This is a genomic window from Halomonas citrativorans (genome assembly GCF_900163645.1).
In the GTDB taxonomy this organism is placed as follows: Bacteria; Pseudomonadota; Gammaproteobacteria; order Pseudomonadales; family Halomonadaceae; genus Vreelandella; species Vreelandella citrativorans.
The window spans coordinates 1-44,804 of record NZ_FUKM01000022.1; the positions used below are offsets into that span (position 1 = coordinate 1).

Sequence of the window (44,804 nt, forward strand, 5' to 3'; positions counted from 1 at the left end):
ACGCTTTGCGAGGAACGAGCAAAAGGCACCCGCGAAAGGCGGCGGAACGACGCCCGGATGTGCCACCAATGCCTACCCCGGCACCGCTTTGCGGCGCTCCTGCGGGTGCGCTGCGCTTACCACGCGCTACAAGTTATCTAACGCTTTGATTATTCAAACGTAGCGCGCGGTAACGCTTTGCGAGGAACGAGCAAAAAGGCACCCGCGAAAGGCGGCGGAACGACGCCCCGGATACGCCCCACAACCCGGCACGCTACTTGGCTTCGTGAAGCCCCCTAACAACACCAAAAAAGGAGCCACATGCTCGACATTATTCATCACGGTGGCGCAACCGGTGTTACCGGCAGTTGCCACCAGCTCATATTGAATAGCGAACACTCACTACTCATCGACTGCGGCCTCTTTCAAGGCGAAGACGCAGAAAAAGATAGCTTCGCACAGCTACAAATCGAATTTGATATCAGCACCGTACAGGCGCTTATCATCACCCACGTCCATATTGACCACGTAGGGCGGCTACCGTACCTACTGGCCGCCGGGTTTAAAGGCCCCATCATCTGCTCAGAGCCTTCTGCCAAGCTATTGCCCCTGGTCATTGAAGACGCGCTAAAAATTGGCTTCACCCGCAACGCCCAACTGATCCAACGCTTTCAGGAACAGTTAAAACAGCAGATCGTAAGCGTGCCCTATGGCAAGTGGCACCGCGTTGCTCACAATACTATCGGCACCGCACGCATAAAACTTAAGCGGGCAGGGCATATTCTCGGTTCTTGCTACGTGGAAGTAGCCTGTCAAGCCGCTGAAACTAATGAAAAAGAGCGTATCGTTTTCTCCGGCGACCTGGGCGCACCTCACGCGCCACTGTTACCTGCACCGAAATCGCCCCACTGCTGCGACCAGCTAGTGCTGGAAAGCACCTACGGCAACCGTACCCACCCGGACCGCCGTCAGCGCCGTGCCGTTTTAAGAAAAGCGATAGAACAAGCGCTAGCCAACGGCGGCACGGTCATGGTGCCCGCCTTCAGCATAGGCCGCACGCAAGAACTGCTTTACGAACTGGAAGGCATTATTCATGAAGCCAAAAACCACCAGTGGAGCACGCTAGAAATTATCGTCGATTCACCGCTGGCAGCCCGCTTTACCAAGGTATACCGCGAGCTAAAACCCTACTGGGACGATGAAGCCCAAAAGCGCCTGACAAGGGGCCGCCATCCACTCAACTTTGCCAGCCTCTACACCGTAGAAAGCCACACCGAACACGAGCAAACGGTTGAGTATTTAGCCAAAACCGGCAGGCCCGCCGTGGTGATAGCCGCCAGCGGCATGTGTGCCGGTGGGCGCATTATGAACTACCTAAAAGCCATGCTAGGCGATGCCCGCCACCAAGTGCTATTTGTAGGCTACCAGGGCGCAGGCACTCCTGGCCGCGCCATACAGCAATACGGCCAAGGCGGCTGGGTAGAAATCGATGGCCAGCGTATTGATATTAACGCAGGCGTTACCTCCATCAGTGGCTACTCTGCTCACGCCGACCAGCGTGATCTGCTTAACTTCGTAAAACGTATGCGCCGCTGGCCCCACACCATCCGTCTGGTACATGGTGATCAAACTGCCCGTGAAACGTTAAAGAGCGAGCTTGAAAGCCTTTATAAGCGCAAAGGTATGCGCGTAACGATAATGAGCTAACCGGCCGTGACGAGGTGTTTTTCTCACTAAAAAAGCATCTTATAAAAAATATAGGCTTTAAATTTAATTTGGAATTCTCTGTAATGGAAGATTGGTATAGCAAGTTTGAAAAAAAAGCTTCTAACAAGGAATATCTTTCTTTAGTAGAAATATCCGAAGTGGTTTCAAGATATCAAAAATTTACTGCTTGGCATTATATACAATATATATCTGCCTTATATGCATTAAGTTTAAAAGGAAGAGGTGCAGAAGTCACGCTTGAAGCGATTAATTTTTTTCCAGATGATCTTTCATTAAGAATTCAGTATGCCGAGAATGCGATGTTTTCTTCTAGTTGGGACGCCGCAATTTCACGCTGGCAGTATATAATAGCTAATTTCAATAGTTATCCTGAGGGCGTTTTTTGGAGGCTGGCAATTTCTTATATCAAGGCGCTTAGATTTAAGGAAGCCAGACGTGTAGTAGGGTTAATTGAAGGCAAGTATGGTAATAGTCAAAAGCTTAATGACTTGATGTCATTGATTGATTCGTCAGAAGCACAAAAATATATACTTAATGTAAAAGTGAAGTCGTCACATTATCCTTGTAATATAGATAAATCTCCAGAAAATGAAAATATAGGAAGAAGTAAAGATTTTATAAAATACAGGCTGTGTGGTTGGGTAAAGGTCTCGAAAGGAAAAAAATGCCTTTTAGCAGTCAAGAATAATAAGAACGAAGTGGTTTATTTAGAGTTAAATGTAAAAAGGCCTGACGTTAAAAAGCATTTTGAAAAGCAAGGAGACGACAATGCTGAAGTGAAATGCGGCTTTGACCATTACGTCGATATTTCTGAAGGCGCTTACGTAGGTATCTTGCTAGAGGAAACTGAAGAGTGGCTTTTACAGCTTGAGCTCGTTGAATTACAAAGCGTGTTGGAAGGAAAAGAAGGGTGGCTTTTTCTTGATAATGACGCCAATCAAAGCGTTAATCAGTTCATTGGAAAAGCACTGCTTTCTGAAGATATGTTTTTAGCATGGGAAGACTATGCTAATGACCTCCTTGAATATCAAGAAAAGTTAAACCTGATACATTTTATTGCCAGCTCTAAAGAGGCCGTTCTCCCTCAGTATTATCCGCACCAAAGAGGACTCACTAATGTTTTTGAACAAGTAAATGGTCTTCTTGAAAATAAAAATGTTAATAGTGTTAGCGTTACAAGGTTGATGTCGGAAAAGAAGGGGGCTTACTATAAAACGGATACGCATTGGAGTGATTATGGTGCTTATCTGGCTTACCTTTCTATTATGGAAAGAGGTGGTTTTCAGTGGGTGGTTAAGGATATCACCTTCAACGAAGTCGAAGCGACGGGCGATCTGGGATCCAAGTTACATCCTGAAAGAAGGTCCTTAAAAAAATCACACGTATATGATGGGCCCAAAGCAACATGTGTTTTTGATAATAGGGTTTCTGGTGCCGGATCCATAACGATTTGGAAAAATTCTGGAGCACACTACTCTAAAACGGCCGTATTGTTTGGAGATAGTTTTTTGAAGTCCGGTTGTTTGATGAGTTATTTTACATATTCCTTTAGCCGGGTCGTGGTTGTAAATCTGCCGGGTTCCTTGATTGATGAAATTATATCTTATGAATCGCCTGATATTGTAGTTGTTCAAACTAATGATAGATACCTTCTAGCGCCCGGAAAAATATATAAAAAAATAGATTCTCATGAATCGCCTGTTTCTCTAAAGGTTTCGACTTTTTCGGAAATGGAGAAGGAGGATATGGTGAGAAATATTTCAGCGTATTTCGAAGAATATTTTTATAAAAACAAAATGTTAGAAATTCTCAAAAAGTTGTCTGATCATAAGCCGAAGGTTAGTTGTTAAAGGTTGTTTGTGTTTAAACTTGGGTGCTGAAAAGTACTTATGGCAACCGCATCTACTGGTTTGCCAAGACTGCTGCACGGTAATAAAAACGCCTAGCGTAGTGTGGGTAAACCGTGAGGCACACATTTGGCGAAACTAGCCGCACGCATAAGGCAGGAGAACTAACCTGCCCTTAATGTCGAACCCTCCAATATCACTGGCTTTTAATAGCACATGATTGAAGTTAAAAACCTGTACAAGCGCTACCATAACCACCACGGCAGCGACTGGGTACTTAAAGATATTAATATCACTATCCCCACAGGGGTGAGCGTTGGCTTGATCGGCGCCAACGGTGCCGGTAAATCTACGCTATTGCGCCTAATCGCAGGTATGGATACGCCTGAACGCGGGGAAGTCATCCGCCGCAGCCGCGTTTCCTGGCCGGTTGGGCTTTCAGGCGGTATGCAAAGTAATATGACAGGCCGCCAAAACGCCAAGTTTGTGGCCCGTGTGCAGGGCAGCAGCCCAAAAGAAGTACAGCGCGTCATTCAGTTTGTCGAAGACTTTGCCGAGATTGGCCGCGCGTTCGATGAACCGATCCGCACCTACTCATCTGGTATGAGATCCCGCATTTCATTTGGGCTATCGCTTGCGTTCGATTTTGACGTGTATATTTCCGATGAAGCCACCGCCGTTGGCGACCGTGCCTTTAAAGACAAAGCCAAAAAGCTCTTTCAGTCGAAAGTGGGCCAAGCCTCACTCATTATGGTATCCCACTCGGAAGACATACTGAAAGACTTATGCCAGGCAGGCCTATACCTTAAAAACGGCAGCGCCTACTGGTACGAAGATATCAACGAAGCGATTTCCGTATACCACGCCGACGCTGACGCCAAGAAAAAGGCAGGCGAAAGCGCATTGCCTAACGATGTGATTGGCGCAAGGCACTACCTGGCGGAGTGCCATCAAATTTTAAAAGGCGCGCAAGAAACGCTAAAAGAATTACAAGAAGAGAGCGCGCCCGCCGAACACATCAAGGCCGCAAGACAAGACGTTAATACGGCAGGGGCTGTAGCCAAAGAGGCACGGTTACATCTGGACACGCTTATAGAAACACAGAGCCAAACTAAATAAGCAGTTTGCAAAGGTGCTAATTGACCAGTTGTTGACAAAATACATAGAGAAATAAAGCAAGTTTCGGTAATTTAAACCTCTGCCTAGCATATTAAATAGCATCAGCTGTAATTTCCAGTAGCAGCCATTAAGAATGCTTGGAAGACAGTCTTCTCTTAGGAGGATCATAGTTATTTGATGCTAACTGTTACGCAAAGACTTCTAGATATCGAAGTGCTCAGTATGATGATTTGCATCCGTTACTATTAATTGGCGTAAATTACCCTTTTACAGCTAGTTAAAGCAGCTGTTAATTTTCTATTATTAGGGATAAATGCACGATGCTACAGGTAATTTATCTTGGCTTTTCCAAGCTGACAGAATATACAGCAGTGACATCCACTGCGCTGCAACAAGCACCCGAAAAAGTGGACGCGCTAACACTTGAGGCACATTCCGCCAGTCAGTTTGAAGCCCTCAGTAATTGGTTGCAGCACGAGAGCAAGCCTGGGGCAGTACTGATATGGCACAAGCCTACTGCCTTCATTGCCGATTGCCTAGCGCGAGAAGAACCTATTGACGGCTCTCTTGTACAGTGGAAAGACATGGCTCAGCGACTACTGAAGCTATTTCGTCGCCACCGTAGCCAGCTAATATTATTAGGCATGGCACCGGGAGAAACGCTCTCGCCTCCCGGTGAGCTTCCCGATAAAATTACCGATGTGCTCCTGCAAGCAGAAGTTACAGTAAAACGTCTGCCTGAAGCCTCGCCGCTCTATCGACTAGCCGCAGCACAGTTGGTTGCTGAAGATGCTGAATTACAAGAAGTGCTAGCTTTTCTTACTGGAAGTAGCCATGCCTCTAGTACCCCCCATGAGCAAGCAAGCGAAATTGTGCACAAGGTTCTGCAGGGTGCGAACGAGAGTCATTGTGCTGAGCAGCAGCTTAAACAACTTACTCAAGAGCGTGACAGCGCAACGGAAGAGAATAAGCTATTACTTACTCAACTGGATAGCGTGCAGGAAGCACTGGAAACAGCTCAGCAGCAAGCAAGAACAGCAGCTTCAAGCCAACAAAATGAACAGCAGCTTAGAAAGATGATTGATGAGCGCGATAGTGCCCAAAAAGAGAATAAGCTATTACTTGCTCAATTGGATAGCGTGCAGGAAGCACTGGAAACAGCTCGGCAGCAAGCAAGCGCAGCAGCTTCAAGTCAACAAACCGAACAGCAACTTAAAAAGTCGGTTGACGAGCGTGATAACGCCCAGGAAGAAAATGAGCTGTTATTGTCACAGTTGCATATAGTTCAAGAAGCTTTGGAAGAAGCCTATATAGAGCTGAAATCGGGTACCAGCGAAGCAGAGAGCAAAAGGTTGAAAAGCCTAATGAGTTGGCTGCGCGCGCATGCTCGGCGCCAAGCCAGAGCTGCCTATAGCCAGGACAGTGAATCCTTGCAAGAACAAATCTCTTTATTGGAGAAAAGCGAATTATTTGATGCCAAATGGTATCTAGATAAGTATAAGGACGTAGCAAAAGCTAACATTAATCCGATTGAGCACTACATCAAGTTCGGCGCGATCGAAGGGCGTAACCCAAGCCCTCTGTTTGATACTGAATATTATGTGTTGACATACCCTGATATAGCCGCCTCGGGTCTCCATCCTCTATTGCATTATTTGCGCGATGGCGTTAAAGAACAGCGTAAAACGCAGGAGTCGCCTACATGAACGCTCCAGCCACACCACAGCTTATCCATATTGGGCCATTGCGCCAAGAGAGCGAAGCCCTCATTAAGCATATCGCTCTTCCTTCGCTTGTTATTACGCCCATGCTCGAGTGTCCAATGCTCAAAGACATGCAGCATGATTTGAAACATGTAAGCGCAGTGATTGCCTTAGAGGCAGGGGAAGCTACGTGCTATCGCTATAACGTGCCGGGATTTGATAGCTTATCGCCCGCGTCGGGGCTTAAATCGCTATATCCCGGAATTGCTGAAACGCAGCGAAAGCCAGTGGAAACACAGCTGCTAAATGAACTGATAAGTGAGCATTGCCCACTAGGTGCGTTAATGACCCACTTGGTTCTGGAGCAACCCGAGCAGGCCCTGCACTTGCTAAAAGCGTGGCAAGCAGAAGGTATGCTAGATAATCTTGAAGGGCTCTTTGTGCGTACTAGCCCGGTTAGCCTTTATGAAGGTATGCCAACCCAGGCAGAGCTAATTATTTGGTGTCAACAGTATGGGTTTGATGCTAGCCCTGAAAAGATTGATCCTGTCAGCAGTGAAGACCCGGAATTTATACTGCTTGGATTCAAACGCAACGCGCTACACGTACCGTTAAAAGCCGCTCAAGAAAAGGCGGATACGCTCAAGCAAGAGTGTGACATTCTCAAAAATAAACTTGCCGAATACGAAAAGCTTCTAAAAGAGAATGCCAATCAGCTGAGCGAAGCAGCGGCAGCACTGCGGGAGACAGATGCACAGCTCAAAGAGCGCACGAAGCAACACAATGAGAAAACATTACAGGCGGAGAGTGCCAGTAAAAAGTGTGCCACGCTCAAACAGCAGTTTAGCGAAGTAGATGAAACGCTTCGTGAAACACAAGTACAGCTTAAAAAGTTTACAAAAGAACACGATGAGAAAACCTTACAAGCGGAGAAAGCCAGCAAAGAATGTACTACGCTCAAACAACAGTTGAGCGAGAAAGAAAGCACTATCACGCAGCTCCGCGGGCAGTTGACTTCTCAGCAGCAGAATCAGGAAATTGTTAAAAGTAGTTTCGAAGCGCTGGAAAGTAAAATGGAAGGCAAGTTGGAGTCGCTATTAGGTGAACAGCGAAGCTATATACAGCAAACCAGTAATGCGCTTGGGCAGCATGTGACTAGACTGGCACATAAGCAACGCGATGAACGGGCGCTGACCCACTATCTTCATCATGGTCATAAACCAGTAAGCACAGAGCTAGATCCTGGCTACGCATTAGCTTTATTAGAGCGGTATCATTCGCAAGGCTACGATGTGGTGGTAGTGTTTGGTAGTGCAGCCACCACTGAGTTACTTGCAAAGGCGGAGGTAAATTCCAAAGGGTACCAATCCCAGCTTATGTTAGGAGACCAGCATCATGATGTCGTAACACCCTCGGAAAATGATCTTCCAACTTCTATTATTAGTATTGAGCACCAAAAATCGCGATGTAAAAAGTTAAAAAAGAGCTTAGAAATTAATCATTGCTCACAAATAGTAAACGTAGTTCACGCGCCTTGGGTAGAGTGTCAGTATCAAGGGAAAGTGACTCTTTTTTACAGTACAGAAGATATGCTCAAAAGGCTTAGTCAATGGCTGCAAGAAGAGGCTAATGTGCTAGTGGTAATTGGGCCGGAGCTTACAGAAGCAGGGCATATGGCTAACATAATACTACCGCACGTTCTTCAATACTTGCCCACACAAGCAATTGACCTATGTTTGGAAAATAAAAAAAAATTACAAGAAGAACTTTGCTCTGATTGGGAAAGTTTGCTACGTGAACGTCAGCGCAGATACTATTGGCATGAGCTACCTAACGCTCTTTTTTTAAAGGTTTTAAGCTGATTGTGCAGGCTGGATCTTAATGTTTGCCACAATTAATTGAATTTTTTATTAAAAGTAGTTTTTCAGTTTTGAAAAAAAACATCACAAGGAGGTAAATGTAAAATGAAAATTTTAACGGTTCTTGGTGCTCGTCCTCAGTTCATAAAAGCCGCAATGGTTAGCCATGCTATTGATACTTATAATAAAGCTCATGAAACTGTGATTGTTGAGAAGATTGTACACACTGGGCAGCATTTTGACTCCAATATGTCTGAAGTGTTTTTTGAACAAATGAATATACCCAAACCAGACTATAACTTAACTATATCAGGTTTGTCGCATGGTGCTATGACTGGCAGAATGCTTGAAAAAATTGAAGAAGTGCTTGATATTGAAAAACCTGATTGTTTATTAGTATATGGAGATACGAATTCAACATTGGCTGGAGCATTGGCTGCATCAAAATACCATATTCCAGTGGTACATGTAGAAGCAGGGTTGAGATCTTATAATATGCTAATGCCTGAAGAGGTAAATAGAATTCTTACTGATCGAGTCTCAAGTTTACTTCTATGTCCTACAGACCAGGCGGTCATAAATCTTAAAGCAGAAAGCTTTCCTTTTAATAAAGGTAGTCAATTCCAGCAGTCAATAATAAATACTGGTGATGTCATGTATGACGCAGTCATTTATTATTCTAAAAGAGCAATTAACGAAGTGAAATTGAGCTCATTGGGGGTGAAAGAACATGGATATGGTTTATGTACATTACATAGGCAAGAAAACACAGAGGACCCTAGTAAGCTTAAGAACATATTATCATCATTGCAAGAAATAGCAAAAAATGATTATCCCATAGTTTTACCACTTCATCCGAGAACAAGAAATAAAATTAAAGATCTGGATGGAAACGGGTGGTTGGATGGCCTTACAATAATTGATCCTGTTGGCTACTTGGAAATGCAACGGCTTCAGATGGATGCAAAGATTATTTTAACTGATTCTGGTGGAGTTCAAAAAGAAGCCTTTTTTCACCAAGTTCCTTGTATAACTTTGCGAGATGAAACTGAGTGGGTAGAAACAGTCGATTTAGGTTGGAATAAATTAGCAGGAGCAAATAAAGAAAAAATATTGTCATACGCAAGAGAGGACAATGTATTCGCCAGTGAAGTAGCTTATCCATATGGCAAAGGAAATGCGGCTCAGAAAATAATTGAATCACTGGTCACTATGTAAAAGGAGTTGTTTATGTCAATTTCATTCGATGAAAATTATATTAGAAATTCATGCTATTCAATAGCAATGATTGTAGCTAACCCCGTAGTCAACGACTCACGTGTTCTTAAAACAGCATATAGCCTCAATAAAATGGGGTTTAAAGTTCATTTATATGGTTTAAATACAGAACCCAAAATAAAAAAAGTTGAAGGGTACCCTTTTGATATTACATTAATTTCAAATCCAAGGTTTGAAATGAAGAAAAAAGGTGCCTGGTGGGTTGATGATAAAAGCTACGATATAGCCACTTTTTTAAAGAAAATGGCAGAAGGATTTTCTGATCTTATTGCTAAAGAAAAGCATGACATACTGCATACTCATGATATGTATGGTCTGCCCATAGGGGCATTGCTGAGAGAAACTACTTCTAGTAAAAATGTACCTTGGATACATGACTTACATGAATATGTAGAAGGGTGCACTAACCTTCCCGACTTTCAGCGGTTATTTGTATGGGAGCAAGAGAAAAAGTACATACACTTGCCAGATTCACTGACAACAGTATCTCCTATACTTGCGGACTTGATCTCTAAAGATTACAATGTCGAAAGACCTGCATTAATATTAAATACTCCAAGGATTACAGATTTTGATAATTTCAATCCAAGGACTATTCGCAGTGCTTTGAATATTAAACCCGATATTCCCTTAATGGTTTATAATGGTGGGGTAAAACCTCCTAGGGGGGTACAGTTTGCAGTCAAAGCATTGGCTGATTTAGATGGAGTTCATTTAGCACTTTTGACGAATTCATCTGGTGATTTTATGGATGAATTAATACAAATGGCTAAAAATGCTGGTACTGAAGACCGTTTACACATCCATCCATTTGTACCTAACAATGAAGTAACATCATTTGTATGTGATGCTACTCTTGGGGTAAATCCTGTCACTGTGTACGAAAATTCTGACTTGGCTCTTCCCAATAAAGTATTTGAGTATATTCATGCAGGTGTTCCGATTGCGAGCAGCTCCACTACTATGATGGAGCAGTTTATATCGGAAAATAAGTGCGGACAAACTTTTGAAGCAGGTAATGTAGCCCAATTGACAAGTGCGGTTAAGGATATTATTAAAAACTTTCCTAATGGTCTCCCTAATGCAAATGAAAACTCTGTTTTAGCTAAAAGATATTGTTGGGAAGAGCAAGAGAAAATATTAGGTCAGGAGTATGAAAAATTACTTAATAAGTTAATAAACAAAGCATCATTATCGAATAAAAATAAAATTGGGTCTATTCTGCATCTACCAACACACGCAGCTAGCCAACCAGGAACGTTGGCGACAGCTCTTTCGAAATTGGGAGTAATTTCAAAGAGTGCCGCACTAGGAGCTAATAAGTTTAATTACCGTCAAGACATTCTGATAAAACCTTTGCCCTTTAATGCTAGTTCTATTAAATCGTACTTCAAAGATCAGCGACTAGATGCTTTTGATGTCTTCCATTATCATTGTCGACCGCTGATTTTTTCTAAAGATTATAAAAAGCCTACCGGCTCTGATTTGGTATACTTAAAGTTATTAAATAAAAAGGTCTTTTTTAATTTTAGAGGCTCAGAAATACGATTAGCATCATTATTTAAAACTCTTTCACCTTATAACTATGTGGGAGAGAAAAGTGAAAATCAAGATGCCTCAATGCCATTTGCATTCGATGAAGTTAAACAAAAGAGATTTAGAGACTTATTATTAAAAATTTGTGATGATGTGTTTGTTAACGATCCAGAACTACAATGTTATGTGCCTAATTCGACAATAGTTCCGCGTGCAATAGATTTTGATGATATTGATGAAAATGACTCACTTAGTAATGATAAAGCTTCTTTGCCTCTAGTTGTACATGCACCTTCAAGGTCTAATGTGAAAGGTACGAAATATATTATAGAGGCTGTAAATAAACTAAAAAAAGAGGGGCTAACTTTTAACTTTGAACTAATTGAAAACTTAACACACATTGAAGCAAAGAAAAAATACAAGCAAGCAGATATTATTATAGATCAGTTACGCATTGGCTGGTACGGAGTGCTGGCTGTTGAGGGGATGGCTATGTCGAAGGCTGTTGTTTCTTATGTTAGGCATGATCTGCGACATTATTTACCTCACCCCTCACCTATGGCGTACGCTAGTCCTGAAAATGTTACAGATGTTCTAAGGTATTTAATTAAAAACCCTGCTAAATGTTTAGAATATGGAAAGGCTGGTTATGATTTTGTATATAAGTATCATAATGCAAAAACTATTGCTAAATTGCTTACTGATTTATATGCAATTAAAAATAAGGAAGTCGATTGTAATGCAGCATTAGAATTACTAGATAAAAATGCACTTGATGTTCTAGGTGATTTGAATGTGGATGGGATGTTGCAAGAAAAAATCAGAAAACTATTTTTCAATGCAATAAAAAATGATATTAATAAAAAAACTAAAAATGCCATTAAAAGCTATGATAGGTTTACGAGTTTAAGCAACAAAAATACATTGATGGAAAGTTATGCTCTAAGAAGGTCAAGATACCTCCAAGGAGAGGAAGCATGAAGTTGCTGATACCGACAGGAAAACAAGAAATTTTTGATTTTTATAAAATGCAATTGCTTGAGGATGGTTTTCCTGGACGCGTTCCAGTCGGTAGTGGCACTGGTATAGTTGAGCCACACCCACTATATGGAGTGTACCTCATCAGAATGTCGCTTGATGAATATAAGGTTGGGCATAATAGAGAGTTTCGTGAACAAGCTGTGAGAGCTGGATATTCTGCAATTAGAAGAATGTGTAAAAAAAAGGATGCTTTAGTTTTTATATATCCTGGGATAAGCTCGTTTAATCATTTAGGACGAGATTATTACTCAGCATTAACTCAAGCGAAATATCTTTCTGCTTTTTGGATGCTTTATTTAGAAACAGGAGATCAACTGTTTGAAAAAGCATCATACCAAGTACTCAAAAGTTTAACCATACCAATAGACGAAGGAGGGGTGTGTCATTACCAAGCTGAGGGTATATCCTTTGAAGAAGCTCCTTTTGATTTTCCGACCTTTATTCTTAATGGATGGATTTCAGTTTTAGAGAATTTATATAAATTTATAAAAAAGTCAAAATCTAAAGAAGCTAAGAAAATTTTTTTACAATCTGTTGAGCTTCTAAAGACTTTGCTTCCTCTTTATGATATGCCAAAATTTAAAAACTCAAGATATGCGTTAGCTGGCACAGTACCTTTCAGGCTTACATTGCCTAACGACTCTTTTGTTGAAAGTGCTAACTTGGTAACTCCCAGTAAAAGAAAGATTGCTTTCGAGTTCAAAAAGCCACATAAATGGGGGGTTCACCTTTCTGATAGAACGGGTATCATTAACGGGAATTTAGTTTTTAGTTTAGATGTTGACGATTCTCGTTATAATATTCTTGAATTAAAAGTGATCAGTAAAAAGGAAGACAAGTTATTTTTTGAAGTTCCTACAATAAGCTACGATGTGCTCCGTGGTGCGAAATTTGGAGAATATCGTCCTCAGAATACAAAAGATATTTCAGTAGGTGAAAATTTAATAAAATTGAAGCTTAAAAATAAAAGATTTGAAATGTCTTGTTATCCGACTAATTTTAAGAAGAAAATTGCAGGTGTTAATTATAATGCTTATCATTATATGCATATTAAAGGTTTGACGAATCTTTATGAATATACCAAAAGCCCTGTTTTTTTAAAGTATGCTAAAAAGTGGCAAGGGTATACTCATATGTGGAGTGAGATGAGTGTTTATAATAAGAGTAATATTTCTTTAAATTCATATTTTTAAAAATCGAGGTTCTAATGAATAGTAGCGATGTTAAATTAGCCATTGTTGGGCTAGGGTACGTAGGCTTACCTCTAGCAGTTGAATTCGGTAAAGTTAAGGAAGTGGTGGGTTTTGATATTAATCAAAAAAGAGTCAAAGAGCTGCAGGATGGCCATGATTTTACGCTTGAAGTGACTGCGGAAGAGTTAGGTTTAGCTTCCCAGTTAAAGTTTTCGCATGATGTGAAAGAGCTTGAAGATTGTAATGTCTATATTATTACTGTACCCACGCCCATCGATGATAATAATGCTCCTGATCTTACACCGTTGCGTAAAGCATCTGCTATGCTCGCAACTGTGGTTAAGCAGGGAGATGTGGTGATTTACGAATCAACGGTTTACCCTGGTGCTACAGAAGAAGTGTGTATCCCTGTGATCGAAAAAGGGTCAGGTCTGAAATTCAATGAAGATTTTTATGCTGGTTACAGCCCCGAGCGCATTAATCCAGGAGACAAAGTTAATACACTAACAAAAATTAAAAAAATCACGTCGGGCTCTACGCCTGAGATAGCCAAGTTTGTTGATGAGCTCTATTCATCTATTATTACTGCAGGTACACACCTTGCTAGCTCCATTAAGGTAGCTGAAGCTGCGAAAGTGATAGAAAATACGCAGCGTGATTTGAATATTGCTATTATCAATGAATTTGCCAAAATATTTAATATTTTGGGTATTGATAGTCAAGAAGTCCTTGAAGCAGCAGGTACTAAGTGGAATTTTTTACCCTTTAAACCTGGCTTAGTTGGAGGGCATTGCATCAGCGTTGATCCTTATTACCTAACCCATAAAGCGAAAGAGGTTGGTTATCAACCTGAAGTGATTCTAGCGGGTCGGCGTATTAACGATGGCATGGGGCAATACACAGCTACTCAATTAGTTAAAGCTGTTAGCCGTAAAAAAATTCATATTGATGAAGCTCGTGTGCTAGTTCTTGGTTTTACCTTTAAAGGTGATTGCCCTGATGTGCGTAATACCAAGATTATCGATATGGTTAAAGAGCTAGAAAGTTTTAATATGAATGTGGACGTCTATGATCCATGGGCGGAACCTGAAGAAGTTCAAGAAGAGTATGGCCTTAAACTTGAAACTGATTTAATTGAAGGTGTTTACGACGCCATTGTTCTGGCTGTTGACCACTCTGATTTTAAAAAATGGGGGGCCGAAAAAATACGCTCTTTTGGTAAAGAGAAACATGTTCTCTATGATGTGAAGCATGTACTTACTAAGAATGAATCAGATCTACGCTTATAATGGAGCAGGTATTTAATATGAAAAATTTTGCTTTAATCGGTGCTGCTGGTTATATCGCCCCTCGCCATATGAAAGCGATTAAAGAGTTAGGCCATAATTTAAGCATCGGCTACGATACTAATGACTCCGTAGGTATCATCGATAGTATTTCTCCTGATAGTGAGTTTTTTACTGAATTTGAGCGATTTCAAGAGCATGCCTACCGTTTGAAACGCAATCCATCAACTGCATTGGACTATGTGGCTGTTTGTTCTCCCAACTATTTGCACCATTCTCATATTGCTGCGGGCCTAAGGATGGGGTGTGATGTTATTTGCGAAAAGCCGCTGGTACCGACACCTGAACTTCTCGATGAACTAGCTAACGTAGAGAAAGAAACAGGCCAGCGTGTTTATAATATTTTACAGTTACGCCACCATGAAGCTATTTTGAAGCTTAAAGAAAAAGTAGCGAATGAGAATCGCAGTGAAAAGTATCAGGTTGATTTAACCTATATTACCTCACGCGGTAAATGGTATATGGAAAGCTGGAAAGGTGATCCGCGCAAGTCGTTTGGTGTGGCGACTAATATTGGTGTTCACTTCTTTGATATGCTGCACTTCATTTTTGGTAAGTTAGAGAAGAATGTTCTGCATTACGCTAACGACTATAAAGCATGTGGCTATTTAGAGTATGAAAAGGCTAAGGTTCCTTGGTTTTTATCAATAGATGCTAATGATCTTCCTGATGAAGTAAAAGGCAAGCAAACCACGTTCCGTAATATAAGTTGTGAAGGTGATCAAATAGAATTTTCTGCCGGGTTCACAGATCTTCATACAATTAGCTATCAGGAGATTCTTGCTGGCCGCGGTTATGGTATTGAAGATGCTAGGCACTGCGTTGAGACCGTGCATCATATTCGAACAGCTCAGCCTGAGTCTCCTGCTGAAAATGAGGCACATGCTTTTCTGAAAAAACTCATCTAGGAGCAGCATATGGACTATCAAGTACATGAATCTGCAATCGTTGATGAAGGCGCCCAGATAGGCGAAGGCTCCCGAGTTTGGCACTTCGTGCATGTGTGTGCTGGTGCTAGAATCGGTAGGGGGGTTTCCCTTGGCCAAAATGCTTTTGTTGGTAATAAGGTCACAGTCGGCGATAACTGCAAAATTCAGAATAACGTTTCAGTTTATGACAACGTTCACCTTGAAGAAGGAGTTTTCTGTGGACCGAGCATGGTGTTTACCAATGTTTATAACCCTCGCTCACTGATTGAACGTAAAAGCGAATATCGTGATACTTTGGTAAAGAAAGGGGCCACTTTGGGTGCCAATTGCACCATCGTGTGTGGTGTTACCATAGGCGAGTATTCCTTTATTGGTGCTGGTGCTGTTATCAATAAGGATGTTCCGGCTTATGCCTTAATGGTAGGCGTACCTGCGCGGCAAATTGGCTGGATGAGTGAGTATGGTGAGCAATTGGATTTGCCACTGGAAGGTCAAGCAGAAGCCGCTTGCCCTCATACGGGTAAGGTCTATCATCTTAATGGCAAAACTTTAACTAAAAGTGATTGATTATCATGCAATTTATTGACTTGGCTGCCCAGCAAGAGCGCATCAAAGATAAAATAGATGCCAATATCCAGAAAGTGCTTGCGCATGGTAATTATATTCTTGGCCCTGAGGTCTCAGAACTTGAGGATAAATTAGCTGCATTTACGGGCGCTAAGTATTGTATAACATGTGCTAATGGTACCGATGCGCTGCAGATTGCACAGATGGCATTAGGTATAGGCCCCGGTGATGAAGTAATCACCCCAGGGTTTACTTATATTGCAACAGCAGAAACGGTTGCCCTATTAGGCGCTAAGCCAGTCTATGTGGATATTGACCCAAAAACCTACAATCTTGATCCCGCCCAATTGGAGGCGGCAATTACGCCGCGTACTAAAGCTATTATACCGGTATCACTGTATGGGCAGTGTGCGGACTTTGATGCTATCAATGCGATTGCTGAAAAACATGGCATTCCTGTAATCGAAGATGCTGCTCAGAGCTTTGGTGCTACCTACAATGGAAAAAAATCCTGCAATCTCAGTACAATAGCCTGCACGAGTTTTTTTCCTAGCAAGCCTTTAGGCTGTTACGGTGATGGCGGCGCTATTTTCACGAATGATGAAGGCTTAGCGAAACTGCTTCGTCAGATATCGCGCCATGGCCAGGATAAGCGCTATCATCATGTGCATGTCGGCGTAAATAGTCGCTTGGATACACTACAGGCGGCCATACTGCTACCTAAGCTTGAAATATTTGCCGATGAGATCATAAAGCGTAATCATGTTGCGACTTCCTATACGCGTTTACTTAACGATGCAGGTATTATTAGCACGCCTTATATTGATGAACGGTGTGTTTCAGCTTGGGCACAATATACTATCCTTGTCGAAGACCGTGAAGACATTCTAGGTAAATTGAAAGAAGCTGGTGTACCGACTGCAGTACACTATCCTATTCCTTTAAACAAGCAACCTGCAGTGAAGGATGATACAGTTAATCTGCCAATTGGTGATGAAATAGCTAAAAAGGTTATGAGTTTGCCAATGCATCCTTACTTGTCTACCCAAGATCAAATAAGAGTCATCGAAGCTTTCTAGTTTTTACTCTTTAATGAGTATGTATGAAGAATAATGAGAATAATATGGATGACATTGATACTGTCTATTGGGAAAAAAAAGCTAAAGAATACAATGATGAGGAAGAGTATTTAAAGGCAGCTGAAGTTTATTGCTCTTTATTGGGGGGGCAGAGAAAAACAATAGACTTGATTATTGCTAAATCTCAAGTATTAAGAAATCAACATCGTCTTTATGAGGCTGTTTTGTTGTTAGAGAAGTCCGTTGAAATCGGTGTTTTTAACAGTAAGTCTTTACATGTTTTGGCTGCTTTTTATAGAGATAACAAGTGTTGGAGACAAGCCGAGAGGTGTATTTGGGATATTGTTAAAATTGATCCTGAGTATTCTGGGTTAATTGGTTTTTCTTGTTTTGCTGCTGATGTATTACGTAAGCAAGGTTATGTTAATACAGCTCATAGTTTGATTCAGTCTTCTATTTTTCTGACTACCTCTCAAGGCAAAAACATACCTTTAAAAGCTTCTGCTATTCAAAAAGAACTTGAGTACGAAGTTACTTCTGAATATTCTATTGAAGTTTCTTATCGGTTTTATGATGCTGTGTATGAAAATTCAGATAAATATGCATCAAATTCTGATGATTCGATCTATGTTCCTGTTTGGGATGAAGTGCTTCAATATTTTCAAGGTAGTAATGTGTTAAGTGTTGTTGATGTTGGTTGTGGACCTGGCCAATTTGCTGAGTATGCAATTAAACACTTGCCTGCTCTTAGTTACATAGGTTTTGACTATAGTTCTGTTGCCATTTCTCAGGCAAAAAAAAGAACAAAAGGAGTTGAGTTTATAGAAGGCAATGCTTTTTCCTCCCCCTTGTTAGCTGAAAATGCTGCTGATGTTTACATATTACTTGAGGTGCTAGAACACATAGAGAAAGATTTGGAGCTTTTAGGCAGTATGCCAAGTAAAGCTTCTTTAGTTTTTTCAGTTCCTAATTTTGATTCTTTTGGGCATGTGCGTTTCTTTTTAAATGAAAACGAGGTGTTTAATAGATATAATCATCTGTTCTCTAGCTTAGAAGTGAAGGGCGTTATTCTCAAAGGATACTCTACTATTTATCTTGCATTCGGTCAGTTGAAATGAATATTCATATCTAATAGGTTGGCTATAAATAATGCGATATGACCTTTTTTCTGCTAAACAAGCAGAAATGGCGCTTAAGAGTGAAGATTTTTTTCTCAGTTTTGATATATGTAAAAACTGTCTTAAAAAAACACCTGGCGACGCACTACTTTACGTTATTATGGCGAGGATAATTAGTCGCTCACCCATGGTAGTTGATTCATGGCAAGATGTAGCTGATATAACAGCTTCTTTTCTTGAGTTTAATAGACAAAAAAATATTCAGTCCTCCTCTCTTTGGCATGCCCTTAGCTTTATTAATTCATGTTTAATTAGTAATCAGTTTTCCCATGCTGACAACCCTTTTATTGAATATTTAAAATATAATGGACGAAAGGTCACTGAGCATAAGGTTAAATTGTTGGTCTTGACTTGTGTCTGGAAAAGGCATGAGTTATGTCATTTGTTTTTTTCTTACTATAAAAAATTGAAAGAAAAGCTAAGCCACGATATCGATATTCAGGTAATTGCTGTGGGTTCGGAAGGTGAAGTTAGTCAAAGTATTTGTGAGAAATATGGCGCTCATTATTTAGAGTACCCGAACCAGCCATTATCTGATAAATGGCAAGCTGGGCTTACCTATGCACGCTCCTTTGATTTTGACGCATTAGTGATTTTGGGATCAGATGATTTTATATGTGAAAATACGCTTAAATTTTATTCTAGGAAGGTATCTAATGGCACTCTTTTTTTAGGTTTTCAAGATTGCTATTTACACGATTTCTCTACCCAGAAAACAATTTACTGGAAAGGTTATGGCGCCTCTAATGAACAACAAAGTCAACCACACAGAGTCGGTGAAACAATTGGTTTGGGACGCGTGCTTAGAAGAGAGCTGCTAGAGTTTATGGATTTTGATTTATGGAAAGGGATGGGTGCAAATAAATCGTTAGACGGAATTATGAAAAATAAAATCACTGAAAAGACTGGTTTTCTTCCAGTCAAGCCTGTTCATGGTTTTAATTTGATCTTAGGAGATGTTAACTATTCGTTGGGCATGTTGTCTTACAGGTTAAAAGACCTAGGGCTATTCGGTGTTGATGTTAAAGTGAGTGATAATGTGACTGCTTTTGAAAAATATGTAACTTCTACTAATGTTTATGATGATGTGACCTTGGAATATTCTCAAAATGGTCACCTTGATTTCTTAAATAGTTTATAACGCGAGTTTTTATGTCTGGCAAAGTTTATGATAAAAGTGAATTGGATGCTCTTAAAAAGCATTTGAAGGAGCTGGTTGACACTCAAGCAAATGAGAGGGCTGAGCTGGCAGCAAAAATTAGTAATCTTCTAAAAGAAAATGATGACCTAAGCCGTCAAGTCCGTGAATTAGAGGCTAAATGTAATCCCTGTACTGTTAATTCAAATGTGAAGGTTAGATCACCGGAAAGCGAGTGTGGTTTAGACTTCTCACTGCCAGAAGAACGCAAATGAATGTTTATTTAATGTTGGTGATTTTTTAGAAAGCTTATTTTGTTTACTGATTCTGGATGTTGTGTGCTTCAAAGCTTGGGTGTCATGTTGTGATTATGTGTGAAGCATTTTATCGATAGAGCTGGGGTTGAGTGTACTTTTATTTCGCTTGGGATAAGCGGGTTTTAATTTCCTTTATTATTAGCTAATGGTTTGAGGAATATTTATGTGCGGAATTGTGGGTGCGATAAGCGCAAAGGATAGCACTGCCTTTCTTTTAGAAGGCTTATCTACATTGGAGTATCGCGGTTACGATTCAGCGGGTTTGGCCCTGTTATCTGCTGGGCAAAGTAGCGGTTTGCAGCGCGCCCGATCTAAAGGGCGTGTGGCTGAATTAGCCGCTCTGGTGAAAGAAAAGGCACTTAGTGGTAATGCTGGGATTGCTCACACTCGTTGGGCCACCCACGGTGTACCCGCCGAGCGTAATGCTCACCCGCATATTTCAGCAGGTTTGGCGGTTGTACATAACGGCATTATCGAAAACTACGAAGCCTTGCGTGAGCAGCTTCAAGGTCTAGGGTACGAATTTACCTCTGATACCGATACGGAAACCATTGCCCACCTTATTCAAGCCTGTTTCAAAGGCCAGATTGGCGAACCGGCTGAAAATCTGTTTTCTGCCGTGCAGTGCGCCGTGGCGCATTTGAAAGGGGCGTTTGCTCTGGCTGTAATTAGCGAAGATGAGCCGGATTGCATGGTGGTGGCGCGTGAAGGCTCGCCGCTGATGCTGGGCATTGCTGAAGATGGCCACTACGCAGCATCGGATGCATCGGCCCTGCTTGCCGTTACTAAGCAGATGATGTATCTGGAAAATGGCGATGTAGCGCGGTTAACGCGTGATTCCATTACCCTGGTGGACCGCATCGGCCAGCCCGCCCAGCGTGACGTGGTTACCTCAACCTTGAACGCCGATGCCGTGGAGCTGGGCGATTGTAACCACTACATGCAGAAGGAAATCTTCGAGCAGCCCCAGGCGCTGGGTAACACACTGGAAATGATCAGTGGGGCAGGGCAGTTGCAACCAGGTATTTTTGGTGCTGAGGCCCAAGCCGTGTTTGAACAGGTGGATTCGGTGCTGATCCTTGCATGCGGTACGTCAAGCTATGCGGGGATGACCGCCAAGTACTGGATTGAGCAGGTGGCGGGTATCCCTTGTAATGTGGAAATCGCCAGCGAATATCGCTACCGGCAGAGTGTTGCTAACCCCAGGCAGCTTATCGTGGTTATTTCCCAATCCGGTGAAACAGCAGATACGCTGGCGGCCCTGCACCATGCCAAATCATTGGGGCATACCCATACGCTGGCTATTTGTAATGTGCCGGAATCCGCCATCGTTCGGGAAACTGCGTTGCGCTTTATTACTCGCGCTGGGCCTGAAATTGGTGTGGCGTCTACCAAGGCGTTTACTACACAGTTAAGCGCGCTGTTCTTGCTGACGCTTCTGCTGGCCAAAGCCAACCAGCGTTTGAGTGAAGAAGACGAAAAAACCTATCTGAATGAACTGCGCCATCTACCTATCGCGGTCGATAAAGTGTTGGCATTGGAGCCTGGCATTGAAGCTTGGGCTAAGCAGTTTGCTGATAAACAGCACGCGCTGTTTTTAGGCCGTGGGCGGCATTACCCCATTGCGCTAGAAGGCGCGTTGAAGCTGAAAGAAATCTCCTACATTCATGCGGAAGCCTACCCAGCGGGCGAGCTAAAGCACGGCCCGTTGGCGCTGGTTGATGCTGAAATGCCGGTAGTGGTGGTAGCGCCTAACGATGAAATGCTGGAGAAGTTGAAGGCCAACATGCAGGAAGTTAGTGCGCGTGGCGGCCAACTGTATGTATTTGCCGATGGTGATAGTGCTGTGAAGCCTTCTGAGGGCGTTAACGTGCTGATGATGCCGGAACATTACGGGCTGCTTTCCCCGGTGTTGCATGTGGTGGCGCTTCAGTTGCTCTCGTACCACGTGGCATTGGTGAAAGGGACGGATGTAGATAAGCCGCGTAATTTGGCCAAGAGTGTGACGGTGGAGTAGTTAGTGCTTGTCTGGCGTACCTGAGTTGGATGGCGCGGCCGGGGCGGCTGGTCGCCGCCATCCGCAGGTGCCTCGCAAGATTCGTTACCGCGCGCTACGGATTGTGCATTCATTCATTGTAAATGCATGCAGGCTACGCTTTATTCTCTTCCGATTCACGATTCACGATTCACGATTCACGATTCACGATTCACGATTCACGATTCATCATTTAGGTAATCCAAAATGCGACAATATTTCGGCACGGATGGCGTACGCGGTCGCGTGGGTGAATTTCCTATGACACCTGACTTTGCCATGAAGCTGGGTTGGGCTGCCGGTCAGGTATTAGGCGCGGAAGGTGTTAAAGAAGTTCTGATTGGTAAGGATACGCGCGCCAGTGGCTATATGCTGGAGTCTGCTTTGGAAGCAGGCTTTTCAGCGGCGGGGGTTAACGTTGCCTTGGTTGGCCCGCTGCCCACGCCGGGCGTTGCCTATTTAACCTCTACCTTTCGGGCGGATGCCGGGGTGGTCATCAGCGCTTCGCACAATCCGTTTTACGATAACGGCATCAAGATATTCGCTCAGGGCGGCAGCAAGCTAAACGATGCCCAAGAGCAGGAAATTGAACGCTGGTTACAGGTGGCTATTGAAGGCGGCATGACGTGTGTGGAATCCGACAAGCTGGGTAAAGCCCGCCGCATAGATGATGCTGCTGGCCGCTATACCGAGTATTGCAAGGCTACCTTGCCGGGCGCGCTAAGCCTGAACGGTTTGAAAATTGTAGTGGATAGCGCCAATGGCGCCGCCTACAAGGTAGCACCCGCCGTATACCGTGAACTGGGTGCAGAGCTAATCAGCATTCACGATAAGCCCAACGGCGTAAATATCAATGCCAGCTGTGGCGCTACCTCTATGCAAAGCCTACGTGCAGCGGTATTGGAGAACGAGGCAGACATGGGCATCGCGCTGGATGGCGATGCCGACCGCTTGATGATGGTAGACCATACTGGCACCGTAGTAGATGGTGATGAGTTGCTTTACCTGCTGGCCAAAGATGCCAAAGCCGCAGGCTATAGCGGCGGTGTAGTGGGCACCCAGATGAGCAACCTTGGCTTGGAACAGGCGCTTGCCGTTATGGGGGTTCCCTTCACTCGGGCCAAGGTGGGGGACCGCTACGTAATAGCGCAGCTAAAAGAAACCGGCTGGCGCTTGGGCGGGGAAGGTTCGGGCCATTTACTGAGCCTGGACCACGCATCCACTGGCGATGCTATCATTGCATCGCTGCGCGTAATGACCTGTTTACTGCAGCAGCAAGCGACCCTGTTTGAGGCCAAGCAGGGTATGCAAAAACTGCCACAAACGCTGATTAACGTACGTTTTACGCCAAGCGGTGACGAAGACCCATTAGCTGCCCCTTTGGTCAAGAAAACGGTGGCCGAAGTGGAACAACAGCTTGGGCAAACTGGCCGTGTACTGTTACGTAAATCGGGTACAGAGCCATTGATCCGTGTGATGGTAGAAGCAGTGGATGCTGAGCTGGCCCAGAGGTGTGCTCAGCAGATTGCTGATGCGTTTTCATAAGTAGTGCAATGCTGTTCTGTTATGCGAGGTAATGACTTTTGACATCATCTTCATCGCTTGGCCTGCTTCATACGCATACGCCAGAAAGGGATTTATCAGATATCGCTGACATCGAGCAAAGCCCCTGGTTCGATGCCGAGTGGTACATGATGCAATACCCAGATGTGGCGGTTTCTGGAATGTCTCCAGCTCAGCATTATTTTCTGTTGGGAGAAGCGTGGGGGCGTAAGGCAGGCCCGCGGTTTGATGCGGCGTATTACCTTAATAACCATCAAGATGTGGCTAAAGCGGGCATCAGCCCGTTGCTGCACTTTATCCGCAACGGTGAAAAGGAAGGGCGGTGGCCGGTAGAGTTAAGGGCTCACGAACGTGAGGAGCGGCTTTGGCAACAAACGGCTACTTCTTCGGCACTGAAGGCTCTGCAGGGCTTGCTTACTCATCAAGACGCTTGGGAGGCCAGCTATGCCGCTTGGGCGCTTGGCCGTTGGTATGCTTGGCAAGGGGAGTGGCAGCGCTGTGCAGATGTACTCTCCAGCCGCCACCAGCACCGTGAAGCTAAACCCGCCACCCCCGCCCCTTGGTTGCTGGAAGTAGAGGCCTTGATTCAATGTGGCCAACTGGTAAATGCTTGGCAGCGCATACAGCAGCTAAAAATAGCTTACCCGGATTATTCGGATACCTCATTGGCACTCTCCAATCTTCTGGCCGTACAGGCCTCTACGCAAGAAAGGCGTATGGTTACCCAAGCCGATGCGCTTACAGAGCAGTTCCGTTTGCAGCATATCAACGCACTATTCTTGAAAGCTAACCTGCACCCCGTCGGTCTTAGAGACCCCAGCCAGCCGTTAACGCTTGATAACGTGATGGTAGAGAGCTCGGCAACGGCTGGCACAGCGGTGGTAGATGATAATAGTTTGGTAAGTATTATCGTGCCGGTATTTAACGCTGAAGAGCATTTGGCAACGGCGCTGCGTAGCCTGGCCAAGCAAACCTATACCAACTTGGAAGTGATTGTGGTGGATGATGCGTCCACGGATCGCTCATTAGCTATTGCCCGAGCGTTCAGTCAAAAAGATGCTCGGTTCAAGGTATTAAGCCAGCCAGTTAACCAGGGCGCTTATGCAGCCCGTAATCGGGGGCTTGCGGCATCAAAAGGCGCTTTTATCACCGTTCACGATAGCGATGACTGGTCGCATCCGCAAAAAACTGAAGCCCAAGTAGCAGGCTTGCTGGCGCAGCCTGAATGGAAAGCATGCTTTAGTGATTGGGTGCGTTGTTCTACTGAGTTAATGTTCAACCGCTGGCGGATTGAGGCGATGGACGGGTGGATTTATCGCAACACGTCATCCTTCATGTTCAAAAGGGAAGTTTTTGAAACACTCGGTTTTTGGGATGTTGTCCGAGTAGATGCTGATGCCGAATACTTTCAGCGTTTTACGACTGTGTTCGGAGATAAGGCGTTTGGTACGCTGCAAAGAGGGGTTCCTTTAGCTTTTGGTCGTAGCCTTCCTACGTCTCTAAGCCAAGCGGGGCCTACGCATTTGGTGACCCAGTTCAAGGGTGTGCGCTTTGATTATCGCGAGGCCGCAGCTCAGTGGCATGCGAGCGGCGAACAGCCAACTGATTTGTACCTTTCTGCTAGTCCAGCAATACGCCCTTTCCCAGCGCCGGCTGCCAACTTGCCCGGTTAAGCTGGTATTCTATCGTTAATCTATTACCTGTCAGGAATTTATTGTGAGCCAGCAACAACACCAGGTAGCACCGCACGCCGCCACGGAACTCGCTATTAAGCCCTCTATTAATACCTTGGCCCAAGGGTCAATGTTTTGGCAGCCTGATTATCGCGAACCCTCTTCCTGGCTGGAGCATTTGCCGTTCCTGTTCTGGTTGGTGGAGGCATTAAGGCCACAGCAGGTAGTAGGGCTGGGGGTGGATGATGTACCTCACTTTGCGGTTTGCCAAGCGGCTTCGCGCCTTCGCTTGGGTGCGCGCTGCTACATGGTGGGTGAGGACGTAGACGAAAAAGCGGCGAATGAGATTCACGCCTATGCGTCCGATCACTTTTCAGCCATTAGCCAATGGCTTCAAACCAACCCAGCTCGGGCAATCGAACAGTTTGATGAAGGCTCAATTGATCTGTTGCTGCTGCATATAAGTCCTGATGACAATAGTGTCGATTACCTGTTGGACCGCTGGTTGTCGCGGCTCTCCTCGCAAGGTGTGGTGGTAGTGCCGGGTATTGCCCGCCGCGAGCCGGGGTGCTTTGTATTCCGTGCCTTTGAGTCCATTAAAAATCGTTACCCGCATTTCGTATTTCATCATGCCGGAGGGTTGGGCGTGATTGCCGTGGGTAACGAGTTGCCCCATCTGGTTAACAACCTGTTAGGCGCACTGGAATCCAATGCCTCTACTCAGGTAGTGCAGGACGTGTTCGCACGCCTTGGCCGCAGTTGCCAGGATAAGGTGACGGTTCGCCAGCAACAGGCGCTATTTCAAACGCTGGAAACTCGGGTAAGCGAGCAGGCAGGCAGCCTGGCGGAAGCGGAGCGACAGGTAGCCCAGCAGGCAGAGCAGCTGCGCCAAGCGCATGATGAGCGCATCAAGCTCAAGGAGCGCTTGGAACAACAGGAGGCACGTTTTGCCCAGGAGCGTGGCCGGTTGGCCGAGCGGGTTAGCTCTCTTGAGGAGTTCAACGCTGAGTTGAAAAATGAGTTGGTACGCCAGCGCGAACAGGGCGAACGTCACGCAGCTGATGCACGCGAACATGCTCAAGCCGCCAAGGTAAGCGAGCAGTCGCTGAGCCAGGCCCAGAAGCAGTTGGAAGAAAAGAACAACGTGCTTGAAACGGCGCGTACAGAACACACCCAGCTAACCGGTAAGCTTGAGAAAACCGAGCATGCCCTTGCCGAGGCGCAGACGCAGGTCGAATCACTACAAAGCAGTGAGCAAGCGCTTCAAAGAGAAGTAAATGAAACCCAACAGATAGTGGAAACGCGTTTTAGTGAGCTTACCAAACTCACCAATTTGCTTGAGGCCAATGAGCAGAGTTTGCATAGTGCACACGAAGAGCGCGCTGAGCTCAACGCCAAGCTGCGGCAAACCGAGTCCTCGCTTCAGGCGCGTTTTAACGAGCTGGGCCAGTTAACCCGCAAATTGCAGGAAGCTGAACAACGCATCGCGGATGGCGAACAAAGTCGAGCAGCTTCAGAAAAACAGCTGGCTCAGCAAAAAAAGGCGAGTGAAGACGCATTGAAAGATGCGCGCCATAGTGTGGACGAGCGCTTCAAGGAGCTGGCCGTACTCACTGACCTGCTGGAGAAAAACGAAGCACAACGTGAGCAACTGGAGCGTGAGCTTGGAAGTGCGAAAGCCGCTAGGCAGAAGGTTGAAGCAGAGGCTAAATCCAGCCAGGAAACCCAGGTACAACAGCGCCGCGAGATAGAACGACAAACGCATGAGCTGGCACATCTGGTTGAGCAGCTTGAAGCGTTGCGTATGAGCCAGGTAGCTAAACCCCCGGAAGCTAAAGGCACTGGCGCTTTCGTTGCCAAGACGCCTGCATTAACGAAACGCGCGATTAAGCGTCAGGTGTCGTTGATTGAAGCCAGCCAGTGGTTTGATGCCAAATGGTATTTAGCGCAGTACTCGGATATTGCTTCAGACCCTAAAATGTCGGCCCGCCCGGCCCGCCACTATTTGCTGATGGGCGGTTTTGAAGGTCGCAACCCCGGCCCAGAGTTCGATTCAGTGTACTACTTGACTCATAACCCGGATGTAGTGGAGAGCGGTATCAACCCGCTGGTGCACTACCTTAAGTTTGGCGAGAAAGAACAGCGCAGCGTGAAGGGCTAATAATGAGTAATGCTAAGCGCGCGCTACTGCTGGATTCCGGCTTATTTGACGAAACCTGGTATGTACAGCGCTACCCGGATGCTTCCTTTAGCCAGCTATCTCCGCTAGACCATTTTGTAAACTACGGATGGGCGCTGGGCCGTTGCCCTGGGCCACACTTTGACACTGACGCGTACCGAACTCGCTACCCTGATATTAGCAACTCCGGGCTAGACCCCTTAATGCACTATCTCTGCCACGGTTGCCATGAGGGGCGGCTTAAACTGGCGGGTGATAGTAACGTAGAGCCTGCGTCTCGGTTGGCGGTGGTAGCGCATGCTTACCATCTTGATTTGATAGCCCCATTAGGTGACCGGCTAGCGTTATTAAGCGAGCCATTTGACCTGTTCATTACCACGCCGCATGCCTCGGATACGAAAGAAGTGGTCGCCTTGCAGCGCCGCTTCAGTGGTGCGCAAGTAGTAAACTGCCCCAACCAAGGGCGCGATATAGCACCGTTTTTTTCGTTGCTACCGCGTTTGCAAGGCTATGAGCTATGCCTGAAGCTGCACACCAAGCAGGGCGTTACACCGGTTGCCCAGCAGTGGCGAGAGGCGCTGATAAGTAGCGTATTACCAAGTCGTGAGGGCGTGCGGCGATTGGTGACCAGGCTACGACGTGACTCACGGTTGCAGTTAGCCGGGCCAAAGCGTTTGTTCATGAGCCAACAGGCCATGCGCTTTGGAAACGAAAACTGGCTTACGCGGATCGCCAAGCCATTGGGTGTACCGCTTGAAAGCGATTGGGGCTTCTTGGCTGGCAGCATGTTCTGGTGCCGACCCCAAGCACTATTGCCGTTGGCGCAAGAGGTGGCCCAACATCAGTTCGAACCTGAAACTGGTAAGCAGGATGGTGAGCTAGCGCATGCGTTGGAAAGGCTGGTAGGCGGTGTCATCCAGCCCCAGGAAGGGCAGGTTTTGCTTCTGGAGCTCGCTTCTTCTGGTGAGTTTTCCATTGCGCCGTATCAATCGCATATGCCCCTTGAGCGCACTATGCCCTCACGCCTGCTTGCAGCGCCAATTACCAGCGCTGACGTTAGCCAAAACGAGAGCAGCCTGCGCATAACCGGCGATCTCAATTTAGACAGCAGTAACGCCATTCGCGGGTGGCTGGCATCACTCGTAAACCCGGCGCCCCGAGAAGTCATTATCCGTATCGATGGCGTGCGAGATATCAAGACATCTGCCAATCACTTTCGAGCCGATTTACGTGCCAACGGGCTGCACCAGGGGCGCCATGCCTTTGATGTATATCCGCCCGTTGAGCTGCTGGATGACCAGCAGCATAGTATCGAACTGTTGGATGCCGAAACCGGCGAATGTATCGCCAGTAAAAAGGTGCGCTGGGCTTTTGAGCGCAGCTTTAGCGATTTTTCTGGGTATCTGGCGCACACTCTGGTCAACCCTTATGTCGCGCAGCCTTTCCGCGAAGCCGACAAGCGCTGTTTTGCCGCCATGGAAAACGTGGCTCGCATACTCGTTGAGCACACTCAAGTGCTAACTGAGCCGCCGCTTGTGTCGGTCATCATGCCTTGCTTTAACCGGCTGGATACCATTGAGGAAGCGGTAAACTCGGTACTGGCGCAGTCGTATGCGCGCATTGAGTTGATTTTGATCGACGACGGCAGCGAAGATGGTACGGCCCAGTGGTGTGAGCGCTGCGCTAATACTAACCCCCAGGTAAACGCACTGTTGCTGAGCCAAAACGGTGGGGTATCGGCGGCACGTAATCGAGGGTTAGAAGCCGCCCAGGGCGAGTACATTATGTACCTGGATTCCGACAACCGCTGGGATACGCGTTATGTGGCAGCCATGGTAGGGGCGTTTAAGAAACTGCCCCACGCCGAAGCGCTATATTCAGGCTTATACCGTTATCATGGCGATAGTGAAACACCCGCTGGGGTGATGTTTGGGCCGCTTAATCGATCACTGCTGTTCAATCGCAATTACGTTGATTTGAATACGTTTGTGCATACTCGCGAAGCGTGGCAGCGCTTGGGAGGCTTCGATGAAGCACTACCGCGTTACGTGGATTGGGATCTGGTACGCCGTTACGCACTGGATGCCGTGCTGTATTCAGTGCCGGTAATACTCACCCATTACTTCATCGATAAAGCGAGTAATTCGCTGACCAATAATCAGCAGTATTTATCTTATCTGGAGGCTGTGCGCGAAAAAACCGGGGCTACTTACGCCGCCAAACCACGTCAAACTCAGGCGGCCGTTACTGATAACTCCGTGACTGGTACGCCGCAAGCGGAAGTAGCTACCCTTGAGCGGGGCGTAGCAGTCGTTATTCCCAGCTATGAGTCCAGAGATGATTTACAAGAGTGCCTGGAAAGCCTCTACGCACTGAATTTAGGTGCCTCACTTGAGATCATCGTGGTGGATAATAACTCCTCGCCAGCGGTATGCGAGTTCATCCGCCAGGAAAGTGACGGCGAGCGCATCAAAGCGGTTTTCAACGATGCGAACTTTGGTTTTACTCACGCGGTTAATCTGGGCATTCATGCGGCGAAAGCCGACCATGACATCGTACTTCTCAATAACGATTCACTAGTAACCCCTGGCGCGTTTGAGGCTATGCAGCATGCAGCTTACAGCTTGCCTGAGTGTGGCTTGGTAGTGCCCCAGCAGGTGCTGTTGGGCGGTACTAAAACACTGAATGATCACGTGCCGTATGCCGATGCTAGCTATCCATGCGACGTGAATATTTCAAAACATCACGCTAACGTTCACCACGTGCCACTCTTTCACGATGGTCGCACGCTGGAAATTACCTTTGCGCCGTTTTTCTGCGTGTATATTCCCCGCCACGTGTATCGCGAAGCTGGCGATCTGGATGCTCAGTACGGACGCCACTACCGGTCAGACCGTATTTATTGCGATGTTGTACGCCATATCCTCGGTCTCAGAATCTACCACGTCAGCGATGCGTTGATTTATCACAAGTTGCAAAAATCCACTGATGAGCTGGCGGGTAAGAAAGAGAGCGAGTTCGATATCATGTTCAAGAAAAATCGCTGGGACCCCGCTAATAAAATGAGGCTGGACTTCGTGGATGCTCCTTGGGATATATAGCGTTTCCAGAAGCACTACTGAAATTTGTTGTTCAGACAAGCCGCACTTTACGAGATGCGGCTTGTCTCATTTTGGACAATTCTTACCGAGTATCGCTGTGGTGTAAGGTTATGATGGAAACTTTGATGTGAAAAGCCTACGTACAGCGTCTAATCTCTGGCTGCAGCAGGTGAAAAAAACGGTCATCAGTCATCGGGGGCAGCAGGCGGTTAACCAGGGCCTGCGATGGCATCTGGATTATCCATCGCTTGAATGCCCGCCTTGGCTGAATCAAAACGGCTGGGTAGTGCAGGGCTGGGTGTTACTTCCCCCTTCGCTTTCGAAATCCATGGAAGATGTAAGAGTCATTGCTTGCTGGAACTCGGTATTTGAGCTTTGCCATCCGTTGAGCCTGGAACGCCCTGACGTTATTGAAGCCGTGCTTGGGGAAGACCCTGCCAAGCATCCTCAATTACGCTGTGGGTTTCGCTTCACTGTTCCGCATCAACTGACTACCTGTACGCTGGAAATATGTGTCAACGGTGAACGTATACCGTTGCCCATAGTGAGTATGCCCGAATTGCCGGAGTCAGACGGTGCTGAAGTCGCACCCTTGAAAGTACTGGAAGGTAAAGCGAACTGGCTATTTCTGGACAACGATACCAATGGCAGCGTTGATCAGTACCGAGGGCGTTTACTGCTTACCGATGAAGGGGTTAAAGGTTGGCAGCGCTATTTGAAAGACTTCCACGCGCTTGCTGAAAAGCATGGAGCGGCCTCTGCAGTGCTGGTGGCACCTGCCAAGGAGAGCGTGATGGGGCCTCGGTATCACCCTTACGCGGAAGGCGCAGGCGGGCCCATTCAACAACTGTTAGCGCTGCCGGAAGCCCTGGTGCTGGTCTATCCCGTGCAGGCATTAATGGCACTAGGTGATGACGCATTTATTCAGACGGATACGCATTGGACGCAGCAGGGCGCCATGGCGGCGTCCAAGGTGCTGGCAGCGGCGCTTGGGCTTGATGAGTGGGCGGTGGAGAATACCTTTGTCGATGATGAGTATGGTGAACGTTCCTTGACCGGCGATTTGGGCAGTAAGCTAAAACCCGAACGAACCTGCCGTATCAACTCGCTGCGCACGTTTAATTATCATCAGTACCGCTGTTTTGATAATGGCCTGCCGAACTTTGGACGCCTGATAGTGCTTGCCAATGGAAAGGCTTTGATGCCGGGTACTTGCTTGATATTTGGTTCTTCATCCAGCTATTCGATGTTTAACTACGTGAGTCGGCTGTTTAAGCGTGTGGTGTTTGTGCACAGTGCTGGTAATCTTGACCCTGAAGTGGTCAAGGCTGTACAGCCTGAGTTTTTGGTCGCTCAAACGAATGCGCGTTTTGTGGTGCAGGTGCCTAGGGCTAGCTGTTCGTTGCAGGCGTTGATCGCTGAAAAAAAAGCGTGTCTTTCCGAGGAGGAGATCATGATGGTGGCCAAGCGTCGTATAGATGTTGAAACGCATAACCCTATCATTTCCTCACTGGGTCTTTCTCCTTGGATAGTTACATAAGGTGTCTTCCGGGATGTTGCAAACGCTGCTGGCTGTTAAGATATCCGCTTTTTTAAAGCTGGGTACGCCGCTGACACAATGAAGAGAATCCAACCCTATGAGACGCCCAAAAGGTGGCGTCTTCATCACCGTGCTCCCCAGCATTTTATCCCGTTGCAGCAGCTATCTGCCGCTACCCGCCCAAGCGAATGGTGCTCGCTTGGCACACAGCCTGTTTTCCAACTGCGTGGACAATTGCCGCTTGCGGGCTGGAACATGCTCGAAATTGCCTGTGAGTGCGATAAGAGTGGGATCGTAGCCACGTTAGTGCTTGAGACATCACGGCAATCCATAACGGTCGATTTCCCGTTGCGCATGGGCAAGATCACCAAGCGATTGGTCTATGTGCCGTACGGGGTTGAGCGAATGACGCTGACGCCGGTAAACACAGAGTGCACCTTTTCCTACAGCCATTTCAGGTTTGTCTGGCTAACCCCCAGGTTTGCCTACAACCGCTTGTTTCAGCGGTTAACCAATATGCACCAGCACTACCGCGACCTGCCGTTGGCCGAAGTGAAGCAGAGCTTGCAGCAGCAGGCACGCAAACAGAGTCGAAAATGGCAGACTATCGCCCTTGAAGATTACGATAGTACCTTTATCAGTATGTCGACAAGGCGCCATTACCAGCGGTGGATCCACCAGGTGGAGCGCCGCCGGGGGCCCAGCGAGCAAGATGCCAAGGAGCGGTGCCAATTTGCATGCAGCGTGCTGCTGATAAACGGAAGTTTCTCGGCAACCGATGTAGCAACGTTTAAAAAGGGCTTGAGCCATAGTTTGGCGAGCTTGGCGGAACAGTCGCTTTTCCCTCGTCAGGCGCTGCTGCTAATAACCCCCGCTGTTCATCAACAATTGCATAGCTGGCTGGCGGAATGGATGCGCGAGCTACCCTTTCTGGAAGTTAAAGAGAGCGAAGCGCAAAGCGTGGCAGCACAGCGCTTGGAAGCACTGACCTATTGCGAGCACCCTTGGGTGTGGTTTCTACGCCTTGGCGACCGTTTGGCAGATAATGCCTTATTTCATTCGGCTAGCATTGCTCACGATAACCCGCAGGCGCAGGTGCTGGTGGCCGATGAAGACAGCTTGGACGAGGACGGCGTACGTCATTCGCCGCAGTTCAAGCCAGCGTTCAATTCGGATATGCTTCTTTCCATGCCATATGTGGGGCGGGCGGTATGTTACAAGCGTGCGTTTTTGCCAAGACTTACCGTACAAAGTGATGCAGGGAGCGCGGCTAACGCAGATTGGTTAGATTACTCACAAGTTCTAAGCGTTATGCGCCGCGCCGATTTTACGCCCGACATGCTGGCGCATATTCCCCATGTTGCCTATCACGGAGTGCCCGAAACGGCCAGCGCCTCCTATGTTTCGTTAGTTCAGCAGCATCTTGACCAGTTGGGCGCGGGGGCCAAGGTAAGTGAAGGGCTGTTACCCGGCACTCAGCGAGTACGCTGGCCAATGCCTGAGCCCAAACCTTTAGTGACTCTATTGGTGCCCACTCGCGATGGTGTGAATATACTTCGCCCCTGTGTCAACGCGATATTGGAACGTACCGACTACACCCATTTTGAACTCCTGATTCTTGATAACCAGAGCAGCTGTGCTAAGACGCTGGCCTACCTGAAAGATGTGGAAGCCCGGGATGCACGGGTCAAGGTGTTGCACTGGAACCATTCGTTTAACTATTCGGCCATTAATAACTTTGGTGCTGCTAATGCGAAAGGCAGCATCATTGGATTAATCAATAACGATATCGAACCCATGGAAGGCACCTGGTTAACCGAAATGGTCGAACAAGTGTCACGCCCTGAAATTGGCTGTGTCGGTGCCAAGCTTTATTACCCTAACGGTACGGTTCAACACGGTGGGGTAATTTTGGGGTTAGGGGGGTTGGCTGGTCACGCTCATCGTTTCTTCCAGCGCGACGAAGACGGCTATATGGGGCGGCTCAAGGTGACTCAAAATCTTTCAGCCGTTACCGCTGCCTGTTTGTTGGTGCGTAAATCAGTCTTTGATGAAGTGAATGGCCTGAACGAGACAGACTTGGCCGTGGCTTACAACGACGTTGACTTATGTATTAAGGTACGCGAAGCGGGTTACCGTAATCTTTGGACCCCCTACGCTGCGCTCTATCATCACGAGTCGGTCTCACGCGGTGCAGATGATACGCCTGAGAAACGCGCAAGATGGCTAAGTGAGTATGCCTATATGCGCAATGCCTGGGGCGAACTGCTCGACAGTGACCCTGCCTATAACCCAAATTTAACCTTGGTGCACGAAGATTTCTCGTTACGTTAACAAGATCGTAAGTGAGAAATAGTAGGCGATGAACAGTTAGCCTGGGTTCAGCGTACATCGACGCGGCGTGGTTCACCCGTAGTGCGGCGTAAGCGAAGCGCACCCGCAGCGGCGGCCCGGCGCAAAGCAGCGCACCGCGCTGCCGGGGTTGGTTGCCAATATCCAAGCGGCTGGCGTCGCCTCCCGCGGGTGCCGCAGGCTCGTTTCTCGCCTGCGTTACCGCGCGCTACAATTCAGCTATATCGTGGTGGAGTGGTTCTCCGTAGTGCGCGGTAAGCGAAGCGCACCCGCAGCGGCGGCCCGGCGCAAAAGCAGCGCACCGCGCTGCCAGAGCTAAACCTCCCAACAGCCATCGGGGCGAGAAAAAGAGGCGTAACAGTGAACAGTGAGGCACGCTGGGTAATGCTTAGCGATGGCGGCAGACCTACGGAAGATATCTATTTTCTGGAATCAGCCGCGCCTGATTTACGCCAACAAGGGGCAACGATAAATCGGGTAACGGCTTCGCGCTCATTGGGCGCCGCACTTGCCCACGGGCGAACGTTTTTAAAGCGCTACGCGGGTGCGAACCTGCTACTTTGCCGCTCATTATCGCCTGGTTGGTTACGCTGGTTGGAGCGTCATCGAAATGCTTTTGGCTATATTGCCTATTTAATTGATGACGATATTGCCGCTGCTGCCAATGACCCAACGCTACCTGCTGCCTATCGCCAGCGTATGGGGCGCATTGTCCACCTTCAGCCACGTTTGTTGATGTTAAGCGATGAAGTGGTGGCATGCAGCGAACAGCTCGCGCAGCGTTTTGTTGCCCAGCATGGCCACGTTTCGGTATTAACACCGCCATTGATTGCTTCATTGCCGAACCTTGAGCATTTTAGGCTACCGCCTTCAGCACCGACGCCGTGGAAGATTGGTTTTCACGGTACGCGTGCCCATCTTACGGATCTGCTGTATATAGCGCCTGCATTAACGGCGGTTCAACAGGGCAGGTCAGATACTCAACTTGAAATAATGCTGGGTAAACACACGCCCGCCCAACTGGCGGGTTTGCCACGCGTTAAAACACCCGACCCATTACCCTGGCAGGCGTTTCGGTCCTACCAGGCAAGCTGTCGGTTACATATTGGTGTAGCACCTCTTTTGGAAACACCGTTTAACCAGGGTAAGTCGTTCATTAAGTTCTTGGATATTACCGCGATGGGGGGCGTGGGTATTTACTCAAACCGCTATCCCTATACTGAGATCGTTCGCCATGGAGAGAATGGCTTGCTGGTGGACGACGCGCCCAAGGCGTGGCAGGCCGGTTTAATACAGCTGCTTGATAATCCTGAAGCAACCGCCAAGATGGCGGCTCAAGCAGCGCGGGATGCATTTGCCATGGGTGATCCGCAAATAGCGGCAGCATTTTGGCGGTTACGGCAAGGCGTTTGAGCTGACGGAGTTTAGTCCTTGCTTACAGGGGAAAGGGCCAATGGTTTTGATAAACTAACTCGTGCGTTTTTTTATTCAGCTTTAGGAAGTAACTAAAAATGAAAATTGCCGTTGCCGGTACGGGCTATGTGGGGCTTTCCAATGCCATGCTGTTGGCACAGCACCACGACGTGGTCGCGGTGGATATTGTGCCTGAAAAAGTTGAATGGCTGAATAACCGCCACTCTCCGATTGAAGACGCTGAAATAACGGCGTTCTTGCAGCGTGATGATCTGCGTTTTTCAGCCACGCTGGATGCTGAGCAGGCCTATGCGGATGCGCAATTTGTCATTATCGCTACCCCTACCGATTACGACCCTCAAACCAATTATTTTAATACGCAAAGTGTTGAAGCAGTGATTGAGCAGGTGATGCGTATTAACCCCCAGGCCGTCATGGTGATTAAGTCCACGGTGCCCGTGGGTTACACCAAGGGGGCATCGGCACGCTTTAATACGCAAAACCTTATTTTTTCACCGGAGTTTTTGCGCGAAGGCAAAGCGCTTTATGACAACCTGTATCCTTCCCGTATTATTGTGGGTGAGTGTTCCGAGCGTGGCGAAACCTTTGCTGCGCTTTTAAAGCAGGGGGCAGCGGCTGAACATAGTGAAGTATTACTGACTAACAGCACGGAAGCCGAAGCAATCAAGTTGTTTGCCAATACCTACCTCGCCATGCGGGTAGCGTACTTTAATGAGCTGGACAGCTACGCAGAATCCCAAGGGCTGGATACCAAGCAGATTATTCAGGGCGTTGGCCTGGACCCGCGTATAGGTAGCCACTACAACAACCCAAGCTTTGGCTACGGCGGTTACTGTCTGCCCAAGGATACTAAGCAACTGCTAGCGAACTACGCCGATGTGCCGAGTAACATGGTTCAGGCTATTGTAGATGCCAACCGTACGCGCAAAGATTTTATTGCGGAGTCGGTACTGCGTCGTAACCCTTCTGTGGTTGGCGTGTATCGCCTGATTATGAAAACAGGGTCGGATAACTTTCGCGCCAGTGCCATGCAGGGCGTGATGAAGCGCATTAAGGCGAAAGGTATAGAAGTGGTCGTTTATGAACCGGTATTACAAGAAGACAGGTTCTTTGGTTCAACCGTTATGCGTGATTTAGCGGCATTTAAAGAGAAGTGCGATGTTATTTTAGCAAATCGCATGGTGCCAGAGCTTCAGGATGTGGAAGCCAAGGTATATACCCGCGACCTGTTTGGCAGCGATTAAGCGTATATCATGCGGAGTGGTTCAATCGTAGTGCGCGGTAAGCGAAGCGCACCCGCAGCGGCGGCCCGGCGCAAAGCAGCGCATCGCGCTGCCGGGGTTGGGGATAGTTGCCTATGCATAGGCGGCTGACGCCGCCTTTCGCGGGTGCCGCAGGCTCGTTCCTCGCCCGTGTTACCGCGCGCTACGATTTGCTATATCGATGCGAAATGGTTCAGGGGCTGGTATTGGTTACCAATACCCGGGCGTCTGGCACCGCCTCTCGCGGGTGCCGCAGGCTAGTTCCTCGCCCGCGTTACCGCACGCTACGATTTGCTATATCGGTGCGGAGTGGTTCATGTAGTGCGGTGTAAGCGAAGCGCACCCGCAAAAGCAGCGCACAGCGCTGCCGGAGTTGGGGATGGTTGTCCATGCATGGGCGGCTGGCGCCGCCTTTCGCGGGTGCCGCAGGCTCGTTCCTCGCCTGCGTTACCGCGCGCTACAATTTGCCATATCGATGCAATCGTAGTGCGGTGTAAGCGAAGCGCACCCGCAGCGGCGGCCCGGCGCAAAGCAGCGCACCGCCGGGGTTGGTGTTGGGTACCATGTCCTGGCGCCTCACAATATATGGGTGACTTGGAACAGACCGTCATGTTTTGGTTGGCTCGGCAGAGCAACGATTAAGCTGATTAGGAAGATGTTTGTATGGAAGCGATTATAAATGCATTTTTTGACGAAATTCCCGATGCCAATGTTGTCAAAGAACGCGTAACCTTTGGTACCTCTGGCCACCGTGGCCGCGCAGATGAACGTACCTTTAACGCTGCTCATATTGCTGCTATTACTCAAGCCGTGGTGGATTTCCGGCGTGAGGCAGGCTACCAAGGCCCGCTGTTTCTAGGCTTCGATACCCACGCACTTTCCAGGCCTGCCTGGGAGCGTGCACTGCAGGTATTGGTCGCTAACGACGTACCGGTATTGATTGAAAAAGGCCACGGCTATACCGCGACGCCGTTGGTTAGCCACGCCATTTTGCAACACAACGCGTCCAGCACAGCGTTAGCCGACGGTTTGATTATTACGCCGTCGCATAATCCGCCTGAAGATGGTGGTATTAAGTACAATCCCGCCCACGGCGGCCCGGCCGATACCGACGTGACATCGTGGATTGAGTTACGTGCCAACGCGTACCTGCTGCGCGAATTGGACGATGTGCCGCTTGTTTCTCTAGAAGAAGCACTTGCCCATGCGCAAGAGTACGATTTTACCGCTCATTATGTGTCAGGGCTGAACAGCGTTATCGACATGCAGGCTATTCAGCGGGCAGGCCTTCGCTTGGGGGCCGACCCGATGGGCGGCACTGCGCTGCCCGTATGGCAGGCGGTTGCAAAGCACTATGCGCTGACACTGGAGGTGGTCAATACCCAGGTGGATGCGTCCTTTGCGTTTATGCCGCCCGACCATGACGGTAAAACCCGTATGGATTGTTCAAGTTCGGCGGCGATGGCGAACCTGTTAACAATGAAAGACCGCTTCGACATCGCCTTTGGCAACGACCCGGACGCCGACCGCCACGGTATTGTAGATGCCAATGGCTTGATGAACCCTAACCACTTTTTAGTGGTGTGTATTGATTACTTGATGACGCATCGGCCAGAGTGGGCGGCGTCGCTAAAAATCGGTAAGACGCTGGTATCATCTTCCATGATTGACCGAGTGGTGGCGTCGCATAATCGTGAGCTTTATGAAGTACCGGTTGGGTTTAAGTGGTTTGTCGATGGCCTGCATAAAGGGTGGTTGGCCTTTGGTGGCGAAGAAAGTGCTGGCGCCAGCCTGCTAACCCGCGATGGGGCAGCGTGGTCGACCGATAAAGACGGTATCGCGCTGTGTTTGCTGGCAGCCGAGATATTGGCCGTTACCGGGAAGACGCCAAGCGTTTACTACCGCGAGTTGACTCAGCGCTTTGGTGAGCCTTGCTATAAACGCGTCGATACCGCTTGTACGCCTGAAGAAAAAGCGGCTTTCAAAAAGCTGAACAGTGAGAGCGTGACGGTACAAACACTGGCAGGAGAGGCGATTACCGCTGTGCTGGTGACAGCGCCCGGTAATGGGGCGAGCATTGGAGGTATCAAGGTGACCACCGAAAACGGCTGGTTCGCTGCACGCCCCAGCGGCACGGAATCGCTCTACAAGGTATATGCTGAAAGCTTCAAAGGCCCTGAGCATTTGGATGAGTTGATTGAAAGTGCCAAGGCATTGCTGTCGGCTATTTTATAGCGCGTTACCCGCCAGCAGGTGGCGCTCGTTACGCAATGAAATAAGGAAATAAGTCATGAGCCAGGTGCGCAAAGCGATTATCCCCGTCGCCGGTTTTGGTACGCGGTTGTTGCCCATTAGCAAGGCCATCCCCAAGGAAATGGTGCCTGTTGTGGATCGCCCCTTAATTCAGCACGTCATAGAGGAAGCATTGGCAGCTGGCATTAATGAAATTATCCTGGTGACACGTTCAGGTAAATCGGCGATTGAAGACCATTTTGATGTCCATGCTGAACTTGAGGATGCACTGGCCAGTAAAGGGAAAGATGCATTGTTGGCAACGCTCGCAGCCATTGCCCCGCCAGAACTTAAAATTACCAGCGTGCGCCAGGCAAACGCTAAGGGCTTGGGGCATGCGGTCTTTTGTGCTGCGCATTTACTGGGTAAGGATGAGCCGTTTGCAGTTATCCTTCCGGATGTGTTGGTAAAGTCTCAGCCAGGCAGTAATACCTGTGATTTGGGTCGTATGGTGGAGCTTTGGGATACCAGCAGCGCCGCGCAAATTATGGTGGAAGCAGTGCCCCAGGAAGACGTTTATCGTTATGGTATTGTTGACTGCGATGAGCCCAGCGCCGGTGAAAGCGCGGATATGCGCGGCGTGGTCGAGAAACCCAAGCCCGAAGACGCGCCCTCACGGTTGTCGGTCATTGGCCGGTATATTCTGCCGTATCGGATTATGGAGCTTTTACGCGACCAGCCGCCTGGCGCCGGTAATGAAATTCAGTTGACTGACGCCATTGACCGCTTAATGCAGGAAGGCCAGCAGGTCCAGGCGTTCCGAATGCAAGGGCGCACCTTCGATTGCGGCCATATTGAAGGCTGGCTGCAAGCGAATAACACGCTTGCCCGTGAGGCGGGCTACGGTCTGTAAGTTAGCACGCATATATGTTTGCATCGTAAGCCGCCATTTTTGGCGGCTTTTACGTTTTAGGGTTTGTACGAAAAGTCGCTGAGCGAAGGCCAGACAAGACAAAAATCAGCGAAAAAACGGAGTTTACATGGGTAAATGAGTATTTTGAGCTGATTTTTAACGCCGTATGGTCGAGCGCAAGCAGTTTTCGTACAAAGCCTAGGCTGCGGGTTAAAACGATGTAGCAGACAAGGGGGCAGTATGAATGATTTGTTAGCAGAGGTATGTGCGATTGCCCGTGAGGCGGGCGATGCTATTTTACGTGTTTACGCTCAACCGTTCGATGTAGCGATTAAAGCGGATAACAGCCCCGTCACCGCCGCCGATAACGCGGCAAACCAGATTATTTTAGACAAGCTGAAAGCGCTTCCAGAGCGGATCCCCATTCTTTCAGAAGAAGGGGACGAAGTATTCACCGGGCCGGATGCCAGCGGGCGCTATTGGCTGGTGGACCCGTTGGATGGCACGAAAGAGTTTGTAAAGCGCAATGATGAGTTCACGGTGAATATCGCCCTCATCGAGAACGGCAAGCCTGTATTGGGCGTTGTGTTGGCACCGGTATTTAACGTGGCGTATATCGCAGCTAGCGGTGTGGGAGCGTTTAAGATTGATAAACATGGGCAGCGAGTCGCTATTCATGTTTCCGGTAGGCCAAAAGAAGGTACCCCGTGGCGCGTAATGGGGAGCCGTTCCCATGCCAGCCCCTATTTGGAAGATTGGTTAAAGCAGCTAGGCCCTCACGAGACAAGGCCCATGGGCAGTTCGTTGAAATTTGGCATCATCGCCGAAGGCAGTGCCGATGTATATCCACGCCTCGGCCCCACCAGCCTATGGGACACCGCCGCCGCTCAAGCGGTAGTCGAACAAGCGGGTGGACGGGTAGTGACCCTGGACGGCAGCCCGCTTTGTTATGCCAACCCCAACGAAACCCTCAACCCGGATTTTGTTGTTTGGGGGCATTAACGGAAAAATGCCACCACCGCGTAAATAATGCATAGAGGTGTGGTTTAACCATCGGGCGCGGCATTTGTTACCGTGCGCGGAAATTCATCCTGTCTCGATGTGACGCAACCGTAGCACCGCGCTGCCGGGGTTGGGTGCGGTTCCAGGCCTGGGTGGCACATCCGGGCGGCTGGCGCCGCCTTTCGCGGGTGCCGCAGGCTCGTTCCTCGCCTGCGTTACCGCGCGCTACGATTCAGCGCATATCGATGCGGAGTGCTTCAATCGTAGTGCGGTGTAAGCGAAGCGCACCCGCAGCGGCGGCCCGCGCGCTGCCGGGGTTGGGTGCGGAGGCCTGGGCGCACATCCGGGCGGCTGGAATAGATACTACTTATAGGCTGTTATTCCCAGTCCATTTTGGAAACGTCGGGAATGCGTTCTGAACCCCAGTCGCTTTCGTACCATCCTTTCTTTACGTATTGATGGAAGCTTGACCACTTCCAGTCGCGAGGTGCTTTGGCCCAGCCGTGTTTCACCGGGTTATAGTGAATGTAATCAATATGTCGCTGCCAGTCGTTTTCGTCCCGAATAACGTGCTCCCAAAAGCCTCGTTGCCAAGCGTTTGGGTTTCCAGGGGGGAGGAGAAAATCTTTCGATGCATACTTTTTGATATCTCTCCAACGAGAAGAGTAATCAGAATCATCTTCCGGGAGGGGCCAAAGGCAGTGAAGGTGGTCGGGGAGAAGTACAAAGGCCTCCATGACAAAAGGTTGCTCTTCGCGTACTCGGCGAAAAGCTCTCCCAAGCGCATTAATATTGAGTTGATCGGCGAGCAACGGCTGGCGCGAATGGGTCACGACCGTAAAGAAATAGCTGCCTCCGGGCACGTAGGCTCGCCGATAGATTGCCATTACTGCCTTCCTTTAAAATATTTATAAATATTACGAGGTAAGGTTAATGGGTTATGAGATGTATGTCATCTTGAGGGCATTTTGCTCGCGGGTGCGCTAACGCTTACGCCACATTACAAGGTTTGAATGTAGTGCGCGGTAGGGCTTTGACGCGCCCGCGATGGTGCCAAAAGGCGGTAAGAACGTTATTAACGATGGAGCTGCTGTTCGCGTTCGGGCTGCCACAAGATGGCGTCGATACGTAGGCGGACTTCGGAGTTATTGGGTAAAGGCCAATCAATAATATCGCCTACTTTGAGGCCGATAAGGCCCGCGCCAATGGGCGCCATTACCGAAATGCCGTCCTCAACCGTGCTGAGTGCATGAGGGTAAACCAGTGTGCGCACCATTTGGCGCCCGCGGGTTAGGTCAGTGAAGCGGATTTGGCTGTTCATGCTGACCACGTCGTCGGGGATTTCCTGGGGATCAATCACTTCCCCGCGGGTTAACTCTTCCTCAAGCAGCATGGCCACGGCAAGCTCTTTATCCGTAGCGTTATCAATCAAGCGCTGCAAGCGTTCTGCATCAAGACGGTTAATCATAATGGGAGGACGTTGTCCCATGGTCACTCTCCTTGGAAAGCAATGAAATCAATTGAATACTTTTACTTAACAGTAAATAAACGATTTTGTAGCTGTCAATAAAAACAGTCCCCCCTTTTTAGGGAGGACTGTTCGCCATGGCCAGTGTAAGCGATCTAGCAGAGGAAGGCGATTACATTACTCCTTGCTCAATCATGGCATCCGCAACTTTTCTGAATCCGGCAATATTAGCGCCCAGTACCAGGTTGGTGGGGTCGTCAAACTCTTCCGCCGTGGTGGCGCATTGTTGGTAAATATTGGCCATTATCTCTTTGAGTTTTTGGTCAACTTTTTCCAAGGGCCACTGCTCCATGCTACTGTTCTGCGCCATCTCCAGCTGGCTTGTCGCCACGCCGCCAGCATTAGCGGCTTTACCTGGACCATAGGCAATTTTTGCGGCCAGGAAGCAGTCAACAGCCTCGGTGGTCGAAGGCATGTTGGCGCCTTCGCTCACGCAGGTAACCTGATTGGCGAGGAGCGTTTGGGCATCAAGCTCGGTTAGCTCGTTTTGAGTGGCACAGGGGAAAGCGGCGTCTGCTTTGATGTGCCAAACCGCATGCCCACCTTGCGGATAATCCCGTACGCTAATGTAGTACGCGTCAGGGTGCTCGCTTAGGTACTCTTCAAGCGATACCCGTTTGACTTCTTTAAGCTGCTTAAGAAGCCCAAGGTCGATGCCCTTTGGATCGTGGACTGTGCCGCGTGAGTCGCTACAGGTGATGGGGGTGGCGCCCAGCTCATACAGTTTTTCGATGGTGTAAATGGACACGTTCCCCGCGCCAGATACCAAGCAGGTTTTTCCTTCCAGGGTCTCGCCGCGGGCCGCCAGCATGTTTTGTGCGAAGTAAACAGCGCCGTATCCGGTGGCTTCTTTACGACCAAGCGAGCCGCCCCAGTTTAGGCCTTTGCCGGTTAATACGCCTTCATAGCGACCTGTCAGACGTTTGTACTGCCCATACATATAGCCAATTTCACGCGCGCCAACGCCAATGTCGCCAGCCGGTACATCGCGGGTAGGGCCGATGTGGCGGTAAAGCTCTGACATGAAGGCTTGGCAAAAACGCATGATTTCGTTGTCTGACTTACCCTTGGGGTCGAAATCAGAGCCACCTTTGCCGCCGCCGATAGGCAGTCCGGTTAAGGCGTTTTTGAAAATTTGTTCAAACCCTAAAAACTTGATGGTGCCTGCCGTAACGCTTGGGTGAAAGCGTAAGCCGCCTTTGTAGGGTCCAAGGGCTGAGTTGAACTGAATACGATAGCCTTTGTTGACCTGTACGCAGCCAGCATCATCTAACCAGCAAACGCGGAACATGATTTGGCGCTCTGGTTCGACCATACGCTCAATAATGCTGTGCTGTAGGTAGTGCGGCTGACGCTCAAATAAAGGGCGCAAACACTCTAATACTTCTTCTGCCGCTTGATAAAATTCAACCTGAGCGGGGCTGCTAAGCTTTAAACGGGACAGCGTGTCGTGAACGTAGGGCATGAAAAAGTACCATGTGTAATTACTAAAGACGTTGTTAGCTGGCCAGCTATTTGAGGGACATTAAACGAGGGATGCGCTTTCTTGCATACCCTATGTCGTTTCGGAATGGGTAAAAAAATAGTGAAATTTAGACCAAAGTCGCAGTGTTTTGCTTAAAAAAGCAGAATATTAACAAAGTCAGTTAAACGATATTTAAACGTAATGCAGCCCATAGCGCCAGCCATCATTGCCATATTGGTGGGGCGTGATTCAACCGACGTGCGCGGTAATTCACCCTGCCTCGATGTGACCCAATCGTAGTGCGGTGTAAGCGAAGCGCACCCGCAGCGGCGGCCCGGCGCAAAAGCAGCGCACAGCGCTGCCGGGGTTGGGTGTGGTTTCAAGCATGGGCGGCACATCCGGGCGGCTGGCGCCGCCTTTCGCGGGTGCCGTAGGCTCGTTCCTCGCCTGCGTTACCACGCGCTACGATTTGCCATGTTGATGTGGCGTGATTCAACCGTCGTGCGCGGTAATTCACCCTGTCTCGATGTGACGCAACCGTAGTGCGGTGTAAGCGAAGCGCACCCGCAAAGCAGCGCCCTGCGCTGCCGGGGTGAGGGTTGGGTATGGCTCTAGGCCTGGACGGCACATCCGGGGCGGCTGGCGCCGCCTTTCGCGGGTGCCGCAGGCTCGTTCCTCGCCTGCGTTA

30 protein-coding genes are annotated in these 44,804 nt (G+C 48.0%); 27 read left to right on the top strand and 3 right to left on the bottom strand.

Annotated features, from left to right (window positions below):
• Positions 1–300: 300 nt before the first annotated feature.
• The 27 genes from CZ787_RS05830 (at position 301) to cysQ (ending at position 41,123) form a co-directional block, all read left to right on the top strand.
• Positions 301–1,686, top strand: a complete 1,386-nt coding sequence (locus tag CZ787_RS05830; protein ID WP_087107124.1) for an MBL fold metallo-hydrolase — start codon at positions 301–303, stop codon at positions 1,684–1,686.
• 83 nt (positions 1,687–1,769) lie between these two features.
• Positions 1,770–3,557 carry an alginate O-acetyltransferase AlgX-related protein gene (locus tag CZ787_RS05835; RefSeq protein WP_087107126.1) on the top strand — a complete coding sequence of 596 codons (1,788 nt, stop codon included), beginning with the start codon at positions 1,770–1,772 and terminating at the stop codon, positions 3,555–3,557.
• 213 nt (positions 3,558–3,770) lie between these two features.
• Positions 3,771–4,673 carry an ABC transporter ATP-binding protein gene (locus CZ787_RS05840; RefSeq protein ID WP_087107128.1) on the top strand — a complete coding sequence of 301 codons (903 nt, stop codon included), beginning with the start codon at positions 3,771–3,773 and terminating at the stop codon, positions 4,671–4,673.
• Positions 4,674–4,993: 320 nt separating this feature from the next.
• The gene (locus CZ787_RS05845; protein ID WP_087107131.1) at positions 4,994–6,379 is read left to right on the top strand and encodes a hypothetical protein; all 1,386 of its coding nucleotides are present in this window, start codon (positions 4,994–4,996) and stop codon (positions 6,377–6,379) included.
• The gene (locus CZ787_RS05850; RefSeq protein WP_087107134.1) at positions 6,376–8,238 is read left to right on the top strand and encodes a hypothetical protein; all 1,863 of its coding nucleotides are present in this window, start codon (positions 6,376–6,378) and stop codon (positions 8,236–8,238) included. Before CZ787_RS05845 ends, CZ787_RS05850 begins: the two co-directional genes overlap by 4 nt.
• A 102-nt stretch (positions 8,239–8,340) precedes the next feature.
• Positions 8,341–9,453, top strand: a complete 1,113-nt coding sequence (gene wecB / locus CZ787_RS05855) for a non-hydrolyzing UDP-N-acetylglucosamine 2-epimerase (protein ID WP_087107135.1) — start codon at positions 8,341–8,343, stop codon at positions 9,451–9,453.
• Positions 9,454–9,465: 12 nt separating this feature from the next.
• Complete coding sequence (locus CZ787_RS05860; protein WP_087107138.1) at positions 9,466–12,030, top strand: glycosyltransferase family 4 protein; 2,565 nt, start codon at positions 9,466–9,468, stop codon at positions 12,028–12,030.
• Entirely contained in the window at positions 12,027–13,283 is a 1,257-nt protein-coding gene (locus CZ787_RS05865; protein ID WP_087107140.1) for a D-glucuronyl C5-epimerase family protein, read from the top strand. The genes CZ787_RS05860 and CZ787_RS05865 overlap by 4 nt, the downstream gene beginning before the upstream one ends.
• 14 nt (positions 13,284–13,297) lie before the next feature.
• Positions 13,298–14,572: a Vi polysaccharide biosynthesis UDP-N-acetylglucosamine C-6 dehydrogenase TviB gene (tviB, locus tag CZ787_RS05870; protein ID WP_087107142.1), complete on the top strand. Its 1,275-nt coding sequence runs from the start codon at positions 13,298–13,300 to the stop codon at positions 14,570–14,572.
• A 17-nt stretch (positions 14,573–14,589) separates the two neighbouring features.
• The gene (locus CZ787_RS05875; protein ID WP_087107186.1) at positions 14,590–15,537 is read left to right on the top strand and encodes a Gfo/Idh/MocA family oxidoreductase; all 948 of its coding nucleotides are present in this window, start codon (positions 14,590–14,592) and stop codon (positions 15,535–15,537) included.
• 9 nt (positions 15,538–15,546) lie between these two features.
• Positions 15,547–16,125: a UDP-2-acetamido-3-amino-2,3-dideoxy-D-glucuronate N-acetyltransferase gene (gene wbpD / locus CZ787_RS05880; RefSeq protein ID WP_087107144.1), complete on the top strand. Its 579-nt coding sequence runs from the start codon at positions 15,547–15,549 to the stop codon at positions 16,123–16,125.
• Positions 16,126–16,130: 5 nt separating this feature from the next.
• Positions 16,131–17,204, top strand: coding sequence for a DegT/DnrJ/EryC1/StrS family aminotransferase (locus CZ787_RS05885; protein WP_087107146.1), 1,074 nt, complete (start codon positions 16,131–16,133; stop codon positions 17,202–17,204).
• 23 nt (positions 17,205–17,227) lie between these two features.
• Positions 17,228–18,322, top strand: a complete 1,095-nt coding sequence (locus CZ787_RS05890; RefSeq protein ID WP_087107148.1) for a class I SAM-dependent methyltransferase — start codon at positions 17,228–17,230, stop codon at positions 18,320–18,322.
• Between the two features lie 31 nt (positions 18,323–18,353).
• Positions 18,354–19,523 carry a hypothetical protein gene (locus tag CZ787_RS05895; protein WP_087107150.1) on the top strand — a complete coding sequence of 390 codons (1,170 nt, stop codon included), beginning with the start codon at positions 18,354–18,356 and terminating at the stop codon, positions 19,521–19,523.
• Between the two features lie 11 nt (positions 19,524–19,534).
• Positions 19,535–19,795: a hypothetical protein gene (locus tag CZ787_RS05900; RefSeq protein WP_087107152.1), complete on the top strand. Its 261-nt coding sequence runs from the start codon at positions 19,535–19,537 to the stop codon at positions 19,793–19,795.
• Between the two features lie 205 nt (positions 19,796–20,000).
• The gene (gene glmS / locus CZ787_RS05905; RefSeq protein ID WP_087107154.1) at positions 20,001–21,854 is read left to right on the top strand and encodes a glutamine--fructose-6-phosphate transaminase (isomerizing); all 1,854 of its coding nucleotides are present in this window, start codon (positions 20,001–20,003) and stop codon (positions 21,852–21,854) included.
• 225 nt (positions 21,855–22,079) lie between these two features.
• Positions 22,080–23,417, top strand: a complete 1,338-nt coding sequence (gene glmM / locus CZ787_RS05910) for a phosphoglucosamine mutase (RefSeq protein WP_087107156.1) — start codon at positions 22,080–22,082, stop codon at positions 23,415–23,417.
• 38 nt (positions 23,418–23,455) lie between these two features.
• Positions 23,456–25,108, top strand: a complete 1,653-nt coding sequence (locus CZ787_RS05915; protein ID WP_087107158.1) for a glycosyltransferase family 2 protein — start codon at positions 23,456–23,458, stop codon at positions 25,106–25,108.
• A 43-nt stretch (positions 25,109–25,151) separates the two neighbouring features.
• Positions 25,152–27,269 carry a hypothetical protein gene (locus CZ787_RS05920; protein ID WP_087107160.1) on the top strand — a complete coding sequence of 706 codons (2,118 nt, stop codon included), beginning with the start codon at positions 25,152–25,154 and terminating at the stop codon, positions 27,267–27,269.
• Positions 27,270–27,271: 2 nt separating this feature from the next.
• A complete protein-coding gene (locus tag CZ787_RS05925) occupies positions 27,272–30,388 on the top strand; it encodes a glycosyltransferase (protein ID WP_087107162.1) in 3,117 nt (1,038 codons plus the stop codon).
• Positions 30,389–30,515: 127 nt separating this feature from the next.
• Positions 30,516–31,928 carry an alginate O-acetyltransferase AlgX-related protein gene (locus tag CZ787_RS05930; protein WP_087107164.1) on the top strand — a complete coding sequence of 471 codons (1,413 nt, stop codon included), beginning with the start codon at positions 30,516–30,518 and terminating at the stop codon, positions 31,926–31,928.
• Positions 31,929–32,081: 153 nt separating this feature from the next.
• Positions 32,082–34,262 carry a glycosyltransferase family 2 protein gene (locus CZ787_RS05935; protein ID WP_254908579.1) on the top strand — a complete coding sequence of 727 codons (2,181 nt, stop codon included), beginning with the start codon at positions 32,082–32,084 and terminating at the stop codon, positions 34,260–34,262.
• A 378-nt stretch (positions 34,263–34,640) separates the two neighbouring features.
• Positions 34,641–35,693 (top strand): glycosyltransferase, encoded by a 1,053-nt coding sequence (locus CZ787_RS05940; protein ID WP_087107169.1) that lies wholly within the window; start codon positions 34,641–34,643, stop codon positions 35,691–35,693.
• A gap of 98 nt (positions 35,694–35,791) precedes the next feature.
• Positions 35,792–36,958: a nucleotide sugar dehydrogenase gene (locus tag CZ787_RS05945; RefSeq protein ID WP_087107171.1), complete on the top strand. Its 1,167-nt coding sequence runs from the start codon at positions 35,792–35,794 to the stop codon at positions 36,956–36,958.
• Positions 36,959–37,639: 681 nt separating this feature from the next.
• Complete coding sequence (gene pgm, locus CZ787_RS05950; protein WP_087107173.1) at positions 37,640–39,211, top strand: phosphoglucomutase (alpha-D-glucose-1,6-bisphosphate-dependent); 1,572 nt, start codon at positions 37,640–37,642, stop codon at positions 39,209–39,211.
• 55 nt (positions 39,212–39,266) lie between these two features.
• A complete protein-coding gene (locus tag CZ787_RS05955; RefSeq protein WP_087107175.1) occupies positions 39,267–40,121 on the top strand; it encodes a UTP--glucose-1-phosphate uridylyltransferase in 855 nt (284 codons plus the stop codon).
• A 240-nt stretch (positions 40,122–40,361) separates the two neighbouring features.
• The gene (cysQ, locus tag CZ787_RS05960; protein ID WP_087107177.1) at positions 40,362–41,123 is read left to right on the top strand and encodes a 3'(2'),5'-bisphosphate nucleotidase CysQ; all 762 of its coding nucleotides are present in this window, start codon (positions 40,362–40,364) and stop codon (positions 41,121–41,123) included.
• A 377-nt stretch (positions 41,124–41,500) separates the two neighbouring features.
• Here cysQ and CZ787_RS05965 read toward each other — a convergent pair whose 3' ends face one another.
• The 3 genes from CZ787_RS05965 to gdhA all read right to left on the bottom strand — a co-directional run bounded on the left by CZ787_RS05965 (position 41,501) and on the right by gdhA (position 44,116).
• Positions 41,501–42,010 (bottom strand): REP-associated tyrosine transposase, encoded by a 510-nt coding sequence (locus tag CZ787_RS05965; protein ID WP_087107179.1) that lies wholly within the window; start codon positions 42,008–42,010, stop codon positions 41,501–41,503.
• Between the two features lie 188 nt (positions 42,011–42,198).
• On the bottom strand, positions 42,199–42,612 hold the full coding sequence (rnk, locus tag CZ787_RS05970; protein ID WP_087107181.1) for a nucleoside diphosphate kinase regulator: 414 nt from the start codon (positions 42,610–42,612) through the stop codon (positions 42,199–42,201).
• A gap of 151 nt (positions 42,613–42,763) precedes the next feature.
• On the bottom strand, positions 42,764–44,116 hold the full coding sequence (gene gdhA, locus CZ787_RS05975) for an NADP-specific glutamate dehydrogenase (RefSeq protein ID WP_087107183.1): 1,353 nt from the start codon (positions 44,114–44,116) through the stop codon (positions 42,764–42,766).
• Between the last annotated feature and the right edge of the window lie 688 nt (positions 44,117–44,804).

Excerpts from the sequence above, each read along its gene's own strand:
- CZ787_RS05925 (WP_087107162.1), top strand. The coding sequence starts at position 27,272 with ATGAGTAATGCTAAGCGCGCGCTACTGCTGGATTCCGGCTTATTTGAC.
- glmS (WP_087107154.1), top strand. The coding sequence starts at position 20,001 with ATGTGCGGAATTGTGGGTGCGATAAGCGCAAAGGATAGCACTGCCTTT.
- gdhA (WP_087107183.1), bottom strand. The coding sequence starts at position 44,116 with ATGCCCTACGTTCACGACACGCTGTCCCGTTTAAAGCTTAGCAGCCCC.
- CZ787_RS05875 (WP_087107186.1), top strand. The coding sequence starts at position 14,590 with ATGAAAAATTTTGCTTTAATCGGTGCTGCTGGTTATATCGCCCCTCGC.
- CZ787_RS05945 (WP_087107171.1), top strand. The coding sequence starts at position 35,792 with ATGAAAATTGCCGTTGCCGGTACGGGCTATGTGGGGCTTTCCAATGCC.
- glmM (WP_087107156.1), top strand. The coding sequence starts at position 22,080 with ATGCGACAATATTTCGGCACGGATGGCGTACGCGGTCGCGTGGGTGAA.
- CZ787_RS05890 (WP_087107148.1), top strand. The coding sequence starts at position 17,228 with ATGAAGAATAATGAGAATAATATGGATGACATTGATACTGTCTATTGG.
- rnk (WP_087107181.1), bottom strand. The coding sequence starts at position 42,612 with ATGGGACAACGTCCTCCCATTATGATTAACCGTCTTGATGCAGAACGC.
- CZ787_RS05865 (WP_087107140.1), top strand. The coding sequence starts at position 12,027 with ATGAAGTTGCTGATACCGACAGGAAAACAAGAAATTTTTGATTTTTAT.
- CZ787_RS05850 (WP_087107134.1), top strand. The coding sequence starts at position 6,376 with ATGAACGCTCCAGCCACACCACAGCTTATCCATATTGGGCCATTGCGC.
- wbpD (WP_087107144.1), top strand. The coding sequence starts at position 15,547 with ATGGACTATCAAGTACATGAATCTGCAATCGTTGATGAAGGCGCCCAG.
- CZ787_RS05895 (WP_087107150.1), top strand. The coding sequence starts at position 18,354 with ATGCGATATGACCTTTTTTCTGCTAAACAAGCAGAAATGGCGCTTAAG.
- CZ787_RS05830 (WP_087107124.1), top strand. The coding sequence starts at position 301 with ATGCTCGACATTATTCATCACGGTGGCGCAACCGGTGTTACCGGCAGT.
- pgm (WP_087107173.1), top strand. The coding sequence starts at position 37,640 with ATGGAAGCGATTATAAATGCATTTTTTGACGAAATTCCCGATGCCAAT.
- CZ787_RS05965 (WP_087107179.1), bottom strand. The coding sequence starts at position 42,010 with ATGGCAATCTATCGGCGAGCCTACGTGCCCGGAGGCAGCTATTTCTTT.
- CZ787_RS05900 (WP_087107152.1), top strand. The coding sequence starts at position 19,535 with ATGTCTGGCAAAGTTTATGATAAAAGTGAATTGGATGCTCTTAAAAAG.
- CZ787_RS05860 (WP_087107138.1), top strand. The coding sequence starts at position 9,466 with ATGTCAATTTCATTCGATGAAAATTATATTAGAAATTCATGCTATTCA.
- CZ787_RS05835 (WP_087107126.1), top strand. The coding sequence starts at position 1,770 with ATGGAAGATTGGTATAGCAAGTTTGAAAAAAAAGCTTCTAACAAGGAA.
- CZ787_RS05845 (WP_087107131.1), top strand. The coding sequence starts at position 4,994 with ATGCTACAGGTAATTTATCTTGGCTTTTCCAAGCTGACAGAATATACA.
- cysQ (WP_087107177.1), top strand. The coding sequence starts at position 40,362 with ATGAATGATTTGTTAGCAGAGGTATGTGCGATTGCCCGTGAGGCGGGC.
- wecB (WP_087107135.1), top strand. The coding sequence starts at position 8,341 with ATGAAAATTTTAACGGTTCTTGGTGCTCGTCCTCAGTTCATAAAAGCC.
- CZ787_RS05840 (WP_087107128.1), top strand. The coding sequence starts at position 3,771 with ATGATTGAAGTTAAAAACCTGTACAAGCGCTACCATAACCACCACGGC.
- CZ787_RS05885 (WP_087107146.1), top strand. The coding sequence starts at position 16,131 with ATGCAATTTATTGACTTGGCTGCCCAGCAAGAGCGCATCAAAGATAAA.
- tviB (WP_087107142.1), top strand. The coding sequence starts at position 13,298 with ATGAATAGTAGCGATGTTAAATTAGCCATTGTTGGGCTAGGGTACGTA.
- CZ787_RS05955 (WP_087107175.1), top strand. The coding sequence starts at position 39,267 with ATGAGCCAGGTGCGCAAAGCGATTATCCCCGTCGCCGGTTTTGGTACG.